The following is a 57671-nucleotide window of genomic DNA, read 5'->3' on the forward strand; positions in this document are numbered from 1 at the left end:
GCGACCCCCCCCCCGCGGGGGGGGGCGCGCGCGGCGCCCCGGCGCTCGATCTCGGAAAGCGTCAGACATTGGCCGCCGTTCGACCACAGGCCGTCCGCGACCTCGGTGACCGTCACGATGGTCGCTGCCCGAATCCCCTCGCCGCCCTGCCGCACGATCGCGTCGACGATGTCGCACATGATCTCGACCTGCTGCTCGCGAGTGAATGCTCCTGCAAGATGCTGAACCGCCACGATTGGCATGTTTGTCTCCTTAGCGCTTGACAAATTATGCACAAAAAATATTCTTGTGCAATGTTAGGGGTTTCCCGTAAACATAGGCAAACGTGCGAATGGATACGGGATATAGAGGCATTCGCCCGCACACAAACTCCCTGCAAAGTTTCTTGCTGGTTCTAGGGTCTACCCCGATGTCGGATTTTTTGTGCACAAACATAAAATTTGTGGACAAAAGAAAAACACAATCCGACCCTAGTTGCAGGAGTGGAGCATGGAGACAAAACGCCTGGCAGGCATGGCATGCCTGCTGTTGGCAACCGCAACGAGCGCACAGGCCCAGCAGGGCCTGACGCTGTTCGGCCTGATCGACAACAGTGTGCAGTTCGTCGACAACGGCGGCCATACCGTCGTGCGAATGAATCCCGGGCAATACCTGGGTTCGCGCTGGGGCATGCGGGGTACCGAGGAGCTCGGCTCCGGGTACACCGTGAGCTTCATGCTGGAACAGGGGGTCCTGACCAACACCGGTGCCGGCACGGTATCGGGGCTGGCCTTCTCGCGGCAGGCATGGATCGGCCTGACCACGCCCAATCTGGGAGGGATGAGGTTCGGGCGACAGAATTCGCCGGTGTACATCCCGGTGTCCGGTGCGCTGGACGCCTTCAACGGCGCGTCCATCGCGTCGGGCATGGACAGCTTTCTGACGATCGTGCCCCGCGTGAGTAACGCCATCTCCTATCAGAGTCCCGAGTTTGGCGGGCTGCGGTCGCAACTGATGATCAGCCTGCGCGACGGCAACGACGCGACTAACGACGGCATTGGCAGTTATCACGCCACACTCGAGTACGCGAGCGGACCGGTGCGCGCCGTGGCGGGTTACCAGAAGGTGGAGAACCCGATCGGCATCACCTATCCGGGTGCGAGCGCGGGCACCACGCTCAAGGCGCTATTCGTCGGCGGGTCGTACGACTTTGGCGTCGCGTCGGTCTACCTCGGTTACAACGGCAACTGGCAGACCCACACGCCGCTCAATCGCGACGTGTTCCTGGCATCGGTCAAGTACCCCCTCGGCAACGCTGCATACGTCGCGCTGGGCTTCGCGTACGCGCATGACAAATCGGGACAAGGGAACAATGCGCAACAGGCCGGCGCGATGTACGACTATGCATTCTCCAAACGGACCAACCTCTACGCCGCGGCGGCATGGATCGGCAACAAGCGGCAGGCCACGTTCGCGATGAACGGCGCCACCACGGCGGGGGTACCGGTCGCCTATCCCGGCGCCACCGTGCGAGGCCTCCAGGTCGGCATCGTGCACCGCTTCTGACCCAGCCGGCTCAGGCGTCCGACCGGCCCACGATGCTGACGCGCGTGGTGTCGTTATGGTGGGCGACGAACTTCTCCAGCAGCGACAGGAACATCTGCCCTTCGCTCTCCGAGAACGGCGCCAGCAGTTGCTTCATTTCGCGATTGGCCAGCTTTGCCGCCTGCTTGAGCACCTGCGAGCCCGCTGGCGTGATCGCGATCTCCACCTTGCGCGCATCGAGCGCGCTCGGCGCCTTCATGACGTGCCCGCGTTCGGTCAGCAGCTTGACGACGAGCGCCGCCGTGGACCGGTCCAGACCGATCAGGCGCGCCACGCCGATCTGGCTCAGCGGCCCGATGTGCTGCAGGATGTAAAGCACGCCGTACTGGCTGGGCGTCATATCGACGGGCGCGCAGGCCTCGATGAACATGTCCATCGCGATCTGATGCGCGCGGCGAATCAGAAAGCCGGGTCGCCGGTACAGCGTCTCCAGGCGGGGATCCGCGGCCAATGTTGGTGACTCGATCGGTCTATTCATCTTCCACTTATCGATTGGGTCTGTACGAGCTGCGTAACGAAAACGGGGAAAACCAGGCGTGACGCGAGGGATGACGGGGCGATTCTAGCGTAGAGCCGCCCCACCCCGATACGTGGCGACAGACGTTACGCTACGGTGCGCGATGACGGTTGACAGCATGGAATACGCGCCCTAGTATTCGGCAGACGTCTGTCATATCAACCCTATTTAGACAGACGTCTGCTTAATTTAAAGGCTTGAATCCATAACGTCGTGCGAGGAGCAAAGATGTCCAAGGAATGCGAAGTAATGATCATCGGTGGCGGGATCGGCGGCCTGACGCTGGCCCTGGCGCTACATGACGCCGGCATCGACTGCCGTGTCTATGAAGCTGCCCCGGAACTCCGCCCGCTGGGGGTGGGCATCAATATCCTGCCGCACGCGACGCGCGTGCTGGGCCAGCTTGGCATGAACGAGACATTGGGCAAGATCGGCATCGCCACGAAGGAAGCCGCGTTCTTCAACGTGCACGGGCAACTGATTTTCCGCGAGCCCGCCGGCGTCGCGGCCGGCTATGCCACGCCGCAATTCTCGATCCATCGCGGCGATCTGCAGATGGCACTGCTTGCGGCCGTGCAGGAGCGTCTCGGCAAGGATGCCGTCGTCCTCGATCGTCGCTGCGTCAGCGCGGCTTCCGACGACACCGAAGCCACCGTCACGTTCGTTGACGCAGCCGAACAGACGCATGTGGTGAAGGCAACGGTCGCGGTGTCGTGCGAAGGCCTGCACTCTGCATTGCGCAAGCAGTTCTACCCGAATGAAGGCGCACCGAAGTACTCCGGTATCAACATGTGGCGAGGGGCCGTGCACTGGGATGCGTTTCTCTCGGGTGCAACGATGGTACGCGCCGGCGCGCTGATGCCCGGCGTCGGCAAGATGGTGATCTACCCGATCCGCGACAACGTGGATGCACAGGGACGCCAGCTGGTGAACTGGGTCGCGGAAATCGAGTCGCCACAACCGGCCCAGCGTGACTGGAACAAGGCGGGCCGCCTCGAAGACTTTATCCACGCCTTCAAGGACTGGCACTTCGACTGGCTCGACGTGACCGCCATGATGGAAGCGACGACTGGCATCCTCCAGTTCCCGATGGTCGATCAGGACCCGCTGCCGACCTGGACGTTCGGCCGCCTCACGCTGCTTGGCGACGCCGCGCACCCCATGGTGCCGCGCGGCTCGAACGGCGCCGGTCAGTCGATTCTCGACGCCGATGTGCTGCGCAACAAGTTCGTGCAATACGGGGTGGGCCCGGAAGCCCTGCTTGCCTACGACAAGGAGCGCGTCAAGGCCACCACCGATGTCGTGCTGACCAACCGCAAGGCGCCGCCCGACAAGATTCTCAATGTCGTGCACGAGCGTACCCAGGGCAAGCCGTTTACCACGCTCGAGGGCATCATCGACGAGGCCGAGCTCCGCGGCATTACCGCGAACTACAAGCAAGTCGCCGGCTATACGGTCGAAGGCCTGAAGGCCGCAACGGGGAACGCAAACGGCGCGTAGGCACTGGGCGTTATCGCCCCGGGTTCGGCGCCGCCGCCGCGGACGGCAGCTCCGTGCGGAAGAGCTTGACGGAAAGCGCGGCGGCGGCGAGCTCGATGGCGGCGAAGGCCATCAGTGCGGGCCCGAACCCGTACTGCAGCAGCGCGCCGAATATCAGGCTGCCGAGCCCGAAGCCGACGAATAACATGAATACGTTGAGTCCCATGGCCTGCCCCGGCCGTTGGCCGCCCAGCGATGTCACGATGCCGCCGAACAGGGGCTGCGTCATGTCATAGCCAAGCGACAGGCCCATGGCGACCAGCGGCGCAAAGCCGGCAGGAAAACCCGTCAGCAGCACGATCGCCGCGAGCCCGCTGATCGCCAGTCCCACCGGTACCAGCCTCGCACGGCCCCATCGATCCGCCATGCGGCCGATATAGGGGCCGAGCAGGAACCCCGGCACGCCATAGCCGAGCAGCGCAAGGCCCACCTGCCCCGCGCTCATGCCATATCGGTGCGTGAAATAAACACCCAGCCAGGTGAAGACGCCGGAATGGAAGATCGAGTTGACGAGCACGTAGCCATAGGTCGTTCGCCCGCGCGGTGTGGCAAACAGGGCCTTGAAGCCGCGCATCACGTCGGTCAGCGTGCCGGCAACGGGCATCGCGGCCGCCGCGATGATGCGGCGAAAGGGAAGCAGCGTCAGGAACATGGCCGCGCCACCGAGCGCGACCACCAGGAACAGCCCGCGCCAGCCGATCGACGGCACCAGCAGTGCGCCGAGCGGCGAACCGAACGCCATGCCACCCGCCATGGCGCCGAACATCCAGCCCAGCGGACGGCCGCGTTGCTCGTAGGGAAACAGGCGGCCCACCAGCGCCAGACCAAGCGGCACGACTCCGCTTGCGCCCAGTCCTGTCGCCACGCGCCACCATGCCAACTGATCGATGGACGTCGCGGTGGCGGTAAGCGCGGTGAGAATGACGAAGGCGGCCAGCGACCCCAGCATGATGCGGTGAATGCCGAGCCGGTCGGCCAGCAGACCGTACACGAGTGTCGCGACGCCGTAGGGGATGAGATAGGCGGGCACGATCAATCCGGCGTGCTGCTCGCTGGTATGAAACAGCGTGGACAGCGCGGGAATGATCGGGGCCACCATGTAACCCTGAAAGAAAATGATGAACGTGGTGGCGGCAAGCACCCGCAACAGGCGCTCGCGCGATGCCGCGGATACGTGCGGCGATGCATGTGAATCCAAGATGCCGCTCCCTGGCGTTGCATTGAGCTACAACTCTAGGGAGTCGAAGGCATTCCCGGTATAGCGTGCAGCGAAACAGTGTCTTGCCCGCAGCGTGCGGTTCAGGCGATGTAGTCCGGTTGCTGGGACGGCACGGCCGCGGCGAACGCCGGGTGCAGCGAGGCGTGTTCGTAGACCCCGAGCGCATGCGGATACACGCTCAGGTCGCACCCCATGCGCATGGCGTTTGCCATCTGCGGTACCAGGCACACATCGGCAAGCGTGGGCGCGTCGCCAAAACAGTAAACACCGTGGCCATGCCGCTCCAGCAACCGTTCCACGCCCCGCATGCCCTCGTCGATCCAGTGCCGGTACCAGGCGCTCTTCTGCTCGGGCGAAACCTTGAGCACAGTCTCGAGGTAACGCAGCACGCGCAGGTTGTTGACCGGGTGGATATCGCTGCCGATGAGATTGGCCAGCTCCAGCACGCGGCTACGCTGATGGAGCTCTTCGGGAATCATCCGCGGTACGGGATAGCGCGCATCGAGCCAGTCGATGATCGCCATCGACTGGCCGAGCCGAAAATCGCCATCCGCGATCGCCGGCACGCATGCCGACGGATTGACGGCATCGACGTACTCCGACTCCTGATGCTGCAGGGCACGGATATTGACCGGCAGGTAGTCGTACGGCAGACCCTTCAGGCCGAGCACGATGCGCACCCGGTACGACGTGGAACTGTTGAAGAAGCTGTAGAGCTGCACAATAGGCCTCCGTGCCTCAGATGACCCGAACGTTCAGTTCGCCAAGTCCCTCCACGGCGGTCACCATGAGGTCGCCTTTCACCACGGCACCGACGCCTTCGGGCGTCCCCGTGTAGATGACGTCGCCCGGCTCGAGGCGGAAGAACTGCGACAGGTAGGCCACCGTCTCGGGTACCGACCAGATCAGATGCGTCACGTTGCTCGACTGGCGGGTTTCTCCATTCACCGTCAGCGTAAGCGCGGCCTTCTGCGGATGTCCGACATCGGCGGCGCGATGGATCGGACCGATCGGCGCCGACGCGTCGAACGCCTTGCCGATTTCCCAGGGGCGGCCCATTTCGCGCATCTTCATCTGCAGGTCCCGCCGCGTCATATCGAGGCCCACGGCATAACCATAGACATGGTCAAGCGCGTCTTCGACGGCAATGTCCGAGCCGGACTTGCCGATCACGGCAACCAGTTCGGCCTCATAGTGGTAATTCCCGGTCTGCGACGGGTACGGCAATTCGAGTGTCTGGCCGTCCAGCACGGGCAGTACCGCGTCCGCCGGCTTGCAGAAGAAGAACGGCGGTTCGCGGTCCGGATCGAAACCCATCTCGCGCGCATGGGCGGCGTAATTGCGGCCCACACAGTAGACGCGGCGAATGGCGAAGGCTTCATCGGTACCGGCGACGGGCACGGATACGGTGGCGGGAGGCGTGAAAACGAACTTCATGGTCAGGTTTCCGGATAAGAAGGGTGAGTGCCGCCCCGGCGCGTCCGTCAGGCGCGCGCCGCTGCAGGCGAACTTGGGTGCGATCAGGTGCGCGCTTCGCGCAGCAGATTCAGTGCGGACAGCACCGGACGATCGGAGAAGCTGAACAGCACGGCGTCGTCGCGCGCGGCGAGTTGTACCGGTGCCCACGATGGCACGACAAACGTGTCGCGCGGCTCGAACTGGAACTGCGCTTCGCCGATACGCACCGTACCGCGCCCTTCCACCACGCTGTACACGGTGGCGTCGGTACTGCGATACGTCTTGCCCTGAAAGCCGGAGGGCAGCAGCTGCATAAAGGTCGCAATCGTCGGCATCGGCCAGCCGCCGGTGGCGGGATTGACGTAGCGCAGCTTCACGCCATCCCACGCATCGAGTTCGCCGTGGCGGAGCAACCGGTCCAGTGCCTCGCGCGACCGCGCATACGGGTAGCTGAACAGCGGCGAGGTCGGATCCGTGACCCGGTGACGCACTGGCACCATGTTGTGGCCGAAGCGCGCGAGGCTATCCCCTTCGGGACGCAGCACCGGCTGCTGGGCTTCCGGATAGGTTTCGGCGAACCCGGCGTCGAATTGCTGCACGAGCGGAATGTCGAGGCCGTCCAGCCAGACCACTGGCTCGCCCCCGTCGTCGAGCGAGGGATTGCCATGGTCGTGCCACGTCCAGGAAGGCGTAATGATGAAATCGCCGGGATGCATGGTGGTCCGTTCGCCATTGACGGCGGTCCAGGCGCCCTTGCCTTCGACGATGAAGCGCAATGCGGATTGTGTATGGCGGTGACTCGGCGCCACCTCGCCGGGAAGAATCAACTGCAATCCCGCGTACAGCGTGGACGTGATGCTCGACTTGCCGGGGATGCCCGGATTTTCGAGCACCAGCACGCGGCGCACGGCCTCCTCCGCGCTGATCAGGCCACCCGCCTGCATGACCAGCGGCCGCACCGCTTCGTACTTCCAGATGGCCGGAATGACTTGCGGATGCGGTTCGCGCGGCACCAGCGCGTGCAGCGACTCCCAGAGCGGAGCCATGTTGCTTAGCCCGATACGCGCGTAGTAATCCGCCCGCGTGGCGCGCGTTTCCTCTCGATGTTCTGACATGTCGCCTCCGAATGTTCCGCGGCGCTTCGGTCGCGCCGCTCTACCTCGCTTTTATACGCGCCGCTCTATACTATTTGAAATGAATTTTCGCTTGGTTCGATACTAAAAAACATATAGGTGAGCATCATGGACTGGACGCACCGCTTGCGCCTCAGGCATCTGCATATGCTGCTGGCGCTGTCCGAGACAGGGAACATGAGCCAGTCCGCCGCGCTGCTCAATACGACTCAGCCAGGTCTTTCCAAATGGCTCAGAGAGCTGGAAGACGACATCGGAACACCGCTGTTCGAACGGCTGGCCCGCGGCCTGCAGCCGACCCCCGCCGGCATCGCCCTCATCGAGCATGCGCGGCGCATCCAGGGCCAGCTCGACAGCGCGCGCGACGACCTACAAACGCTGAGCGAAGGCGGCAGCGGCCTCGTCGTCGTCGGCACCTCGGGGGCATCCGCGGCGGATACCGTGCCGCTCGCCGTGCTGAGCCTGCTGCAGCGAATGCCCCGCGCGCAGGTACGCGTGATCGAGGCGACCATGGATCGCCTGATGCAGCAACTGGCGCGTAGCGAACTGGACATCGTGGTCGGCCGCTCCGCGCCGGAACTGCAGGAAGCGCACATCCGCGCGGAATCGCTGTACATGGAACCCCTGCACTTCGTCGCGCGGCCGCGCCATCCGCTGGCCGCGCGCAGCGATCTGTCGTGGTCCGATTTGCTGGCCTACCGCTGGGTCGTATGGCCGCGCGGCACACCGATCCGACACGCCATGGAGGCAGCGCTCGCGGAGGTGGGATGCGCGTTTCCTGTCGATACGGTGGAGAGCAATAGCACCATCCTCAACCTCACGCTGCTGAGCAATAGCGACATGATCGGCCTGGCCTCGCATCGGACCGCGCTCCGGCTGGAGGCGCTCGGCGCGTTGCGCATCGTGCCGCTTCGCCTCTCGGGTTTCGGATCGGTATCGATGTACTGGCGGGAAGACGGCATGCGGCGCTCGGCCGTCACGAACATGCTCGAGTGCCTGCGCCATGCCGGAAATCGTTCCATTCCTGACGTCATGGCGTGAGTTTCGGAGCCAGCGCCCGAAGCGATCACGCATTGCGTGCAGCGAAATGGTGACTTGCTCGATGAATCGTTCCTGAGTCCTGCGTCATTTGCCAGAATGGTTCCGTGTGGAACGATCTTTGGCGGTATCTCGTATGGATTCCCAGGAGCGTCGCAGACTTTTCGTCAGTAACACGAAGGCAGGCGCCAAGACCATTGCGCTCATGTCGGGTCTCGCGCAGGATGGCGCGCTGGGCAAACGGACAACGCTGCGAATCGCGCTATATCTGGCTCAGACAGGGCTATCTATCTTTACCATCGACACGTTGCGCGAGTCCGGGCGCACGCTCGGCCTCAACGGGGCCGAAATGACCGCCAACCAGCAGGGCGATAGCTACGACGCAAAAGCCACCGTATGCCTGCAATTCGTGTCCGCGCTTATCCGGCACCGAGAGCCCACCGCGTTTGCGGCAAGCGTCCGGCATATGTCCGAGGCGGGCTATAGCCAGGCAGAAGTGCTGGAGGTCATGGCGCAGGTCAGCCTGAGCAGGTTGCTGTGCCGGATGACCGCGGTGGCGGTTCCGCCCGGCGAGCGCGTCGAGCATCCAGGCGCCGCCCTCCCCTTCATGATCGCGTCCCAAGAATCGTCATCCCGATGACCATGCGCGCATTGCTGCGCGAATGGAACAATCTGCTGCCGGAAATACCCTTTATCCAGCATCGGGCGCAGACCATTATTCATCATCATCCCATCTACGAGGAGTTCGTTATGAAGACCATGTTCGACCCGATCCACGTTGGCGGCTACACGCTGAAGAATCGTGTGGTGATGGCACCGATGACACGTTCGCGCGCACTGCCCGATGGCACGCCGGGCGATCTGGCGCCGCTGTACTACGGCCAACGCGCTGGGGTGGGCCTCATCATCAGCGAAGGCACTCAACCATCCGACGATGGTCAGGGCTATATCTCGACGCCCGGCATCTACACCGACGCGCACGTTGCCGGCTGGAAAAAAACGGCCGAGGCGGTGCACGCGAAAGGCAGCCGCCTGTTCATCCAGCTGATGCACGTGGGCCGCATGTCCCATCCCGACAACACGCCCCATCATCGTCAGCCCGTGGCCCCCTCGGCGATCGCGCCGGGCGCGCAGATGTTCACGCTCAAGGGCATGCTGGATATCCCCGTGCCGCGCGCGATGACGCAGGACGATATCCGCCAGACCATCCAGGATTTCCGGACCGCGGCGCGCCGCGCGATCGAGGCCGGCGCGGATGGCGTCGAAATTCACGGTGCCAACTCGTATCTGATTCACCAGTTCTTCGCGCCCAGCGCCAACACCCGTACCGACGAATACGGTGGCTCGATCAAAAATCGCGCGCGCTTCGCCATCGAGGTGACGAGGGCCATCGCCGAGGAAATCGGCGCGAACCGCACCGCCATCCGCCTCTCCCCGGGAAACAAGATGGGGGGCATCGACGAAGGGAGTGAAGGCCCGGATCTGTATCGTTATCTCGTGAAGGAACTGGACTCGCTCGACCTGGCCTACATCCATGTCATGCACCTCGGCAACGAGCAGCTGCTGGCGGACATTCACAAGCTCTGGCAAGGTGTGCTGATTCTCAATCGCCCCGGTCGGGCGCGGGCCGATATTGGCAAGGACATCTCCAACGGTCTGGCCGATCTCGAAGCCTATGGCCAGATGGTCCTTGCGAACCCCGACTTCCTCGAACGCGTGAAGGCTGATGCGCCGCTGAACGAACCTCAGCGCGCAGGCTACTATGGCGGTACGGCGCAGGGCTACACCGACTATCCGACGCTGGCGGAATCCAAGGCGGCGTGAGTCCGGCATGCTGATCACGACCCACCTCAAGCCGTTCCGGCACGGCAATCACTTCCGCGCCAACGCATTACGAGGGGCGGCCTCGCTGATCGACCCGTTTCTCGGCGTCGATCATGCGTGGATGAGCGGTCCGACGTTTCCCATGCATCATCATGAGGGGATGTCGGCCGTTTCGTACCTGTTCCTTGACTCCGAAACGAGCGTGGACAACCACGACTCGCTCGGTTCCCGTCATCTGATCCGGCCGGGCGCGCTGCACTGGACGACCGCGGGCTCCGGCATCGACCACGAGGGGCAGCCTGTCGAGACAGGAAAAATTGTCCACTCGCTGCAGATCTTCGTCGACCTCGCACCCGAGCGTCGAAACATCGATGCCTTCACGCTGACGCTGGAACCGGAAGACATCCCTGTGGTGCAAACCGTCGATGCCACCGTTCGTATCCCGGTGGGCAGCTTTGGGAAAACTCGCTCGCCTCTCGTGCCGCCGACCGATGTCACATTGCTGGACATCACCGTGCGTCCGGGCCGGTCACTGGCGATTCCGATCGCAGCCGGCGAGCGGGCATTTTTTCTTCCGATCTCGGGGATGGTGACGCTCGAGGAAGAATCGTACGATGCCAACGATCTTCGTGTTCCGGTCTATCTCGCGCAGGAAACCGCACGGCATGCCATGCTCCATGCTCCCTACGGCGCACAGGTCATGTTTTTCACCGGTCCGTCGCTTCAGCCTCGATCGCGCTAGCAGCAAACTTCCGCGATGCTGATCCACGCCTCATGCGCGGGGCGGCGCCAGCCGGACCCGCGCATTGTCACTTACGTCCGGATCCAGCCACGCCCCCACGAATTCAGTGTGTGCTCCTCGTGCGGCCACACCCCCGGCGACTGCCCGGCGCGGACATGTTCGAGTTCCGCCGACAGCTCGACGCGGTTTCCATCGGGATCGGTAATCATGAAGAACAGGTTATTGCCTGGACCATGCCGGCCCGGGCCGAAGAAGATGCCGCGACGGACCTTGGCAAAGCGATCGCCCCAGTCCCGGATATCGCTCCAGGAGCCGGTTTCGTAGCAGTGATGATCCCAAACGTTGTTCGAGCCCTGGAAGAACGCGAGCGTATGGTGCTCGTCGTCGGATCGCAGGAAGCAGGTCGTGATGGAACCATCGTCGGCGACGACTTCGTCGGAGATGGCAAAACCCACGCGATTCACGTAGAAGTCCACGATTGTCGCGAGGTCCGTGGTCTGGAACACGGTATGCTGCAGCCGCGCGGCCATCCGATCCGGTCGGCGCCTTGTACGCGGAACGCCGAACAGCAAACGCCGGCCTTGCGGATCGGTTACCGAGAAGGCGCCGGGCTCGAAGAACACCTCGGAACCGATGCCGCCATCCCGGGCGACGTCGGAAAGCCTCTCGCGCAACAGGGATAGTTCCTCGCGCGTTCGCGCCGCATACGCCGCCATCGCGAGCTCGCCGCTCGCCCCGGGATGAATCACTATGGCGCGCTCGCCGCCCGTCAGCCCGTAGATGCCGTCCGGCGCCGGGACGGCATCCAACTCGAACAAGTTCCGATAGAACTCGGCCAGTTGCCCGGGGGACTCGCTATGCAGATGCAAATGATGCAGCTGGAGCGGAGTGGTACTCTGCAAGGTCGTCATCGTGCTCGCCCCCGTTATTCGTCGCGGATCCCGTTCCGCAGGATGCCGATTCCCGAGATTTCCACCTCCACGATATCGCCTGGGCGCATCCACAGCGGAGGATTGCGGAACGCACCGACGCCGCCCGTCGTGCCGGTAATGATCACGTCTCCGGGCCGGAGTTCCGTGAACGTCGAGCAATAGGCGATGACATCGCCAACGCTGAAGATCAGGTCGTCGGTACGGGCCTCTTGCACGATCTCGCCATTGAGGCGCGTGGTCAGCGTGAGCCGGGACGGATCGGGGATCTCGTCCGTCGTCACGAGCCACGGGCCGAAGCCCCCTGTGAGGGGAAAGTTCTTGCCTGGAATGAACTGGATGGTGTGCTTCTGCCAGTCGCGTACGCTCCCGTCGTTGTAGCAGGCGTAGCCGGCCACATAGTCAAGTGCGTCGGCGGCCGGTACATGACGCGCGGTCTTGCCGATGACAACCGCCAGCTCGCCTTCGAAGTCGAGCTTGTGCGAGGCCGTGGGCCGCACGATCGGTTGTTCGTGTGCAACCTGGGAGTCGGCGAACCGCGTAAAGAACATCGGATACTGGGGCATCTCGCGACCGGTCTCGCGAACGTGCGATGCATAGTTGATCCCGACACACAGGATCTTCCCCGGGTCGACGACGACCGGCAGATACGTGATGTCCGCGAGCGGGATCGTCGCCGGCACAGTCGACGCAAGCTCACCGATACGGACCAGGGCCCCCGTCGAAAGCGCTTCGCGAAGGGTGGCGCCCACCTGCGCCCGGTAAGGGGCAAGGTCGAGAACCTTGTCGCCCATTACTACACCAAAGCCAGGATGGCCGCCATGAACAAAGCTGACAAGCTTCATAGAATCTCCGTAGTGTTGTCGTGAATACCGCTTCTCTCTTCAATTTAGGCAGACGTCTGCCAAAATAATGGCACCACGTCGGTGTTACGGCGTCACCCGGCAAAGCGTCGGATCCGCGGAGACAGACAGCCCATGAGCAACATCACCTGCGCTGCGCCATGTCGGGCCCCGACACACGCAGCGTGAGGCTCTTCGCGCGCCGGCAATATTGGCAACTGCAGTTCGGCAGGGTCGAAGCTCTGGCCATCGACGATCATGGTCCCCGAGACCGGGAGCAGCATCGCGCAATGATCTGGAGGCACGGGTATGGATACCTCGGCCATGTCGTTCAATGCGATATCGAGCATGGTGATCTCCGCGGCGAGCTCGAGCGACGATCGCGTGGCACCGTAGGCCCCGGCCAGTACGCGGACTATCCCACCCGGCGGCAGGTCTGCAGGAATATCCTCCGGCGCCAGTTGACACGGCGCGGTGGCCATACGGTCGCGAACGCTGGTCAGCGACACGCCGACGTGGACGGCATGCACGGTCTTCCCTGGCTCGAGGGGCGCCTGCTCCGCGAGCGCATGCTGTCCGCTCGTGGTCCAGCTGATTCCGCCAGGACGCACGACGCGCTCGACACCCGACACCTCCCTGATACGAAGCCCCGTTTCGGAGTCCGGGAAAAGATAGGACACATAGGGGGCGTTCGTATGCTGGCAAACCGGCCCTGCGGGACCGCATATCCAGACGTGGTCGACGTTGACGAAAGGCGCCATCGCCGACTTGAGGCCGCAGAGCGAAAATGCGCGGTAGTGCGAACCCTCTCTCACCCGCTGAAGCTCACCTATGACCGACATTCGGCGCCCCCCCTCCGTTCACCTGACGCGTATGATGTTCCTCCTCACATCACAAATAAAGACAGAAAGTGGAGACCTTTGATCCATCGATGGGACAATCGGCTCTTGACGGCGACCGCATTCGCGACGCGTAAAACATAATTTCGCTGCACGACATATCGGGCCGGCCACTCATTCCCCTAGAGTCGCATCACTCAACGACGCTCAGGGGAAGTCATGAATCGCATCGCCGCCGCATGCGCGCTTGCAGCTGCCATCGCCGTCACCGACGCCGCACAGGCGGCCACTGTCAGCTACCAGACGGTAGCCATCGATGGCGTCAACATCGCCTACCGGGAGTCGGGGGATCGGGCGAAACCCGCCATCCTGCTTCTCCATGGCGTTCCCAGCTCTTCACGCATGTACGACGCACTGATGCGCAGGCTCGGGGACAAGTACCACCTCGTGGCCCCCGACTACCCAGGCTTTGGCAATAGCGACGCGCCCGATCCGGCGACGTTTTCCTATACCTTCGACAATCTTTCGAAGGTCATGCAGGCGTTCACCGACACCCTCGGCTTGCAGCGATACGTGCTCTTCATGCAAGACTACGGCGCGCCTGTAGGCATGCGGATGGCCGAGGCACGTCCGCAGGCCGTGCGAGCGCTCGTCTTCCAGAATGGGAACGTGTACGAAGCGGGCCTTGGCGCAATGTGGTCACAGCGCAAGGCCTTCTGGACAGACCGCGCATCGCACGAAGGCGAAGTCGTCCGCGTGCATCAGTCGGTGGCCGCCACGCGCGCGCGCCATATTGGCAGCGACCCCAATGTCGCGGCCTACGATCCGGATTTGTGGATGGACGAATACGCCTATCTGAATCGGCAGGGCCAGGCCCGCATTCAGGCAGACCTGATCTACGACTATCAATCCAACATAGCGGCGTACCCCCGCTGGCAGGCATGGCTGCGAAAGCAGCAACTCCCTACCCTCGTGGTCTGGGGCAAGCACGACCTGGCGTTTACGGTGCCTGGCGCCGAGGCATTCCGGCGTGACAATCCGGCAGCCGAAGTGCACGTGCTGGACGGCGGGCACTTCGTCATGGACACGAGGCTGGATGACGTGGTGACGCTCACCGATGCCTTCATGCAGAAGCCTGGACGCGCCCAATCGGGCGCACGCGTCGAATCCGCGACCCAGCAGAAGTAGCGGCAGTCATCGCTGCTTTCCCGTATTCATGGGGAGCCTCGTTACTGCGTAACGCAAACGCATTTAGCCGATTTTCGGCCTCTCAATTTAGATGTTGATGCGCGCGAAGCCGATGCACGAGCAGGTCGATAAAGTTGCGGACCTTGGTGGATCCGAGGCGACTCTCCCGGTGAACGACGTGAATGGGCCACGGCGTCTCCTCATACTCCTCCAGAACGATCTTGAGGCTCCCATTATGGAGTTCGTCCGAGACCATGTACGAGAGCAGCCGGCAAATGCCAACGCCGGCAACGGCGGCCTCCACCGCGGCATCATTGCTGGTCACGGTAAGTCGCGGCGTGGTGCGAACCAGGGTCGGCTCTTCGGCGGCGCCGAACTTCCACTCCGCTCTTCGGGAAACGCTCGTTGCCGCGATGATCGTGTGACGCAGCAGATCGGCGGGGTGCTGAGGAATGCCATGCTTGCGAAGATAGTCCGGCGACGCACACAACACGCGACGCACCTGCCCCACGCGCAGAGCTTTAAGGCTCGAGTCAGGCAGGTTCCCGATCCGCACGGCCACATCGATGCCCTCATCCATGAGGTTCACCGTGCGGTCCAGAAACATGGCCGACACTTCGACTTCCGGGTATTCGCGCAGGAAATGGACGATGCACGGCATCACGAACGCCTTGCCGAACAGCACCGACGCCGTCACCGACAAGTTCCCCCTTGGCGACGCGTTGATACCGGCTGCCGCCTCATTGGCTTCGACGATGCTCGCGAGGATATTTTTGGCATCGTCGAGATAACGCCGGCCGGCCTCGGTCAGCCGTACGCTGCGGGTCGTCCGCAATAGCAGCTTCACGCCCAGGCGCCCCTCGAGGCAGGCAATCGCGCGAGTAATCGCCGCGGGCGAGAGATCGAGTCGGCGGGCTGCACCAGCAAAACTTTCATCCTCCCCGACCGCCACAAAAACGGTCATTAAATGCACGTGATCCATTATTACTCCCTGCGAAATTATGTGTTGCACCCTGCATCTATTCTTGTTTTACAAATTATTTCGCAGAATTTCCGGATCGGCAATACACACGAAACCTTTCCAACATCAATCGTTTGGCTGGCGACTTGAATTGAACACGATTCCGTACTATAGCAACCCTCTTCCTTTATTATTCGATTATGGAAGTCCAGACTTACAAGATGCCGACCTGAGCATTGTAAAATAGAACGATTTCTTGCATATTCCGCTTTAAATTTCGCGCGTGAATTTTATGGGCGACAAAGGTCAATTCCACTCACAAAACAATGTTCCGGAATTAGGGCCGAGAACGACGGACGCTCGCAACCTCAGGCCCGATCTGGTCCTTTCCTCGCTACAGATGGTCGTGTTGGGAAGCACCGATGCTTCCGGGAACCTGTGGGCCTCCCCACTCTTCGGGCCGGGCGGCTTTGCGCGACTCGGCAACGCTTCGCTGACGATCAGCGTGCCGAAACGGCACCGCGACGACGACGATCCGCTCTGGAAAAATGTCGGCCACAACAATCAGGTGGCAATCCGGGCCATGGGGCACGGCGGGGCCTGTCACCTCGGTGGCGAGATCTCGAGTGTGGATGCGCGAGGCGCGGAAATCGTCATCACCCGGGCATCGGCCGGTGCCCCGCCGACGAGACTCGATGAAACATCGTTTGAGGTGGGGAACCCATGCTTGCCAGTCCAATCCGCCGCCGGTCTGGATCTTCGCGGCTCGGTCCAGATCATTGCGCGAGGCGCGGACTGCGCCTACGTCGTTTGCCAGTCAGCGGTCGGTCCCGTCATCTCCGCATTCAGCGGTGCCGCCGGCTTTATCGGTGTCACGGACCAGACGACGCTCCGTATCGACGCGCCGGCGGACCCGAGCTTCAGCAACGCATGCGCCAGCGGTCCCGAGGCGATTGCCGCTGGGCTGTGCATCGCTGACGTCGGGCGCAAGCAGATTCTGCAGCTCACCGGCACGATGTCGGTCCGCCCGGACGCAAATCTGGCGGCTCGTTTGTGGGACTTTCGCGTGGGCAAATGGATTCTTCGCGACATTGCCCAGCCATTGGCGCCAATCTCAGCGGCGCCCGCGGCGATTGCCAGCAATATGCTGCGCGTCGGGCCCGACTAGCGTCGTAGCGACGACCGCAGCTCACGTGACTGTCATCATGGACTCGACTCATCATGCGCGCGCCGTAACGGAGGTGCTCGAAACACAGGCCGGCGCCGGCACCGTCGCCCTGCTCTCCGATCTGGCCGACGACGGGCTGCTAGGCAGACAGACGACATTGCGCATCACGCTCTTCCTTGCGCAACTCGGCTTGTCGATCTTCTCGATCGCCGGCCTGTGCGAAAGCGGTCGCGCCGAAGGCCTCAATGGGGTCGAAATGGCCGCCAATCGAATGGGGAACAGCGATGTTGCCAAGGATGCGGTCTGTCTCGCGTTCGTGCGCTCCCTGCTCGACAACCCGGATGTGCCGCTGCGCAATGATCTGCAACGGATGTCGGACGCGGGATATCGGCAAGATGCCATTCTCGAAGTCATTGCGCAGGTCAATCTGAACCTTTCGCTGGTCAACATGGTCGCGGCCATCGAACCCGGCGGCGTGACTTCGTCGATCGGTATCGCTAACACGTCCGCTTATCCGAGATTGATCGCACCATCGAAGCCAGCGGGCCCGCCGGGCTGAAGCTACGATCATCGTTACGCAGTAACGAGACCCATTGCCGCTCAATCCACCCAGGTAGTGGCGCGGCCAATGAGTGCGATCAGAACGTATGCTTGATGCCCAGCATGGTCCCGAATTGACCGCGACCCGGCCCCGGCGTCGCGCCAGCCGCATTGAGGCTGACCGAGAACGCGGCCTGGCCGCCGTTGTCGATATAGCCCGCGGTAGCGTAAAGCGATGTGCGTTTGGACAGGCTGTAGACGCCGCGCAAGGCATATAGAACCGCCTTGTTGCCGCTGTCGTGGAAGCGCAGATAGTTGACCTGTGCGCCGATGTTGATGACTGGCGTGATGTCGTAGAGTGCGCCCGCATACCAGAGATCGCTACGCGGGGTAACGCTGCCGCGATTGTCGCGCCGGATCCAGCCCGCGCCCAGCTTGGCCCGGTCGATCAGCATGTAGCCGCCCAGCGACAGTCGATCGTCACGAAGACTGCTGCGCGTCAACCCGCCAAATGCACCGGGGCCGCCCCGCAACGAATCGTAGGCTGCGGACACGCCGAATCTGGACGTTTCGTACAGGACCAGTGCAGACCATTCGCGGCACGCCCGCTTGTCGGCCGCATTCTCGCCCGCACAGTTGGTACCTACGGGGCTCGGACCGGCGTTGACGCTGTCCCGCCCGAAGCTGTAGGTGGCCCCGAGCGTCAGCCCTCCGAACTTTCCTTTGTACGAGATGGCGTTATCGGCCCGGGCATTGGGCAGGTAGCTGTCGAGCGAGCCCGTGCCATAGACGTTTGGTCCGAACACATCGGCATCCAGCGTGGCCCAGAACAGCATCGTGTATTGCCGGCCCACCGCGACCTGGCCCCAGCTGTCCGCAAGACCCACATACGCCTGGCGTCCGAACAGCCGGTTGCCTTGCCCGGACGTGCCGGCATCGGGCGCAAAGCCCGACTCGAGAACGAAGACGCTCTTGAGGCCGCCACCAAGGTCTTCGGTGCCGCGCATGCCCCAGCGCGACGGCACGGTGCCCGTCAGGTTTGGCACCTTGGTGACGCTGTGGCGTGCCGGACCAATGCCGTTCATGTATTCGACGCCGGTGTCGATCACGCCGTACAGCGTCACGGACTGCGCCAGAGCGGCCACTGGGGTCGCCGCCAGTGCAACGCCTGTCAGCAACGATCGATATAACAGATGCGAGCGGTTCATTTCGATGTCTCCTGTCTTTGTTGTATGGCGCGGATGGCTCGGCCGGCATGAGAGGTGGCACGGACGAGCGCATCCACACGGGCACCTCTTGTGGGTGCCCGCTCATGCGGGAACTACTGCGATGGACGGCGCGTGGGCGATCAGCCCGCGCCGGATGGCGAGCTGGCGTCGTCGAGCGCCCTGGGCTCCGCCGCCTGCCGTTTGGACAGACTGATGGCGAATGACGCGACCGATGCAATCACTACCGGGACGGCTGCGACCATGAAGAGATGTTTCACCTCCCATTGCTGGGAGAGGAGAAGGCCACCCACCACGGGCCCCACCACCGAGCCGGCTCGACCGATACCGAGGGCCCAGCCCACGCCGGTCACGCGCATGGCCGTGGGATACGACTGCGCGGCGAGCGCATTGGCACCGATCTGCCCGCCGATGACGCAGAAGCCTGCTCCAAAGATCGTCACCACCAGCATGGGGACCGACTGCCCCGCGCCGCCCACCAGTACGATGAAAACGGCCGCAAGCAGATAGATCGCCGCGAGTGCGCGGAACGGGGACACCCTGTCGAATACGCGCCCCAATACCAGCGTGCCGACCGTACCGCCGATCTGCAGCATGGAAGTGATTAGCGCAGCCGACTCCACCGGCACGCCGGTATCGCTGATGACGGTCGGCAGCCAGTTGGCCAGGAAGTACATGTCCATCAGGCTCATGAAGAACACGATCCACAACAGCACCGTGAGCCATGCACGCTTCTCCGCGAACAGCTGGCGCACCGGTGATTTCTGCGATTGCTTCTCGTCGGCTCGTACCGTGAATACGGCGTCGTCGGCGATGGGCGTGCCGAACTTGCGAAGAATGCGTAGCACGCGCGCCTTCTGCGCATTCCTGACCACGAGGAAGCTTGGCGACTCGGGCAACAGATACCACGCGGCCACCGCCGCCAGGCACGGCAGCACGCCGCCGACGATGAACACGGACTGCCATCCAAGATCGCGAATCAGCGCTGCGGCGACGAACCCGCCCAGGGCCGCGCCGAGCGAGAATCCGCAGAACATGAGCATGACGGTCGTCGCACGCACGCGCTCCGGCGCGAACTCGCTGGTCAGCGCGATCGCGTTCGGCATCACGCATCCGAGGCCCAGGCCGGTCATCAGCCGGAGAATGAGCAGCCATTTGACGTCAGGGGCAAGCGCCGTCAGCAGCGACATGACGCCGAAGTAGAAAAGTCCGGCCAAGAGGACCGGACGACGACCGAAACGATCCGAGACCGGACCGCCCGCCAACGCACCCAGCATCATGCCGACCAGGCTCGCCGAGAACACGGGACTCAACTCGGCCCGGCTGATCAGGAACTCCTTGCTGATGGCTGGTGCCACGAAACCAATGGCCTGCGTATCGAATCCATCAAGGAATACGATGAGCGTGCAGAGTGCCACGACCAGCAGCTGGTATCTGCTGAATGGACGTTCGTCGATGAACGTCCGGATATCGATGCGGGGGCTTGCCATGATTGTCTCCTCCATGTTTTTCAAATTCAGCAGGTACGTCCATGCTCCGATGGCTCGCCCCGCTTTCCCAGGTTACGCAGCGTGCCCCGCGTTACCGAACCAGACCGGATGGCATATCGAGAAGGCGCGACGACACGAGCCCACCATCCGCCATGATGTTTGTGCCCACGACCCAGGCACTCTCCGGTGCCAGCAGGAAGGCAATCACCGGCGCGATATCTTCCGGACGCCCTAGCCCACCCGCGCGGCGAATCGCATCCTCGACGTTCGCCTGACCCAGCGATTCGCGAAAATCATTGAGAATCGGCGTGTCGGTCGGCCCGGGGCTCACGCAGTTCATGCGTACATGGTTCTCGTCGCGGAATTTCGATGCGTGATGCATCGCCCAGACGATCAATGCTTCCTTGAAGTACGGATAGGCCTGCGCGTCGGTTACCGGATGGCGCGCGAGCCAGGCCATGCCCTCCGCGAAGCCTTCGGTGCGGGCAAGCGCCAGATGCTGGGGCAGCCGCTGCTGCCAGCCCTGACCCGCCGTCGATGCAACGTTTACGATCGCGGCGCCGCGCCGGAGCCTGGGCAAGGCGCGCTCGGTCAAGTGGCGAAGCCCAAGATAATTCACGCGCGCGACCAGATCCGCGCCGGCGGTTCCCGGCACGCCCGCGACATTGCATAGCGCGTCGAGCCCCGATGGCAGCTCGTCGATTGCTTCATCGATCGACGCCGGGCTGCCCAGATCGACGGCGATGTGGTAATCGACGGCGAATGCCGGCTTTACGCGATCCAGCGAGATGATGATGGCGTCGCGATCGGACAGCAGCCGGGCGGTCTGTGCGCCGATGCCCGATGCCGCGCCGGTGATGGCAACAACGGGTCGATGAGCGGGGAATTCGGTCTCGTTCATGTTCTGCATCGATAGGTATGGGCAACGGCGTCAGGCCTGCCGGTGAATCGTCTTGGTATGGAGGTACCCTTCGAGTCCCTCCTCACCGCTCTCGTAGCCATAGCCACTGTCCTTCACTCCGCCGAACGGCGCCTCCGCGACCGACACCGCGATGTTGTTGATCGCCAGCACGCCCGCCTCGATCTCGCTGGCCAGACGCGCCTGCGCGGCGGCGGAATCGGTGAATGCATACGATGCGAGCCCCAGTTCGGACGCATTGGCAGCAGAGATCGCCTCGTCGACATCGGCCACCGGCGTGATCAGTGCGATGGGGCCGAACGCCTCCTCGCACGTTGCGCGGGCGCTGGCGGGCACATCGCACAGCACGGTGGGCGCGTAGAAGAACCCGCGATCGCCGATGCGCGTGCCGCCACTCACGATGGTGCTGCCCTGCTGCACGGCATCGTCGACCAGACTCTGGACGCCCAGAAGCCGGCGATCGCTGGCCAGCGGCCCCATTTGCGTTTCTGGGTCCAGCCCATTGCCGACGCGCAGTTGCGAGGCGTATTTGCCGAACGCATCGACGAACCGTTCGTAGACAGACGACTGAACGAAGAAGCGGGTCGGCGAGAGACAGACCTGGCCAGCATTGCGAAACTTGGCCGCCGCGGTCTGTGCGACCGCACTATCGATATCCGCGTCGCCCATCACGATGACCGGCGCATGCCCTCCGAGCTCGAGCGTCACCTGCTTGAGGTTGTCGGCCCCTTGCCGCGCCAGCAGCTTGCCCACCGCGACGGAGCCGGTGAACGAGACCTTCCGGATGACCGGTGAGGCCAGCAGCCGAGAGGAAACATCGGCGGGCTGTCCAAAGACGAGATTGATCACGCCGGCGGGCACGCCGGCCTCGACAAAACATGCCACCATCGCCGCGACGCCCGCGGGCGTCTCTTCCGCGGGCTTGATGACGCATGAGCAACCCGCGGCCAGTGCACCGCCTAGCTTCCGGCCTGCCAGCAGCACCGGCATGTTCCAAGGCGAGAACAGCGCGCATGGACCCACCGGCTCCTTCTGCACGAAGATCTGGGCGCCTGCAAACTGGGACGGCACAATGCGCCCATAGATCCGCCGCGCCTGCTCCCCGTACCACTTGATCATGTCCGCGGCAACGGTGACTTCCGCGCGCGCCTGCACGAGCGGCTTGCCTTGCTCCAGCGTGATCAGGCGGGCAATGTGCTCGCGACGTTCGAGCATCAGCGCCACGGCTCGCTCGATGAGCCTGCCCCGCTCGTAGGGTGTCACCTTGCGCCACAGCGCGAAGCCGGCTTTCGCGGCCAGAATGGCCTCGTCGAGATCGGATGAGGATGCGTGGCTCAACTCGCCCAGCACAGCCTCCGTTGCCGGATTCACGATCCGCGTTGCGGTGGTGGCCGTCCCCTCGCGCCAGATGCCGTCGATGTACTGCTGCGGCACGTGGTATGCCGCGTCGTTGGAATGCGTCATGATGAGGTCCCGATCAATCGATTCCGACCATCACCTGGCCATCCTCGATACGAACCTCGTAGGTCCGGAGCTTCTCCGTCACGGGTTCGCAGGTGGGATGACCGTTGCGGACGTCGAACTTGCCCTGATGCAACGGACACTCGATCTCGTGTCCGTCGACAAAGCCGTCGCAAAGACGGGCATTGCCATGGGTGCAGACGTTGTCCGTCGCATATACCTCGCCGTCCACGTCATATAGCGCGATATCGCGCCCTTCGATCTGGACGCCGATGACGTCGCCTTCCGGCACCGCGCTGCGCGGTGCGACAACCAGCCAATGGATAGTCACGCCGGATACCTCAGATCGGATAAATGATGGAGTTAGGAATCATCTCGGAGTCGAACACGCAAATGCGGGATGCGAACCGGAGCCCCTGCGGCGTGCGCTGTACGACATCGACATAGCGGCCGGTGTTGAAGACCTCGGAGAGCTTGCTCTGCTTGGTACGAAACACGGCGTAGTTCGCCTCGGCGCGAATGAGGGAGCCGTCGTCGCCCAGTACGCGTGGCGCGCCGACGACGTGCCGCTGATAGTACGGATCGTGGAACAGCGTCTCGCGAACACCGAACACACGGTCCTTCAGCATGCCCTTGCTTTCGAGCGACATCGTCGCTAGCGGAAAGCCTCGGTCGAAGTTCTCGCGCGGCTGCAGCTTGTAGACACACTCTTCCATGAAGAACTCGGGCCAGCGGTCCCATTCGCCGTTATCCAGCGCAGCCGCATAGTCGGCGTACAGTCCGGTCAGTTGGGAATAAGTCGGGAAATCGAGCACGTCATACCTCCATCACGCGGCGCCAGTAGGCGTACATGCCGCGAATCAAACCTTCGGTCACCATGTGGTCGGTGTTCTCGTAGTCGACCCCGCCAAGTTCCGCGATCGTTTCCTGCCCCGGTTTTTGCGTGAAACCTTCCTGCGAGAACTCGATCACCTCCCCGTCGTCCGCGGAGACGAATCCCGCCGGACCGAAGAGATTTGCCTGCCGCAGACGCCGGCGTTTCATTTCTTCGCTGTCGGACTCGAAGCCGAAGTGCGTCCAGACGAAATCGAATGCATCGGGGCCGCTCGGGATAATCTGGCGCGTCGACATGCAATTGACCTGCTGCTGGATGATCACGCTCGGGAACAGCGTCATCATCACGACCGTGTGGTCGCCCCACCAGTCTTCCTGCACGACGTCGAGCAGGCGATCGTCCTCCAGGGCCATGCTTTCCTTGAAGCTCGTGATGCCCTGCGTGACGGCGCTCGATCCGCCCGAGTTGCGGCGCGACATCATCGCGCCGTGACGCCGGTGCACATCCATCACCGTGGCCGACTTCTGATCCGCACGCCACAGTCCGAAGGTCACGAACCAGGTATGCAGAAGACCCGCGTGATACGGATCCTTGATGTTCTCCAGCATCAGTTTCCAGTTCGCCGGAATGCGCTGGCGCGAGTAGCCGTGAATCACCAGCTTGCGCCCGTCGAACACGCGGTCGAAATACCGCACGATGTCGGGCCCCAGAAATTCCTCGAGCGGCTCGACGTCGTGATCGAACGACGCGAACACCACGCCATTGCGCACCGCGACGCCGAGCCTGGTCAAACCATGGTTGTCCGGACAGAAGTCCTTTGGCATGCCGCCGTTGACCTTGCCATCCTGCTTCAGGCCGCGCCGAAACGGCACGCCCTGCAGGTTGCCTTTGAGGTCATAGCTCCACTGGTGATACGGGCAGACGAGATCCTTGCGGTTGCCGTTGCGATCGCGGCAAAACGCGACGCCGCGGTGCGCGCAGACGTTCTCCACGACGTTGATCGAACCGTCCTTGTCGCGAACCATGATCACAGAGCGTTCGCCGATCTCGGTGCGCTTGAAGTCGCCGTGCTCGGGAATCTCGGCTTCGAGGCCGACATAGCTCCAGTGCTTGCCGTAGAAGATGCGATCGAGCTCGCGGCGATACAGATCGTCGTCGGTGTAGGCCCAGAAAGGGACGCGGCTTGAACCGTCCTGCTTCCAGGCCCTGCGATCGACAAATTGGATGGGTTGTTCGGACATCACGGTCGTCTCCGAATAGGGCGTCCTTTGCGTGGGAGCGCCCTGTTTCTCTTGGGGGTAAAAGTCTTAGATGCCGGTTGCGTAGAACGCATCCGCATAGATGCGTTCGAGGGGCAATCCTCGCTGCCGCATCAGGATCTGCGCCGCCTCCACCATCGGCGGGGCCCCACAGACATAGGCTCGCCAGCCCGTCAGGTCGGGCAGGTCCTGCGCCACGGCGTCGGTGACCAGGCCACCGCGATAGCCGGAGCCGTCCGCATCCTCGCTGACGACGATGTGCACATCGAGTCCCGGGTGCCTCGTTGCGAGGTCCCGCAACATGTCGGCGCCGTACAGGTCCCGCGGACTACGCACGCCGAAATAAAGGCGGATGGGGTTGTCCATATCCGCTGCCAGCGCGCCACGCACGATCGACAGCACTGGCGCCAACCCGGTGCCACCGGCCACGCATAACATCGGCCCCTTGTGCAGGCGACGCAGGTAGGCGGTGCCGAGCGGACCGCTCACGCGCACGGTGTCTCCTTCCTTGAGCGTCTCGGCGATATAGGTCGAAGCGCGACCGCCCGGTACGAGCCGCATATGGAACTCGAGCTCGTCATCGCCCTCGATGTTTGCCATCGAGTAGGGCCGGATGTGGCCGGAGGCGAACTGGAGCGTGGCGTATTGGCCCGGCGAGAACGAAAGCGGCTTGTTGGTGCGCAGGCGCAGCCGACGGATGTCATGCGTGAGCGCGTCAATGCCGGTGACAACGCCTTTGAGCAGCTTCGCCGGATGCACGACCACCTCGTCCGCCTCGGGGATTTCGATGGCACAACTGCCTGTCAGCGTCGTCTGGCAGGCGAGCACGAACTGGCCGTCGTTGACCGACGCCGAGAGTACGTCGCGCCCGGATTCGACTACCTTGCCTTCGGTGACCCTGCAGCGGCAGGTGCCGCAGCGGCCGGCCAGGCAGCTGTATGACACGGGTACACCGTGCTTGCGTAGCAGCTCGAGCAGATTCGATCCGGATTCGATCGGAATCCTGTGGTCTGTGGGGAGAACGGTCAGCTCCATATTGCGTCTACCTCGGTCCGACGTGTTGGGTTGTCGGACTGAATGTTGGTAGAAGCCCCGCTATTAATAAATAGAAAGGCAGCAATACAATGAATCACTGCGCGTGATATAGCCCATCGCCTCAGGAGGCCAAGGACCATGGATCTGAAGGACGTCGACCTGAATCTGCTGCTCGTATTCTCGGAGTTGCTCAAGCAGCGCCGCGCGTCCAGGGTCGCGGAGACGCTCGGCATCTCGCAGCCTGGCGTCAGTAACGCCTTGAACAGACTGAGAAAACTTCTCGGGGACGAACTGTTTCTGCGCACCTCGCGTGGCATGGAGCCGACGCCCTATGCCCAGCAGCTTGCGGAGCCCATCAGCTACGCGCTCAGCACGATTCACAGCACGCTGAATCAACAGGTCAAGTTCGATCCGATGACCAGCAAGCGCGCGTTCACGATTGCGATGACCGATATCGGCGAGATTTATATACTGCCGACGCTGACGGGGTTGCTCGAGAAGATCGCGCCTGGCGTGACCATCAGCACGGTGCGAAACGCGACCGTGAATCTACGCGACGAGATGGAGGCCGGCCGCGTGGACCTGGCCGTGGGCTGGATACCGGACATGAAGACGGGCTTCATGCAGCGCCGGATTCTGCGTCACAGCTATGTCTGCCTCTTTCGCAAGGGGCACGCGCTGGACAAGGGCACGCTGACGCGCGAGGAATTTTGCGCGGCCAAGCATGTGGTCGTAGTCTCGGCGGGTTCGGGGCACGGTGTTGCCGACGAGACGATGAAGCGATCGGGCGTGGAGCGCGACATCCGGCTGGTCGTGCCTCACTTCGTGGCGGTGGGCCATATCCTGCATGAGACGGACCTCGTGGCGACGGTGCCGGAACGCTTCGCGGAACGGTGCGCCGAACCGTTCGGGCTCTCGTACGTACCCTGCCCCGTGCCGCTACCCGAAATCGCCATCAACCTGTTCTGGCACAGCAAGTATCAGCGCGACCCCGGCAACCGGTGGCTGCGGGAACTGCTATTCGAGACGTTCAGCGAATGAGGCGGCTTCAGGCAAAGGGGGCTATCTGTTCGCGCTTCCTTCTGCTCAGGTGAGAGATGGTGATGCCAAACATTAGTCCGCCATCCGTCGCAGACTCTGCGGCGGATGCCCCGTGATTCGGATGAATGCCCTGCGCATGCGCTCAGGGTCCGCGAATCCCACTGCCTCGGCGATTTTTTCGATCGGTTCGGCACTCCGTTCCACGCGGTGACGCGCCACCTCGACGCGCAGCCGCTCGACAGCCTTCGCGGGGGTCTCGCCGGTCTCGGCTAGAAACGTTCGTCCGAACTGGCGCGGACTGAGGCAGGCAATCGACGCCAGCGTTTCAGTAGACAAGGACGCATTGAGGTTCTCGCGCATATAGCTCAACACCTCCCGCATCCTGTCCGACTCCGGTTCCATGTCCGCCAGCGCGGAAAATTGAGACTGCCCACCGGGCCGACGGTGATAGACCACGAGGTGGCGGGCCACCGACAGGGACTCGGCGTGGCCAAGGTCCTCCTCGATGAGCGCGAGCGCGAGGTCGATGCCCGCGGTCACCCCGGCCGACGTCCAGATATTGCCGTCCTTGATGTAAATGCGGTCCGATTCAACTCGGGTGCCGGGAAACATCCGTTGCAACTGACGCGAGTGCTTCCAGTGCGTCGTCGCGCGACGACCCTCGAGCAACCCCGCCCTGGCCAGAATGAATGCCCCCGTGCAAACGCTGCCGATGCGCCGCGTACCGTTCTGTAACGCGGTCGCAAGATGTGCGTCGATCGCCGGCAGCGTGGCCGGATCGTCGGACACCTCCCCACCCACGACGAGCAGCGTATCCAGCGTCGATGGCATCAACGACGTCATGATCCGCAAACCGCCGGAGCTGGCAACGTCTCCGCCGGCATGGGACACCACGTGGCAACGGTATGGCGGCGCGCCGGCGCCGGACCCCGCCAATTCGAAGGCCGCGAGCGGACCGCTGAGGTCCTGTATTTGAAAGCCTGGATAAACGAAAAAACCGATATGCCGAAGCGCGAGCGAAGCGTCCATACTCAACACGGGCTCTGGCTCATGCCGGCTTCGCCACGGCCAGCATCGCAATGCACGCGAATCCCGCGACTAGCCATGGACCCAGCCGCCAACGCGTCACCTCGGCGCCGCCAGCCAGCCGGCGAAGTTTTGCGACTTGCATTCCATGCGCAGCGGCGACCAGCAGCGCAATGGCAAGCTTTCCATATAGCCAAGGCGCGCCAAACCACCCGCCAGATCGGACGAGGACGAACCCCAGTACCACCACGAGCAGCATCGAGGGTGTGGTGACCGCCCTGTCCCATCGACGAAGCGCGCCTGCCATCGGCGCGACGTCTGCCGCGGCTTTGCCGGCAGCCCACAGAAACGCCGCCACAGCTATCACGCCTGCGGTAAACATCAGCGACGCGGCGACATGCAACGCCTTGATCCAGGGGTATAGCGCCAAGGCACTCATTGGGCCTGCCCCTTTTCTATCGTGTCGATCTTGCGGGCAATGAATGTCGCGTTGAAAAAGCCGCCAAGCGGGAGCACCGCCAGCAGAAACACCCGTAGTAATTCGCGGCGCGGCCACCCTGCGCCGGAGACGGCCTGTATGGCGATCCACAGATAAATCAACAGCGCGAGGCCATGCAACGGACCCAGAATCTGTACACCGATCGGCCACCCACCCAGATGCTTCAACGGCACGGCGATGCCAAGCAGAAGAACAAGCGTGGTGCCCTCGATCACGGACGCGATTTCGAGATGACGAAGTACGGACGGCGACTGCATGGAGTAAAGCCCCCGGTCTGAAGAATCGAAACCGTAGCTTTATATCGCGCACTCGGGCCAGGACGTGAGTGGCAGAAATGACTAATTACGATCATTTTCTGCCACACCTGTCGCATGACCAGAAACGAGGGAAGTTCGTCCTTTCTCCCTTGGCCCCACGGTGGTGAAAATGCCGGTCGACTTGGCAACCATCGATCGACGATTGGATGAACACTCACACCAAACTTAATAAGCACGCCGTATCGGGCTCCCGGCCCCGCACATCACTATGGCGAACGGCAGGGACGGCAGGCATCGCCCTGGCTCTCCTGGGCATTGCATTCCTCGCATCCGTCAGAAAGGCCCCGGTCGCCAATGCGGCGATGACGCCCCCGACGGTGTCGACGTCGATCCCGCTCTCACGGCAGATCAACGAATGGGACACCTACATCGGCCGATTCGAACCCAGTCGCACGGTTGACATTCGCCCACGGGTTTCAGGGCAGATCGTGGCGGTGCACTTCACGGATGGCGCGACCGTGCGTCGCGGCGACCTGCTGTTTACCATCGACCGACGGCCATTCGCGGCCGCCCTTGCCGAAGCCAACGCGAACCTGGCTAGCGCGCGCAGCGAGCTCGCATTGGCCCGAGCGGATGCACAACGCGCAGACAATCTGGTCGGCGACGAGGCCGTCTCCAAAAGCGAGCTCGACCGCCTCCACGCACGCGTTCAGGCCGGCGTTGCCGCCGTCGCTGCAGCGCAAGCACGCGTCAGCGCGCGCTTGCTGGAGCTGGATTTCACGGAAGTCCGTGCGCCGATCGCCGGCAGGGTGTCGTACCGGCGCGTTGACCCGGGCAACCTCGTCGCCACCGGCGAAGGCACAAGCGGCACCCTGCTGACGACGGTCAACGCCCTCGACCCAATCTACTTCGTGTTCGAGGCGTCCGAAGCGCTCTACCTCAAGGCCCTACGCGCAAGACAGGATGGCGCCAAGACGTCGGCGATTGAAGTCCGCCTGCAAGACGAAACGGATTACCGCTGGCACGGCGCGCTCGACTTTACCGACAACGGTCTCGATCCACGGTCCGGGACCATCCGGCTTCGCGCGGTCGTGCCCAACCGAGATCTGTTCCTGACACCCGGCATGTTCGGCAACATGCGTCTGGCCAGCAGCGGCACCACGACAGCCCTGCTCGTTCCAGACGCTGCCATCCAGACTGACCAGGCGCGCAAGGTCGTGCTGACAGTGACCAAGGCAGGCATTGTCGAAGCTAAACCCGTCGTGCTGGGCCCCACAGTCGATGGCCTCCGCATCGTGCGGTCGGGTCTGGCCCCGACCGACGACGTCGTTGTCGGCGGCATCCAGATGGCGACCCCGGGCAGCAAGGTGCTGACCAAACCGACACGCATCGAGCCCGCAGCGCCCGCTCGTCCCGCGCCGGCCCCGGCGATATCGGGCGAAGCCACGTTCGCATCCTGATGGCGGCCTGATTGGCCATTTCCCTAGGAAAGCACCCATGCGCCTGTCGCGCTTCTTCATTACACGGCCGATCTTTGCCGCAGTCCTGGCGGTCGTGATTACCATTGTCGGCGCCATCGCCTACTTCCGACTACCGGTCTCCCAATATCCGGACATCATTCCACCGACTGTTGTCGTGTCCGCGACATATCCCGGCGCCTCCGCGGAGACCGTGGCGGAAACCGTCGCGGCGCCGATCGAGCAGGAGATCAATGGCGTCGACAACATGCTCTACATCTCGAGCCAGTCGACTGGCGACGGCAAGGTAGCGATCTCGGTGACCTTCAAGGTCGGCACCAACCTCGACGCGGCGCAAATGCTCGTGCAGAACCGCGTCGCCACCGCGACACCGCGATTGCCCTAAGCCGTGCAGCGCCTCGGTGTCACCACCCGCAAGACGGCGCCTAGCGCGCTGATGGCGGTGAACCTCGTGTCGCCGGATGGCATCTTCGATCAGGACTACATCTCGAACTACGCCCTGACGCAGGTACGCGACCGGCTCAGCCGGATCGATGGCGTCGGAGACGCCATCATCTTCGGCAGCCGCGAATTCGCGATGCGTGTATGGATCGACCCGGACCGCGCGGCCTCGCTCAATCTGACCGCCGGCGAGGTCGTGGCCGCGCTGCGCGCGCAGAACGTACAGGTCGCCGCCGGCGCGCTCGGACAACCGCCGAGCGCATCCGCCGATGCGTTCCAGCTGAACGTGCGTACGCAAGGCCGATTCTCCGAACCGGACCAGTTCGCCGACGTCATCGTCCGGACCGACGCGGACGGCCGGCAAATTCGGGTGCGGGATGTGGCACGCGTCGAGCTTGGCGCCGCGGACTACAGCACGAATGCCTATCTCTCCGGCAAGGCGTCAATCATGATCGGCATCTTCCAGCGACCGGGCACGAACGCCCTCGAGACCGGGGAAACCGTCGAGCGCGTGATGCAGGAGGCCGCGAAGTCGTTTCCCCATGGGCTCGAATACCGCATCATGTGGAATTCCACAAAGTTCATCGCGCAATCTATCGCCGCAGTCCGTAATACCCTGCTGGAGGCGGCGGCGCTCGTGGTGCTTGTCATCTTCCTCTTCCTGCAACGCTGGCGCGCGGCAATCATTCCCGTCGTCGCAATCCCGGTGTCGCTTATCGGCACCTTCGCCCTCCTCGCTGTCGCCGGCTACAGTCTCAACAGTTTGTCCCTGTTCGGCCTTGTGCTCGCCATCGGGATCGTTGTCGATGACGCTATCGTGGTGGTCGAGAACGTCGAGCGCAATCTCGGGCTCGGGCTCAGTCCGCTCGAGGCCGCGCGCAGATCCATGGACGAAGTCTCGGTCGCATTGGTCGCCATCGTGCTGGTCCTTTGCGCAGTGTTCATTCCCACGCTCTTTCTCAATGGACTGTCGGGCGCGTTCTACAAGCAGTTCGCATTGACCATATCGGGCGCTACGATCATCTCGCTGGTCCTCTCGCTCACCCTGTCGCCCGCGCTCGCGGCGCAGCTGCTGCGCACCCATGAGACAAAGGCCGCCGATCACCGGGTCATCCGCGCGCTGCATCGTGCGGGCGATGCGTTCAACCGATGCTTCGACACCTTCAGCGCCGCATACGGACGGCTGACCGCATGGATGGTCGCCCGCCCCAGGCGGGTCATGTTGTCCTATTGCGGGCTCATCATGGCCACTCTCGCGCTGTTCTGGGTGACACCGACCGGTTTCATTCCGCCGCAGGACCAGAGCTATCTGATCACGGTGGTGCAGTTGCCGCCAGGCGCGTCGCTGTCCCGGACGGACGCCGTGCTGCAGGACGTATCGCGTCGGCTCCTGACGATCGAGGGCGTGCGGGGCACGATTATGCTGCCCGGCTACGATGCAGCTTCGAATACCAACTCGCCGAACGCTGCGACGGCGTTTATCCCCCTCAAGCCATTCGAGGAGCGGCAGCGTCATGCCGATGCCATTCTCGAGGAAGCACGCAAAGTGACCGCGGACATCGATGGCGCGCGTGTCATGGTCATTCCACCGCCGTTGATCGATGGCATCGGCTCCGCAGGTGGCTATCGAATGATGGTGCAGGATCGCAGCGACCACGGCTATCAGGAACTCGGCAGCGAAACCGGAAAACTCATCGCAAAAGCCAATGCAACCGCGGGCCTGTCGCAGGTGTACACCTTCTTCAATACGCTGACGCCGCGGATTTTCGCGGATATCGACCGGCGCAAGGCCGAGATGCTGGGCGTGTCATCAGAGCGTGTGTTCGAAGCGCTTCAGGTCTACCTTGGATCGGCCTACGTGAACGATTTCAATCTGCTCGGCCGCACGTTCCGCGTGACAGCGCAGGCCGACCAGGCGCATCGCGCCACCACGGCCGATATTGCCAACCTCAAGACACGGTCGTCGGCAGGCGCGATGGTACCCGTCGGCTCGGTTGCCACGTTCCATGACGAAACGGGACCATATCGCGTTGTCCGCTACAACCTGTTCCCCGCGGTAGAGGTCGACGGCGACACCGCGCCCGGCTCCTCCACCGGACGCTCACTCGCTACCATGGAGCGCCTGGCCACGGAGACGCTTCCGGGCGGATACGGCACAGAATGGACGGGTATCGCGTATCAGCAGAAGATCGCCGGCAACACGGCTGCGCTCGTCTTCGCGCTCGCTGTCGTGCTGGTGTTTCTCGTGCTGGCCGCGCAATACGAAAGCCTGACGCTCCCGCTGGCCATCATCCTGATCGTTCCGATGTGTCTGCTTGCCGCGATGATCGGCATCCAGCTCCGCGGCATGGATAACAACGTCCTGACGCAGATCGGCCTCGTGGTACTAATCGCCCTCGCAGCCAAAAATGCAATTCTGGTCGTGGAGTTTGCCCGCCAGGCGGAAGAACAGGAGGGCCTGACACCGGTCGCCGCGGCCGTACGTGCAGCGCAAACGCGCCTGCGGCCGATCCTCATGACGAGCTTCGCATTCATTCTCGGCGCGGTGCCATTGCTGGTTGCCAAGGGTGCCGGCGCCGAGCTTCGGCAGGCATTGGGGACCGCGGTGTTCTTTGGCATGCTGGGTGTCACCGGATTCGGGCTGCTCTATACGCCGACCTTCTACGTCGTATGCCGTGCCCTTGGCGCACGACTGTCCCCCGGCCGCCGGATAGCGGGGCCCACGCCAGTGCAGCATGCCGATTGAGGTGCATTCATGAAACGACTCAAGCCACTGCTCTGCCTGTTCGCACTCGCCCTGACCGGATGCGCCGTCGGCCCCGACTATGTGTCCCCAGGCGTGCCGGTCAATGCCCAGGGCGCTTTCACCGCCGGCGAGGCGCCTGCGCTCTATGACCAAGGCCCAGCCCATGACGATTGGTGGCGACTCTATCGCGACCCCATCCTCGATCGACTGATCGAAGACGCGTTAGCTGCGAACATCGATGTCCGGGTTGCCGTCGCCCGGTTGGAACGCGCGCGCGCGATGTTGCGCGATGCCGGCGCGGATCGCTATCCGGGCACGGAATTCGATGCGACGGCCAGCCGCCAGAGACAGGCAGCCGTCCAGGCGCTACCCGGACAGGATCGTCAACACACGCTCGTCGACGCGGGCTTTGGCATCGCCTATGAAATCGATCTGTTCGGCCGGGTGAGGCGTGGCGTCGAATCCGCACGCGGCGACTTCGAAGCCGCGCAAGCCGACCGGGATGCCGTCAAGGTCGCCATCGTGGCGGACACTACGCGCGCGTACCTCAACGCGGCCGGCGCTGCGCAGCGCCTTGCCGTTGCGCAGCGGATCGTCTCGCTGCTGGATCGCTCACTGCGTGTCATGAACGGCCGCGAGAGAGCGGGAATGGCGACATCGCTGGACACCGCCCGAATCGCCGCGCTGCGGGAACAGCGACATTCGAGCATCCCGGTCATCGCGGCCGAGCGGCAGGCGGCGCTCTTCCGGCTCGCCGTCCTGACCGGCCGCGCGCCAGGAGAGCTGCCCGCCGACGCAGCAGACCTCAACGCCGCAGCAGACCTCAACGCGTTACCGGCACTCGATATGCCCATTCCCGTCGGCGACGGCCAATCGATGCTCGCCCGGCGGCCCGATGTCCGCGCCGCGGAGCGGAGACTGGCCGCCGCGACCGCACGGATCGGCGTAGCGACGGCCGACCTCTATCCGCGCATATCGTTTGGCGCGTCAATCGGATCGACAGGGTTCGGCGCGGGGGACTTCTTCGGGGCCGGCCCGCTTCGATGGCTCGCGGGACCCAGCATCTCGTGGTCGTTCCCGAATCAGGAACGCATCCGCGCGCGTATCTCGGCCGCCCAGGCGGACAGCGCGGGCGCGCTTGCGACATTCGATGGCAGCGTGCTCCAGGCGTTGGCCGAGACGGAAACCGCACTATCGAACTATGCCCGTGCCGTCGACCAGCGCACCGCCCTCGCTGCGGCGCGCGAGCAGGCCGATCGCGCCGCACGCATTGTCCGCGCGCAACAGCGCGAGGGACGCAGCGACAGCCTCGCCCTGCTCGATGCGGAGCGCACGTTCGCTGACGCGCAAGCGCAGGTGGCGGATGCAGAGGAACGCATCGCCAACACACAGGTGGACCTGTTCCGGGCGCTGGGGGGCGGATGGGCGTCTGAGCCGCTGCGTACAATGTAGAACGTTCCCGCTGTCCGGTCATATCCAAGGAGATGCTTTGATAACCGTCGCCGTGCTGGCCCTTCAAGGTGTCGTGCCATTCGACCTCGGCATCGCCTGCGATGTGTTCTCCCGCGTTGTGCTTGCCGATGGCAAGCCTGCATACCGCGTGATGGTGTGCGGCGAAACGACGCGGGTGGATGCCGGCGGGCATTTCGATATCCGGGCGCCGTGGAAGCTGGAGGACGCACTCGCGGCGGATCGCATCATCGTGCCTGGCGTGGAAGATATCGATCGGCGGCTCTCCCCAGGTGCTTCCAGGACGTTAAGGAGCGCGCTCGAGGGCGGTGCACAGGTCGCCTCGATCTGCACCGGTGCTTTCGTGCTCGCCGAAGCAGGACTGCTGGACGGCCATCGCGCGACAACCCATTGGGCGGCGGCGGGAGAACTGGCACGACGTTATCCCGCCCTCACCGTGGACACCGATGTCCTGTTCGTCGACGAGGGCAACATCGTGACGTCCGCCGGCAGTTCGGCGGGCCTGGACATGTGCCTGCATCTGGTCGGGCGTGATTATGGCCAGGCAATGGCCGTGCAGGCGGCAAGGCTCGCCGTCGCGCCGCTTCATCGCGATGGCGGACAGGCCGCGTTCATCCGGCAGCCGGTGGTCGACAATGCGTCGAGCCTCTCTCCGCTCTGCGACTGGATGCTCAAGAATCTTCACAAGCCCATCGACGTCCCCACGCTCGCGGCCAAGGCGAGGATGACGCCGCGGACCTTCGCGCGCCGCTTCCATGACCAAACGGGGACGACGCCCATCCAGTGGCTGATCCGGCAACGCATCCGCCGCTCGCAGGAGTTACTGGAGACGAGCGACGCCAGTGTCGATCAGGTGGCCTCAGCATCGGGCTTCGACTCAACCATCACGTTCCGCGCTCGCTTCCAGCGCGTAGTCGGCCTGACACCTTCGGCCTATAGGAAGCGATTCAAGCAACCGTAGCGCCGGCGCAATCCCGCTCGACGCGCATGCAGGCGGATGCGTGACGGGCTCGTGGAGCGCCACGTTCATGACCCACAGAAATCGGCATCGTGCATTGCGCGGCGCCGAAAACTGTGTTGCGTCGCCAGATGATAGTGCTGCGCCGATGCGTCTCGTACATTGACGCACTCCTGGAATGCTTCGCGTCGTCGGTCCCTTCGCTTCGTCGGACCCTTCGTCGGTTCACTTCAGCGCCTCTTCGAAGGAGCGCCACGCTGGACATCAAGTCTCAATGGATCTAGACCTTGGTGTTAATGAATAGAACCCACCAGTCCATTGTCGCAACCGACCCGCATCCCTAGCATTGCAGGAGCCATTCCTAAACCTAACGGGACCCCTACAACGATGAAAGCCCGACATCGCTTCTTCCCACTACTGACCTTCGCGGCGGCCGCGGCGATCGTTGCCGTCGCCGTCTCGATCTATCTGACGTGGGAAAAAGCGATCGCTCCGACGGCTCCTCCCGTGCCGTCCTCATTCGACCGACAACTGGTCCTGCATGGCTCGCGAGTCGCGGCGCTCGGTGATTGCGCGGTCTGCCACACGGCACCGGGCGGCAAGCCCTACGCGGGCGGCCTGCCGCTTGCTACCCCGTTCGGCACCATCTACACCACCAACATTACGCCGGACGCGGAGACGGGCATTGGGTCATGGTCGCTCGAGGCTTTCACCCGCGCCATGCGCCGTGGCATCTCGAGGGACGGCCATCAGCTCTATCCCGCATTTCCGTACATACATTACACGCGGATGTCGGACGGCGACATCGCCGCCGCGTATGCCTTTCTGATGCAACGCGACCCGGTCGTTAGCAAGGCGCCCGACAACGCCCTCATCTTCCCTCTCAATTTCCGGCCGCTCGTCGCTTTCTGGAACGTCCTGTTCCTGCGAGAAGGCCCGGAACCCACGGATGCGTCTCGCGATGACAAATGGAACCGCGGCCGCGAACTGGTGAACGGGCTTGGCCACTGCGCAGCATGTCACACCCCTCTCAACCCGATTGGCGGCGAACAGTGGGGGAAGGCGTTCGATGGCGGCGTGGTGGACGGTTGGGAAGCACCCTCGCTCAACACCCTTACCTCGTCGCCGCACCCGTGGACGACATCGCAGTTGATCGCGTACCTGCGTACCGGCATGTCATCGCAGCACAGCGCCGCCGCCGGCCCGATGCTGCCGGTCACGCAAGAGTTGGCCACCGTGCCCGAGGAGGATGTGGACGCCATCGCTACCTATCTTCTATCGCTACAGAAGCCGCGCACCCGCGACGTTATGCCGCCCGATCATGCCGGTGCGGACAAGACCTCCATCCAGCGAGGCGCGGTCCTGTTCTCGGCCGCATGCGCGGCATGTCACGGTGAGAACTCGCCCATGCAAAGCCTTGGTCAACGGCCGAGCCTCGCGACAAGCACCACGGTCAATGCTGCCACGCCGCGCAATACCGTGCAAATGATGTTGGAAGGCGTGCAATGGCAAGGAGAGCGGGAGGTGCACTACATGCCGCCGTTCAAACACATGCTGAATGATCGCCAGGTAGCCGACATCGCTAACTATCTACGCGCGACCTATACCGACCAGCCGCCCTGGAAGGATGTCGTGCAGACCGCGGCCGACATTCGGAAGGGAGACCAATCGCGATGATCCACCTCACAATCAATGGCACCAGGCACGCCCTCGATATCGATCCTGCGACCCCTCTGCTATATGCCCTCCGCGACCACCTCGGCCTCAATGGCGCCAAGTTCGGATGCGGCATGGGCCAGTGCGGCGCATGCACGGTAATCGTCGACAACAAGCCGACCTTCTCATGCCTCACGCCAGTCGCTGCAGTCGGCGATGGCGCTATCAGGACCGTTGAAAGCCTTGGCACCGCCGACAAGCCTGGGCGGCTCCAGCAGGCATTCATCGACCACCAGGCAGCGCAGTGCGGCTATTGCATTGCAGGGATGATCATGCGTGCCCAATCCCTGCTCGAAAGCAATCCGCGCCCGACCGACGCAGAGATTCTTCAGCACATGGAACCCAACCTGTGCCGGTGCGGAACACATATGCGGATCCTGGCGGCGATCCGTGCCGCAAGCCTCGCCCCCGAGACAACACAGTCGAAGCCGGAGAGCAAGCAATGACCCATCACGACGATCAGAACGAGGATCATGTCGAGAGCCCGAAGCGCCGCGCCTTGATGATGTCCGGCTCGCTGGTAGTGGGCTTTTCCTTGTTGCCCGCGAGCAATGCTCTGGCGGAGCTGGTTCTTGCCGATGAGGGCGCGGCGGTCCGGGTCGGGGCAAAGACGGAACGGCTGGCGGGTAGCCTCAAGACCAACCCTTTCCTCGACGCCTGGATCAAGGTCTCGCCCGACAATCACGTCACGGTCTACACGGGCAAGGTCGAACTCGGCACCGGTGTACGGACCGCGTTGCACCAGGTAGCCGCCGAAGAGTTACAGATCGCCCCCCATCTGATCACCTTCCTCACGGCAGATACCGCGCGATCGCCGGATGAAGGACTGACAGCCGGCAGCCATACGATGGCGGACAGCGGGAGCGCATTGCTCAATGCCGCCGCACAGGTACGTGGGTTGCTGAGCGACGCAGCGGCCAGAAAGTTTCGAGTGGATGTCTCCACGCTGACGGTGGCCGACGCCCGGATCACCGCGCGGGATGGCCGCTCCGTGAGCTTTGCCGACCTTCTGCCGACGGTCAACCTCCATGTCACCGCCAAGGTTGCATCGCCGTTGCGTGAACCCGGATCGTTCACGGTAATCGGCAAGTCGATGCCGCGCACCGATATTCCGGCGAAGGTGACCGGTGGGGCGAGCTATGTGCAGGACCTCAGGCTCCCAGGCATGGTGCACGCCCGAGTGGTTCTCCCTCCCGTCTACGGCGCGCCATTGCTAGCCGTCGACGAAACGAAGGTGCGCGCCATGCCAGGCGTTGTAGCCGTGCTACGCGACGGCAACCTGCTAGCCGTTGTCGCGCAGCATGAGTGGCAGTCCGTGCAGGCGCAGCGTGTGCTGTCTGCCGGATGCCAATGGGGTAAGGGCCGTAGCCTGCCACGCCCCCAGGACATACACGCGCAGCTCAAGGAAATTGCCACCGAGCGCATCGTGATCGCGGACAACAGTGCGGCGATGCCCCAAGCGGTGAAGACGCTTTCGGCGACCTACACCAAGCCATACCTGATGCATGGATCGATCGGTCCGTCCGCGGCCGTGGCTCACCTCGACAACGGCACGCTGACCGTCTGGACGCATTCTCAGGGGGTGTATCCCCTTCGCGATGGCCTGGCGGAAATGCTCTCGATGGACAAGGAGAAAATCCGCTGCATCCATGTCGTCGGCTCCGGATGCTATGGACACAACGGCGCCGACGATGCCGCCGCGCATGCCGCGTGGATTGCCCGAGCGCTTCCCGGCCGACCCGTGCGCGTTCAGTGGATGCGCGATCAGGAGCACGTTTGGGATCACTACACACCGGCGATGGTCACCGAAGTCCGGGCATCGCTGTCGGCGGACGGGACGATCGTGAACTGGGACTATGCGCTATGGAGCAGCTCTCATAATGAGCGAGTCGTCAATGCGGGGCGACTATTGCCGGCCACGCTGCTCGCGAAGCCTTTCAAGCCTGCGCCGTCTGTGCCGATGACGCAGCCAGAGGGCGGCGGCGATCGGAACGCCATCCCGCTGTACCGTCTGCCGAAGCGCCATATCGTGAACAACTTCTCGCCCACCATGCCGCTTCGGACTTCCGCGATGCGGTCGCTGGGGGCTCACATGAACGTCTTCACGATCGAGACCTTCATGGATGAGCTTGCCGTGGCGGCCGGCCAAGACCCGGTGGCGTTCCGGCTAAAACATATGGACGACCCGCGAGCTGTCGATGTCATCCGTCTTGCCGCCAGCAAGTTCGACTGGAGCGATCGACAACGCAAACCTGGCCACGGTTACGGCTTCGCGTTCGGAAAGTACAAGAACATCATGGCTTATATGGCGATTGCGCTGGAGGTCGCGATTGAGAAGGACACTGGAAAGGTCCGACTCGTTCATGCAGAAGCCGCTGTTGATTGCGGGCAGATCGTCAATCCTGATGGGGTCCGCAATCAAATCGAAGGCGGCATCCTTCAGTCGGCAAGCTGGACCCTCTATGAACAACTGAAGTTCGACGCCAATGGTTTGCGCAGTTTCGATTGGGGGACGTATCCGATCATGCGGTTCTCCTCCGTGCCGACCCAAGTCAACGTTCACCTTATTGACCGTCCGGGGTCGCCGTTTCTGGGCGTCGCCGAAGCGCCCATGGGTCCCACGGCGGGCGCGCTTGGCAATGCCATCTTCGATGCCACGAAACTTCGGCTTCGCGATATGCCGTTGGCGGGCGAAGGCCTGCGCAGCAAGTTGATCGGGTCTTAGCCGATTGGATTTTCGCCGTATCCCCGGATACGGTCGCACCGTTAAATCGATGAGGCCATTGCTCGCCTGAACTCCCGCTCAGAGTGCTTTCTGACCGTAGAAGCCTTAGGGATGTCGTCAACCGCAAAGGGTTGATCAATTTCGACAACGAGTTCCGGATCTTGCGGAGCTCGTCGCTGCGCCCCCGGAGACCTCGTGCAGCTCAATGTCACGCCACATATGCGGCTGACAAGCGGGGAGCACCGCGACATTCGCCCATATCTGGCCTGGCATCGGGCGCACGCCTTCCAGGCATAGCAGGGCGGTTGCGGATCCCGGTATCGATGGCCGCTGTGCACCCCGATGCGGGTGCCGCCTGGCACGCATGCGGCCGCCGGCTCGCTGCCTGCTCCGCCCAAGTTCGCAAGCAAGGGGGCAGACCGGCTGCGCCCGCCAACCTGTCGTTCAGTACAAACGATCGATTAGGAAACGCTCGGGCTTCTTGCCAATCCACGCGGGAGCCCTACCGCGGCCCGACCAGGTCTGGCCCGTCTTGGGGTCGCGGTACTTGGGACGCGGCGCGGCCTTCGTCTTGGTTGGAACAGCGCGGCCAGCGGGCTCATCACTGGGCTTGCCCGCAATGTCCTCAATGCTCAGTTCATACTCCTGCATTAATTGCTGAATCCCCTCCACGATCTTTGGCACTTCCGTGGGACGCAACCGCTCAAGCTGGGCATTGACAGATGCGAGTTGCGCGAGCAGTGTGGATCTGGTCAGGCTTTGGGTTGCAGTAGGCACTTTTTGCTTCTGTCGCGTCTTACGAGTTTGCGTATTCTGAGTTCGCGCTTCCGGGGCCGCATCCGCTCCATGCAGCGTTATCTGCTTCGGCCTGCCCTTCCTGATTGGCGTCTCTTGAGTCGTGGCTTCCGCGGCAGCAACATCGGCAACGGTTTTCGGCTTCCGATTGCGCTTCGGGGCCCGCGTCTCTTCAGGCGTAGCTTCCGAAGCTTGCGCGTAACGCGGCGCAAGCAGGGCAGCCGGTTCGGTCAATTCGTCCGGGGCGGAAGTTTCCCTCGGTTCGTCAATGGCCACGACTTCAACCGGAGCTTCGGCCACAGCTTCAGTAGTCGCTTCGAAGCGCATGGCTTCAATGGGCCCTTCCGGCAAGTCGGATTCAATCGCTTCCGAGTCGCGATGCCCGGCAGCACAAAAAAGATAGGCTCTAAGCACATTTTTATGGTGTAGCAATCACTTCAGCTGCCCCTTGCATGACGCCGCGTCCCGACGTGGTGGATGTTATGGCGTTTCATCGACACGGGAACCTCGCCGGGCCGACGCGCCAAATCGGAACTGTGGGCTGACTTCACCTACATCTGGACCGCCGAAGGCTGGTTGCACGCCGCGGCAGTGCTGGACCATAGCTCTCGCCATATTGGTTGGTCGATGCAGGAGAGCACAGCTCGCAGCTGGGTCGGGCCCGTTGGAACCGGCCACCGCTTGCGCTCGACCGCAGCAACGCGTTGCGTCGCCGCCGGCGCACGCTCAGTCGGGCCTTGCCATATGGGCGCCAGTCGCGCTTGTGGGCCGCCAGCCGGCCTTCTCGTTGCGAGAGGCCGTGCGCGCGCTTTGGTGGTCTGGGACGTTGGCTCGGCCAACCGGGAAAGTCCTCTCATGCAAGAACGCCTCGACATAATTTGATACGACGTCGCGTGCGGTTCTTGAATATAGTGAGTGGTCCAACTGCTCCAGTACGGTCATCGTGACGTTCTTGTACGTTCCGAGATAACCAGCCTTTGGGAGTTCGTCGAGCCCCGCATCTAGCGGACCGTACACCAGTGAAGTCCGTACGTCCCTCCGCTCGAGGTCCGCGAGGAGTCGGCGGACAGCAGAGCGCTCGTACCAGCGACGTATCAGGCTTACTGCGATCCTGCGCAGATCCGATCGGCCAGTCAACAATAGAAGCCATTTACGGGGATTCCGGACGGACCGCATATACACCTGACTGGGGGCACGCGCCTTCGTCGTGGGTGCCCCCCAAAAGAAGAACGGCAGGTTGATAGACATGCAGCCCACCACATTTGGATGCTTTAGCGTCGTATGAACGCTGACGTATGCGCCCGCGCAGACGCCGAACATGACAATCTCCGGATGTCGAGCCGCGATCAGCCATTCCACTCCTGCTATCGCGTCTGCGACAGCATGACGGGCATATACAGCCTCGATGGTCGGCGCATCGTCGTGATTCACGCTGTCCCCAACGCCGCCCACGTCCATGCGTAAAGAGGTGATTCCCTGTGCCGCAAGCCTCCGAGCCATCAACACGGAATGCCTTGCGCAGCCAACGCGATGAACGCCCGCTGTGTTCATGATCAATACAGCTGGGGCATGCTCGTTTGGATTGCGGGGCTTGCAAATGACACCGACATAGCGTCCGTTTCCGAACACGACAGGTATTTCATGACCCGCCGCGAAGTCGATCCTTGTATCCGCCGGCGGCTGCAGAATTTCGACGGAAGGCGCCGCTGTCGTGCCGCACTGAGCGCCGAGCCACTCGAGCACGCTATCGAAGGCCAGTCGCGGCGGCACGCAAAATGTCGGGTCGGGCAAGAGGAATTTATCGTACTCTGGAAAGATCTGCAGATCTGCGCTCGCACCGTGGCCACGGTAGTACTGAGCGAGCTTGTTCAACGACTCGCTAACGCCGATATCGTGCAAGAGCACGCGGGGCGCGGGACGCCGCTGGCGCTCTGTGAGGTCGATGGAAGCGAGTTGATCCAGCGTGTCGGCATACATGCGGAATCCTAGCGCGCCCACTCCCGGCGCTTCCTCCGGCGACTGCTTTGCATCCTGGCCAGCGAGGGCCTTGACGCAGCTTAGATCCTGCATGCGCAGTTCCCGGATGTAGCGCTTGCCAGAGATGATCGGCGCCATCAATATCACGCTGTCGACATTGGCAAGCTGCTCGGCGGCCACTGCTGCTAACGTCGCACCCAGACGTAAGCCGCAGAGCGCGAGCCGTGTGACACCGGTAGCGGTCCGCAGGTATTCCGCCGCGGCGATGATGCTGTCAATCCATGCGCGCAAGCGTTCCGGGTCCTCCTCGTCGCCCTCGGAGTCGCCCGTCCCCGGATAATCGAAGCGCAAGACGGGCATGCCACAGGCTACCGTTACCGATTCCGCGAAGTCGCGCCATCCGCGGTGCACGCATAGCGCCTCATTGCCGAACGGGTTGCACAATACCAGGCCCGTGGCAGCCCGGCCGCCCGCAGGGAGATGCAGCCACCCAAAACAGCCACCAAAGGTGACCGGTCTCATCGTAGGCTTGCCAGTCATTGGTGTCCCTTACGATGAGATACAGCGCCCGCCAGGCTACCGTCCGGCATGAGGGGGGCGAGAGACCTTTCCAGCGAATCGATACAGCGAAACAAGTCGAACGATATCAACTCTCCAGGTATTTCGATGCCAAAGGCATCTTCAACCGCTAACAGGACACGGACCGTACCGAGGGAGGATAAGCCAGCGTCGTACAAGCTATCGCTATCGGCCAATGTTTCGACCGGGACATGGAGGCATGCATTCTCCGAAAGGATATTACGCAGAGCGACTTTCAATGACTCCCTCCCATCTGGAATAGCCAATCCACGCGCACGTGGTGTTGGCTGATTAGTACTGCTCGGGATGGTGTCAACTTCACGCAGGAATTTTGGTGCGCGCGCACTGCTCGGCTAGCGCTTTCCTGTCGATTTTTCCATTTGCGTTAAGCGGCATTGCGTCGAGTGACACGATCCGCTGGGGCGCCGCATAGTCGGGCAAGCACTGCCGACACGCATGTAAGACCGCCTCGGTGTCTACTCGAGGATTTGTCACGAAGGCTACGAGCCCAGCCGCCCGCCCCACCTCATCGAGGGGCCAGGCAATCACCGCGCAGAGCGCGGCACCGCTGCGCGCGTGGACGATATGCTCGACTTCCTCCAGTTCGACACGGTTACCTCGAATCTTGACCTGCGTATCCACACGCCCGTGAAATACAATCCCGTGCGCTTCAGTCGTCCGCACGATGTCACCGGTCCGATACCAGCGGTGCGCATCACGGCCCGGATAACGCTTCGAGACGAACCTGTCATTGCCAGATGGGCCGTCCGCTGACAAATAGCCCCCGGCAATCTGTGGGCCCGCGATCAGCAACTCACCGGTCTGCTCGGCGGCGACAGGTCGGAGGTCCGGGTCAACGATCATCAACTCTACCCCCGGGAGTGCGCCCCCGAGCGGGATGACCGCGTGCTGCGGATTGTCGAGAAATTCCGCGCTGACTTCGAAGCAAGTCGAAGCGATGGTCGCTTCCGTCGGCCCGTACATATTGAACAGCCTGCTATTCGGTGCGGCACGCGCCCACGCCAACGCCAGAGAGCGAGGCAACTGCTCACCGCCAAACATCGACACCCGAAGACTCGGGAAGGCACCCGGTGTCAGCTTGCGCATTTGCTGCATGAAGCCGACCACGGACGGGACACTACTCCAATGCGTAATGTCATGACGTCTAATAAAGTCGGCGTTATATACAGGATCGACGGTTTCTGGCACGTACAGGCAGCCACCATTCGCCCAACATACGAACATGTCATGCACGGATGGATCGAAGCTCAACTCACAGAGCTGGATATGACGTGCATGGCTGGCTCGCTCTTGCAGCTGCAATTGCCCGTTCATATACGCCTCGGCGTTCGAATGCGTAATCGGCACGCCCTTCGGCGTCCCCGTCGATCCCGAGGTGAAGAGTATGTAAGCGACGTCGCCCTTGGCACCTTGCGGTCGCACATAGGGCGCGACAGGCAGCGTAGGCACGGTAGACGCGACGGAAGGCACGTGCGAACCGGGCGCGTCCTCGTCGAGCAGAAAAATTTGCGGGGGCTCGTCAAGCAATGCCAGCACATCCTCCAGCCCGCTGGCGCAACCACGATCAACCAGCATCAACGACGCACCGGACTGCGCGATGATCATCGCCCTACGTGAAGCCGGCATCTTCGGATTGAGAGGCACATAGGCCATCCCCGCATCGAGAATGCCCAGCACGCCGGCATAGGCTTCGACGCTGCGATATCCAAACAGCAGACATCGTCCAATGTCCTTGTCCCGCGCAATTGCTGTAAGACCTGCAGAGATACGACGTGCCCGGGTTTCAATCTCGCCGTAACTGTATAGACGGTCCTTTACCCATAACGCTGGACTGTCACTGTAGCGCGCGGCGGAATCAAAAAAGTATGAATGCAACATCTCGTATCCTGGAACATGAGACCGGGTAACCGTTATGAGCACCGGCGCCAGATGTCTGCAGCATCCAACCCTTTATCCTGGGTGTCCGCCTGCGGCGAAGAATAGACTTTCGAAAGACGGGTTTCTGTGCGATAGCGCTCGAAACGTCTATGCCGCTGTCGGCGGAACATTGGTGGATGCCTACATTCCGCACGCGAGTGGAGAATCGAGAGGGGTCGTTCCCGCCGCGGTCGCGACGCGGCGCTGATCCGCGTAGTTGCTAACTCGCCAAAGGATCATCAGGAAAAGTACCCGTCGTCGATTTGCACCAACTGCTCTTCAACGAGACGAGCGCCCTGCTCCGTCCCAGCGACTGACAATGGCGTAAGCCCACCGAGCCGCCGCTGCTGCCGCCGCAACCAGTTGAGACCGCGCTCGACGTCTCCAAAGGTGTTCACCGCCTGCGCCAGGATCCGGGCAAGCCGAATGGCCTTGTCCGACTCGTCCATGGTCAGCGGCTGTCCCTTCTCCCGACGATGACTGAGCGTGCGGCGCGGGACGATGAAGGCCACCTCATCCCATGAGAGCCCCGCCTCGAGCAGGCGCTCGAGTATCTCCACCGGTAGCCTCTCGCTTGCCAGCGTCGCAAGGTCGGCGCCGCCGCGTACCTTGATGCCCAGATAGCCGCTCAACCTATCGAGGTAGCGCTCGTATGGGGCAGGTGCCCCCGAAGGATGGAAAGCGATTGTTGGCATGACGTGCTCCGGCAATTTGCCCATGTTCGCGGCCAGTTGCCAAGCTAGCAACTTCGCTAGCTTGAGCGCTGCCTGCGGCCCTATGGGCCGATCCTCGCACCCGAAGACGGGTGTAGAACCATAACGCACCCTATACCATGCGTTATCCTATCCGTCTGTCGTTAGTGCTGCCTATTGAGTGCAATATCAACGTCTTCACCTGCCGCAAATGTCTATCCGCAACTCCTCAACCGGTGACGAGATTGCCGCAGAAATCGGCGCTCGGTTACGCGTCAAGCGCCTCGAGCGCAACCTCACCACCGACGAACTCGCGAAGCGCGCCGGCCTCGGAAGAAACGCCATAGGCGACCTCGAGGCCGGCAAAGACGTGCGTGTTTCGACCCTCATCAAGGTCATGCGCGCACTCAACATGCTCAGCAACCTTGACGCTGCCGTTCCGGATGCCTTGCCCACGAGCGCAGCGCTCAACCAACGCGGTCAGGTCAGGGAGCGCGCTCGCAAACCAAAGGAGATGTAGTCGGCTACCGAAAAGAAGCCACGGGCCCGCCAGCTGGGGGGGGTTAAGGACCGAATTAGGGAAATGGCGAGTCGAAAAAGTGGCTAATCCACCACACTAGATCTTGCATTTCAAGATTTGCAAGATTACGATTGGCCCATGACCTCACCCGACTTCAAGGCCACCCCCGCCCGCACCATGGGCGCACGCATCCGCGCAGCACGCGAGACACGCGGCCTCAACCAGCACCAACTCTCCGATGCCCTCGGTTTCGCCGATCGTCAGACGCTGTCGACAATCGAAACCGGCGAGCGGAAGGTGCAGCCAGCCGAGCTCGTCAAGCTCAGCCAGATCCTCGAGCGCCCACTCGACTGGTTCATCGATCCCTTCGTCATCGAAGGCGAGGCACAGTTTTCGTGGCGCGTTTCGCAGTCAGTCACCGACAGCTCGCTCGCTGACTACGAAGCCAAGATCGGGCAGATCGTCGGACTGTTCCGCCACCTGAATATCGCGCTGAATGGCCCATCGAAAGCGCTAGGGCAATTCCTGCGGATGTCCCCTAACCCCGCGTTCGAGGACGCCTGGCGTTGGGGCGAAGCCGTGGCGCAGGAACTCGACCTCAGCCCGATTCCGTCTGAAGTCCTGGCTGAACGCATCGAGACCAGGCTCGACATCGCGGTGCTGCATATCGACGCGGAAACCTGCACCAACGGCACCCACGCCATATCTGGAGCCATGTGCCGCCTCCCCGATCTCGGCGTCATCGTCATCAATAGACAAGAGTCCAGAGTCCGTCGCAACTTCGACGTCGCACACGAGCTATTCCACGCGCTCACCTGGGATGCGCTGCCGCCTGAGCACCGCGAAGACACTGACGCAACGCCAGTCAAGCGAAGCCGGAGAATCGAACAACTGGCCGACAACTTCGCCGCCGCGGTCTTAATGCCAACGGCGACCCTGTCTCAGCTCATCGATCCTGCAGGCTTCACCAACACGCAACACCTCGCAGAGGTTGCCAAGCAATTGCAGGTCTCCACGCATGCACTGGCTTTCCGGCTATTCAACGCGAAGATGATCGACAAACTCACGTGTCAGGCCTTGTGCGAGCAACCACCGCTCGCGCCGCGATGCGCTTCAACGCCACCGAAACTGCTGTCCGCGTCCTTCGTGACGCTATTGCACGACGGCATCGCCCGCGGCCACGTCTCGACCCGAAAGGCCGCCAAGGCCCTCTCGATAACGCTTGAAGACCTTGCTGAACTGATGCGGGACTATGGAAAGTCGGTGCCCTTCGCGATCTAGGCGATCAAATGACGAAGCAACGGGTGCTGTTGGATACGTGCGTCATCATCGAAGCGCACCGAATCAGCTGTTGGAAGGCGCTTTGCCAAACCTTCGACGTTGAAACGGTGCAGTGCTGCGTCGACGAGTGCTGTGCTGGCGATCCATTGAAACCTGGCCGCGTCCCGATCCAGCGCGAAGATCTCGTTGCCGGGATGGCTAGAGTCCATGATGTCACCGACATCATGTTGGCAACGCTCGCAATCGAGCAAGATGACCTACCCGCTCTCGATGATGGCGAATTGCATCTGATGGCGTGGCTCCATGCCAACCCAACCGAGGCTGTGCTCACCGTGATATCCACCTCTGACCGCGCTGCTCTTCGTGCGGCGCATGTGCTTCGACTACTGGATCGGGTGACGTCTCTACAGGAGCTTGGCAGAGGCGCCGGTGTTGGACGCAAGCAGTTGGAAAAGTTGGAGCATCACTTCAGCGAGGATTGGCTTGGGGCGGTACGGATGCAGTTGCGTATGAATATGCTTTGATGCCGGTGATCGGCACAATGCACGCGATACCCTGCACTACCGGCCTTATTTGCCTATCAGTGCAGCCTCTAGCATGCATTACGACATGACACGAGACTCGCGAAGATTGGCCATGAAAACGCTCGTCGAGCCTCAGTCCGGTGAGGAACACCGGCTAATCAAATTCGCTCTCGCGCTGCGGACAGCGGCCGGATCCGGTCTTCAATCTCGTTGATCACACTCAGGACGAATACGTAAGGAACTTCGCGTTCCTGATGTGACCCGCCGGCGAGGGGGGCTTCCCGCTGCCTATGACCGGATACAGGCTGCAGCAGCAGATGACTGCTGGGGTCGCAACGTTCCACTGGCCCGCGAGGGGCGGCCCAGCCGCCGAACGCCTCGGTCGATGGATGCTCTTTTTCGGCCTCGTGACCAGGCACATGTCGCCGAAGTCAACCAACTCCTCTACGGTAAGTCATCCGCCTAGAGGTTTATCGGACTCACCCTACCCGTACAACGCGGCGCGCGTGTGAGTGGGGCTGACGCTCAAGCGCGTATTCACGAGCCGACCGCACCAATAGAGCGGCGGTAATCTCGCAACAACAGGGCGGTGAGTCTCAGTCGAAAGTGCAGTTAAAGCCCGTTTTTTGTGCATCTATTGAAAAAAATGCGCGATAGAAAAAAATCAATACGTGCGAAAACAGGCAGAAATTGGCAAAAAACGGCAAAAATTGAAGCTTGGGTTTTCTGGGCTTGGAAACACGCTTGTCACGACTGGTAAAACACCGATGTTTCACTAAACTTAGATCTGATTTAAACGACGACCACAAGATGTTGTGGTGGTGCCATGCAGATCAGAGCTGATGGCCCTCGGTAACCGTGCCATACCGAGGGCCGAAAAAGTAAAGACCCCAAACGCGCTTCACTTTGGCGAGATGGACGCGATTGGGGTCTTCCAGGCACTGCCTCGAACGACGCGCACGCAGTGCGTCCGCCTTCGTTCGCGAGAACCCTGCGCACAACGCAGGACGCAACCAAGGTGGCCGCGCGCGTCTCGAGGCTCGATTTTATGCGCTGCCGCATGAGAAGCCAAGGCGCTTCCTAGTCGGTACTTAACAAATTGAGCCGCCCCTGCGGCGAAAGGTTTAAGTCATGCAATACCTAGCCCGTATCACTATTCACAATGGGACCTACCTCGAATACGAGGCATTGCATCAGCGGATGCATGCCATCGGCTTTGTCCGGGTCATCCGTGCCGCTAACGGCGTGCGCTACTCCCTGCCGGACGCTACGTACGTCGGTGAACGCTTCGAGGCGGTGGCGGCGGTTCAGCAACTGGTAGCGAACCAGGCCAAACAGGCCGCGCCGATGCGCGGTACTCCGCAGGTTTTTGTCTGCGATTACAACCTGGCCGCCTGGTCGGGATTGCCTGTCGCCAAGTAATGACATAACAGACCTGCCGGCCCTCCCCGGCAGGTCTGTCTTTCATCCGGACACAACCACGGATAGCCATCGTCGAAGCGATCGTCGCGTCGAAGGCAGACTTCCGGCCGTGGGCCCGGCCAATGACGGCATACCCATCACCCTTGGGGTAGGCGGGGCGTGCTGCCCGATGAGACCATCCGTGGCACTAAGAACGAGAACGAGGGTTGCATGCATCCTGTACTGGTCCAGATTCAAGAGGAACTCCGCAAGGTCACTGCCCAACTGCAGGCCCATCTGGGCAGCGACGAACCATTGGGGACAGTTCACAACAACTGGAGCTTCCCAGGCCTCACCCGCACCGAGCTGGTCGAGGAAGCGCAATCAATCATCGACCTTATCGATGAACGCGGAGGCGACGACCTCGGCAGCGCCGAATCCCGCATCAAGGACTATGTGCGGCGATTGACGCATCTGCACACGAGCACCATTCCCAATATGTGGAGCAATGCCAACCAGGCCGTCACCGCCTACCTGTTCACGCTCGAAGGCTTGCGCAAAGCGCTCGCCCCGGTCCTAGCCGACGACGCGGTCGCCAAGGCAGCCGAAGCCGCCGTCCAATTAAGGCGGCTCGCCACCAAGATCCGCGGTCTCGAAGCGCGGCTGGCAAACGTCGAGCCACGAACTGCCACCCTATCGGGCATGGTCGAGCGCATCGAGAAGGCTTACAGCGCTGCCGACCAGCTCCCGACGGACCTCGAGTCGCTCGCCGAGGCGCGGCAGGAGCTCGCAGCCATCCTGAAGGCGTCCGCCGAGGAAGGCACCCGTATTGCGGACACGCGCAAGGAGGCGAGCGCGCTCGAAGCGGATTTGCGCCAGAAACAGAAAGAGGCCGGCGAAGTCCTCGAGCGCTGTGAGACAGCGTATTCGGCCTCCACCAGCGTGGGCCTCGCCGCCGCCTTCACGGAGCGCTCCGAGTCCCTCTCGAAGTCAATGTGGCTCTGGGTAGGCGGTCTCATTGCCGCCCTCTCGCTGGGCAGCTTCTTCGGCTCTCAGCAACTCCACTCGCTCTCAGAGCTGTTCCGCCAGCCCAATGCCCCGACCTCTGTCCTGGTGCTCAATCTCGCTTTGTCGCTGCTGTCGGTCGGGGCGCCCGTCTGGTTTTCGTGGCTCGCCACCAAGCAGGTTGGGCAGCGCTTCCGGCTTTCCGAGGACTACGCCTTCAAGGCATCGATCTCGCGCGCCTACGAGGGCTTCCGCCGGGAAGCGGCGCGCTTCGACAAAGACATGGAAAGCCGCGTGCTGGCTTCGGCCCTGACACGCTTGGACGAGCTGCCGTTGCGACTGGTGGAGACTGAAACGCACGGCAGCCCCTGGCACGAGTTCGTGTCGTCGGACGTCGTCAAGCAGGCGATGCGCGTGGTGCCCGACTTTGCCGACCAGGTGAAGGACTTGGCAAAACAGGGCATCGCTGCGGCGACGACCCGGTCCAAGCCGAAGGCACCAGCCAGTGCAGCAACAGGTACGCCCATCAATGCAGCGAATGGTACGGGCGTCGACGCGGATTAATACGCCGCCGGGATAGTTCTGATAACCGGTAACGCCGCGTGGGTTGGCTTCGTAGCCTTGCCGCGACTGACGCCGAAACTCGAGAGCGCTTGTGCCTCGGGGTGACGGCGCGTGGCGGGGAAGGAAAATGACATGACGCACCATGCAGGGCTCAACGCGAATGGCAAAGATCTAGAAGCCATTGGCCCGCGTACTCGGGTGCGCGAGCCCTCTAAATGCGATTGAATTGTCGCAACTTTACAGGCAGCGGAAATTATGACCGATAGCAGCCATTGGCGGTTCAACGCGGACGTGACGTGGCACACCTTTTCCGCAACCGTGCATCAAAGCGTTATGGCGGCCGAGGCAACCAATGCCTTTATGCGCTATGAGTACTTGCGCGCCGCCTTGTATTTCGGTAGCGCGTGTGCCGAGGGCTATTTGAATCGCTCGATGCGCGAACGTCTGACCGTACGGTGTTTAGCAGAACGAACGATAAGAGACGAGTTGAAACGCCCTGGACTGGGTATAAAACTCCGTAAATGGCCTGCCAATTTTTGCGATCAGTCAACCCAACTGCCTGCGGACATCATCGATTTACTGGACAAAGCGCAGAAGGTGCGTAACGAGAATACCCATCCTAAGCAGGCCGACCACAGCATTTATCAGGACATGGACGATGTGCAGCCGAATGACATTGTCCACGCACTCGCGCGCATGATCGTGATCCTCAACGCTGCGCGTGACCGCCCTTTTCCCTACTGGTTACTGGGCTGGAACTACGTCGGCTTGAACGGAGACCCTAGCCATCCTTTCGAAAGCAACAACCTTAATGGCTTCATACATTCGCTGCGACATCTTGGCTTCTCTTTCGACAATCACGGAAGCGATATGACGTGGGAACAGCGTGAAATGACGTCCATCACGGGGTACACGGCACTCCGCGAGGCGCTGCAAAAATTGCCTTTCGATATCGAACCGCGGGATAGTCGGTTTCCGACAAGACCCCGACTGACGCGACGGTGGTGGGATAAATCCGTGATCAACGACGAGAGCCTAGCAGCGTTGAGTTGACGCAGGTCGCCAGCAGACGGCGGCGCGCCGGCTCGCCGAGCTGCGTCCCGACGAAGCCGTGCTGGTGCTCGATGCCACGTCGGTCGGCGAAGGCTCGGCCGGACGGAACTCCGGCTTCGTCATCAACGTCCCCCACAATACCGGGATGACCGGTCACGGCCGCGCCACCGATGCCGCGCAGCGGCAACTGCGCCTGTACCAGGCGGGGTTGCAGTGGCTGGAGGCGCTGGTCCGCGCGCATCGGATCAACTGCGGCTGGAATCCCGCCGGCAAGTTCCATGCCGCCGCCAGCGCACACGGTGTGGCCGCACTCAAGGCCACGCTGGCGCTCTATCAGGCATGGGGCGTCGAGCACACCGAGCTCGATGCCGATGCGCTCGCCGCCAGGCTGGGAACGCCCTACTATCGCTACGGCTTCCACGCGACGAACAACGTGTTCGTGCAACCGGCCGCGCTGATCAGAGGCCTGGCCGATTCGCTGCCGCCGAACGTCGTATTGGCGGAAAACGAAGCGGTCACCTCGCTAGGCCGGACCGCGCCATTCTCGATCGCCACGTCGCGCGGCGGCTACGTCGCGGATCGCGTGATCGTCGCCAATAACGGCTTTGCCAAATCGCTCGCTCTGCTTCAAGACCGGCTCATCACAATCTACACCTATGCCGCCTTGACGCCCGTGCTGCCCCCCTCCGAACTGGCGCAGCTCGGCGCGGGCCCAGAGTGGGGCGTGATCCCCGCCAACCGGCTCGGCACTACGTTGCGGCGCGTCGCGGATGGCCGTTTGATGGTGCGTAGCGCGTACTCGTACGAGCATGAGCAGACTCCGGCCGCCACGCTGCGATTGCTTACCGACAGCTATCGGCGCCGCTACCCACAGATGCCATCCCATGACTTTGAGTACGTGTGGGGCGGCACCACAGCGCTTACACGCAATGGCGCCAGCTTCTTCGGCGCGATCCAGCCGGGCATCTTCGCGGCTGCGGGTTGCAACGGCGCAGGGGTGCTCAAGGGCAGCACCTACGGACGGCTGCTGGCTGACCTCGCGCTGGGCGAAACGTCGCCGTTGCTGGCAGACGCGCTAGCGCTGGAGGGCCCGAGCTGGTTGCCGCCAGATCCGCTGGAACGATCGCCGCCAACGCAGCGAAGTCAGCCGACGGATTCAAACAGCCTCAAGAGCCATGCGTCACGTGCGAAAGGCGCGACGATCTGCAACCCGACAGGGAGCCCCGCAACGCAACCGGCGGGCACGCTCAACGCCGGGAGCCCCGTCGCGTTCCAGGGGCTGGTCAGGCTCAGCAGAGCCGCCCTCGCATCCGTACGGGTGCCATCGACGATGATGTCTCGTTCGCCGACACGGGGCGCCGTGATCGGCGTGGTGGGCATGACGAGCAAGTCGTAGCGCGTAAAAAACGTTGCCATGGCCTCGCGCAACAATCGCTGCTCGTGGATGCCTTGCACATATTCCCATCCGGCGACCTGGGCGGAGACCTCCAGCCGCGATCTGACTTCAGCATCGAAAAGCTCTGGGGCGGCCCGCATGCGCGCGGCATGGACCGCGTAGGCCTCGGATCTTTGCAGCGCCGCGACGCACGCAAGAAGACGTCTGGAGAGGGGCTGAACATCCTCCACGCCATCGAAAGATTCCACCCTCCCCGCCAGCCATTCCTCCGCATGACGCCGCACGCATGCGCGCACTGCAGGGTCAACGGGTCCGAGATCGCTGCCGTCGATCCATGCTACCCGCGGCCGCCCCGTGGGGCCATCCACGGTTTCCGCTCCGGGGCTGAGCGCGCGAAAGATGAGCGCCGCGTCCGCAACCGTCCTCGCCATCGTGCCGAGATGATCGAGGCTCGAGGAGAGCGGGAACACGCCGTCCATCGGCACGGTATTGAAGCTCGGTTTGAACCCGACCGTGCCGCAAAGTGCCGAAGGAATCCGCACAGAGCCTCCTGTATCCGTTCCAAGGGCCAGCGGCACCATGCCAGCTGCAATGGCAGCGGCGCTGCCCGCGCTGGAACCGCCCGTCATGCGACTCATGTCGTGTGGATTTCTTGCGGCGCCCTGCAGGGACCGGTCCCCGGTAGGACCATAGGCGAACTCGTGGGTCAGCGTCTTTCCAACGATGATCGCCCCGGCCGCACGCAGCGACGACACGCATGCGGCATCGCGTAACGGCCGATGGCCCGCGAAGTGGGCGGAGCCATAGGTCGTCGGCATATCGAATGTATCGATATTGTCCTTTACGGCGACAGGCAACCCGTCCAGCGGGCCGAGCGCATGGCCCTCTGCCCGCCTTCGATCCGAAGCCGCAGCCGCACGACAGGCCCCTTCGGCGTCGACGTGGACAAACGCGTTGATCAGCGGATTCAGCCGCTCGATCTCGTCAAGGCATCGTTGGACGACCTCACGGCTCTCGAGCGTGCCACGTTGCAGGTGTGACGACAGCTCCGTCGCCGTGACGGACGCGAAATATCCCGCCACGGGGCGAGTGACATCGGATGGATGCATATGACAGACCTCGAAAGGGTTACGACAGGAAGGCTGGGCCGTTCGGGCGCACGCGCATGCCTGGCCGCAGGCGGCGCCAGGGCAGGTCGCCAGGGTCGGCGGCCATCGGTCCCGGCGCCTTCGCCACGAGCACCGCGCGCGCGATAGGCTCGAAGTCCGCACGAAAATGCACCGAGCTCTTGACCACGAGGATGTCCACCTCCGCGGGCTCGACGCCGGCCGCACGGATCAGATTGCGATCGATAACCTGAGATTTGACGGAGCACACGCAGATCGTGACACCGTCCACTTCGAGGCCCGCGACGGGCCCGATGTCCGTCCACAATCCATGCTTCATCACGCCGTCGTAACGCAGCTTTCCATCGGACAGATGGCGCACGATGCATCGGGCGATGAGCGGCGCATCGCCTGCCACACCGGACTTCCCGCCGATGGACAACGTCATCCGTGCGCCAACACCCGCCGCGTGGGCCATGCGCGCTGCCTCCGGGTCCCATATCAGGCCGACGGCGGCATTTGTCGCTCCCGCCGCCAGCAGGGCGCGAACCATACCCATGGTGTTCGAGTCAGCGCCGGCGCCGGGGTTGTCCTGCGTATCGGCGATGATCACCGGCCCACCGGTGTTTCGGACGATCTCCTGCGCGCGCGCCACCGCCGCTTCGGGCGTAAGGAATCCCGCATCCCACGCGGACTCGTCGGCCGTCACGCAGGCATGGAGACGGTCCACTGCCGCGGCAACGGCCGACGCGTCGGCCCCGTAACCCCAGACGACGCCGCCGCATTCGGGAATATCGGCGGCGGGGAAGCCTGGCGTGAACGAAAGACTTTCCACCGCCGCGCCCGTCTCCAGAGGGGCGAGTTCCGCGTAGACATCCGCGGCAGGCGCCATCTGCGTACACATTGCATTGATGGGAATCAGGAACGGGACGCGCCGCGCGTGCAGATGCCAGGGGCTCGGACGTTCCAGCAGGCGATGCAACAGATCCGCGGCACGGGCGCCTGTCGCAGCCAGGTCGATATGCGGATATGTGCGATATGCCACCAATGCATCCGCCGCGCCGAGCATGCCGGACGTGACGTTGGCATGAAGGTCCAGCGATGCGACGATCCTGACGTCTGGACCCACCGCATCGCGCAACCGTGCCAGCAACTCCCCTTCGGGATCGTCGAGATGTTCGCAGACAGCGGCACCGTGCAGGTCGAGGTAGACACCATCGGGGCGGCATTGCTTTGCCGCATCCACGATCTCGGCGGCAATCTTCTCGAACGCGTCCTCCGTGACGTGCGCCGAAGGACTCGCTCCTGCCCATATTACGGGCTGTACGGCATGTCCCAGTGTACGGATACGCCGCAGAAAGCCGCCAACCGGAAGATTCACGTCGCGCAGTTCCAGAATGGCGTCGCCGCGACGCATGGCCGGAAAGCTTTCGCCCCGCTCGAAGCTCTCGTACGTCGCCTTGGTCGGCGCGAAAGTATTGGTTTCGTGCTGGAAGCCAGCAATCAGGATTCGCTTCATTCGACAAGAGTCTGCTGCGTGGTGAATGCCTCGGCGCGAGTCGCATAGGCGTCGTATCCCAGCACGTGGCGCAATGCCGCGCGATCGAAGGCGTAGGGTCGCCCCTCTTCCGAAGCGAGCTGTGCCAACGCTTCGCGCATGCCATGCATGGCGGGCGCCAGCGTTGAAAACGGAAACGTGCCCAGCCGCAGTCCCAGGCTTTGCGCATGTCTTCCGGAATACGGCGGACGCGATGGTTCGCCAGTCACGACCCCAAAAGCGGGCCGGCCGCGTGCGGCGGCGACGGATCGCACGATCTCTTCCTCGCTGGCGGGCGCATCGAGCAACACGATGTCCGCACCCGCCTCCACGAATAGCGCGATGCGCGCCAACGCTTCGTCGAGGCCAAGCGTTGGCCGGCAATCCGTCCGCGCAAGCACGAGCATGCCGGACTCGCGGGACGCCTCGACGGCGGCGCGGACCTTGATGACCGCTTCTTTCCGCGGCAGGCATAGCTTCTCCTGCGCATCCAGCACACGCGGAGACGCCTTGTCCTCGATCATGATGGCTGCCGCGCCTGCTCGGCCGAACGCCCGGACGGTGCGCTCGACGTTCAGCGCATTCCCAAATCCATGGTCGCCGTCGACCATGACCAATGCGGCTGGCGCCGCTTCGCGCACCATCACGAGCGCGTCGAGCAGCTCCGCGAAACTGATGAGGTCCAGATCCGGCCCCCCGAAGCGAGCGGCCGACACACACAGGCCCGACACGAACAGCGCGTCGAATCCGGCCTGTGTGGCCACCCTCGCGCTCAGGCCGTCCCACACCGAGGGCATCGGTAGAAAGCCGGTGGTCTCGAGCCGTCCGCGCAATGCGTCGCCGGCGCCGAGCTTGAAGATTTCAGACATGGATCGCTGCCAGTGAGAAGAATCGACAGTCTGCGGGGTCCCCAGCCCGTGAACAATAACGTCCCCCTTGCGATTTCGTTGCTACGCAGGCAACAATTGCCGAAACGCAAGCTTGGAGATGCAATGGGTCAGGCAGGACGGGTCGTCAACGAGCACCGGCTCAGATACTTCTTCGAGGTGGTCAAAGCCGGTTCCATCCGCGGTGCTGCCGAGCGCCTCGACGTCGCGGCGTCGGTGGTGACGCGGCAGATCCAGCAACTGGAGCGGGAGCTCGGGTGCCGCCTCCTGGAACGCCACGGGCGCAACGTCCGGCCGACCGAGGCTGCCGGTC

General features: G+C 62.8%; 52 protein-coding genes and 2 pseudogenes (1 of these 54 running past the window's edge). 25 read left to right on the plus strand and 29 right to left on the minus strand.

Annotation, left to right across the window (positions count from 1 at the left end; all coding sequences use genetic code 11):
* Positions 1-242: tautomerase family protein (locus AAHB16_RS06485; protein ID WP_342050396.1), on the minus strand; the 242-nt coding region annotated here is incomplete at its 3' end.
* Between the two features lie 247 nt (positions 243-489).
* On the opposite strand from AAHB16_RS06485, the gene AAHB16_RS06490 reads away from it, so the two are divergent.
* The gene (locus AAHB16_RS06490) at positions 490-1545 is read left to right on the plus strand and encodes a porin (RefSeq protein WP_342050397.1); all 1056 of its coding nucleotides are present in this window, start codon (positions 490-492) and stop codon (positions 1543-1545) included.
* A 10-nt stretch (positions 1546-1555) separates the two neighbouring features.
* Here AAHB16_RS06490 and AAHB16_RS06495 read toward each other — a convergent pair whose 3' ends face one another.
* Positions 1556-2062: a MarR family winged helix-turn-helix transcriptional regulator gene (locus AAHB16_RS06495; RefSeq protein ID WP_109581074.1), complete on the minus strand. Its 507-nt coding sequence runs from the start codon at positions 2060-2062 to the stop codon at positions 1556-1558.
* A 267-nt stretch (positions 2063-2329) separates the two neighbouring features.
* Here AAHB16_RS06495 and AAHB16_RS06500 point away from each other — a divergent pair, with 267 nt between their 5' ends.
* The gene (locus AAHB16_RS06500; RefSeq protein WP_342050398.1) at positions 2330-3601 is read left to right on the plus strand and encodes a flavin-dependent oxidoreductase; all 1272 of its coding nucleotides are present in this window, start codon (positions 2330-2332) and stop codon (positions 3599-3601) included.
* Positions 3602-3611: 10 nt separating this feature from the next.
* Here AAHB16_RS06500 and AAHB16_RS06505 read toward each other — a convergent pair whose 3' ends face one another.
* The 4 genes from AAHB16_RS06505 to gtdA all read right to left on the minus strand — a co-directional run bounded on the left by AAHB16_RS06505 (position 3612) and on the right by gtdA (position 7432).
* Positions 3612-4838 (minus strand): MFS transporter, encoded by a 1227-nt coding sequence (locus AAHB16_RS06505; protein ID WP_342050399.1) that lies wholly within the window; start codon positions 4836-4838, stop codon positions 3612-3614.
* Between the two features lie 101 nt (positions 4839-4939).
* The gene (maiA, locus tag AAHB16_RS06510) at positions 4940-5581 is read right to left on the minus strand and encodes a maleylacetoacetate isomerase (RefSeq protein ID WP_150371749.1); all 642 of its coding nucleotides are present in this window, start codon (positions 5579-5581) and stop codon (positions 4940-4942) included.
* Positions 5582-5597: 16 nt separating this feature from the next.
* Positions 5598-6296 (minus strand): fumarylacetoacetate hydrolase family protein, encoded by a 699-nt coding sequence (locus AAHB16_RS06515; protein WP_150371748.1) that lies wholly within the window; start codon positions 6294-6296, stop codon positions 5598-5600.
* 83 nt (positions 6297-6379) lie between these two features.
* Positions 6380-7432, minus strand: a complete 1053-nt coding sequence (gene gtdA, locus AAHB16_RS06520; protein ID WP_342050400.1) for a gentisate 1,2-dioxygenase — start codon at positions 7430-7432, stop codon at positions 6380-6382.
* Positions 7433-7558: 126 nt separating this feature from the next.
* Between gtdA and AAHB16_RS06525 the strand changes: the two genes are divergently transcribed.
* From AAHB16_RS06525 to AAHB16_RS06540, 4 genes are all read left to right on the plus strand, one after another.
* On the plus strand, positions 7559-8491 hold the full coding sequence (locus AAHB16_RS06525) for a LysR family transcriptional regulator (protein WP_150371747.1): 933 nt from the start codon (positions 7559-7561) through the stop codon (positions 8489-8491).
* A 133-nt stretch (positions 8492-8624) separates the two neighbouring features.
* Positions 8625-9128 carry a hypothetical protein gene (locus AAHB16_RS06530; RefSeq protein WP_109581067.1) on the plus strand — a complete coding sequence of 168 codons (504 nt, stop codon included), beginning with the start codon at positions 8625-8627 and terminating at the stop codon, positions 9126-9128.
* 110 nt (positions 9129-9238) lie between these two features.
* Positions 9239-10312 (plus strand): alkene reductase, encoded by a 1074-nt coding sequence (locus AAHB16_RS06535; protein ID WP_342050557.1) that lies wholly within the window; start codon positions 9239-9241, stop codon positions 10310-10312.
* Positions 10313-10319: 7 nt separating this feature from the next.
* Positions 10320-11054: a pirin family protein gene (locus AAHB16_RS06540; protein WP_342050401.1), complete on the plus strand. Its 735-nt coding sequence runs from the start codon at positions 10320-10322 to the stop codon at positions 11052-11054.
* 71 nt (positions 11055-11125) lie between these two features.
* Here AAHB16_RS06540 and AAHB16_RS06545 read toward each other — a convergent pair whose 3' ends face one another.
* The 3 genes from AAHB16_RS06545 to AAHB16_RS06555 all read right to left on the minus strand — a co-directional run bounded on the left by AAHB16_RS06545 (position 11126) and on the right by AAHB16_RS06555 (position 13586).
* Positions 11126-11965, minus strand: coding sequence for a VOC family protein (locus AAHB16_RS06545; RefSeq protein WP_342050402.1), 840 nt, complete (start codon positions 11963-11965; stop codon positions 11126-11128).
* A 14-nt stretch (positions 11966-11979) separates the two neighbouring features.
* Positions 11980-12828: a fumarylacetoacetate hydrolase family protein gene (locus tag AAHB16_RS06550; RefSeq protein WP_115952305.1), complete on the minus strand. Its 849-nt coding sequence runs from the start codon at positions 12826-12828 to the stop codon at positions 11980-11982.
* Positions 12829-12920: 92 nt separating this feature from the next.
* Positions 12921-13586, minus strand: a complete 666-nt coding sequence (locus AAHB16_RS06555) for a pirin family protein (protein WP_342050403.1) — start codon at positions 13584-13586, stop codon at positions 12921-12923.
* Between the two features lie 297 nt (positions 13587-13883).
* Here AAHB16_RS06555 and AAHB16_RS06560 point away from each other — a divergent pair, with 297 nt between their 5' ends.
* Positions 13884-14852 carry an alpha/beta fold hydrolase gene (locus AAHB16_RS06560; RefSeq protein WP_342050404.1) on the plus strand — a complete coding sequence of 323 codons (969 nt, stop codon included), beginning with the start codon at positions 13884-13886 and terminating at the stop codon, positions 14850-14852.
* An 82-nt stretch (positions 14853-14934) separates the two neighbouring features.
* On the opposite strand, the gene AAHB16_RS06565 is transcribed toward AAHB16_RS06560, so the two are convergent.
* Positions 14935-15834 (minus strand): LysR family transcriptional regulator, encoded by a 900-nt coding sequence (locus AAHB16_RS06565; RefSeq protein WP_109581062.1) that lies wholly within the window; start codon positions 15832-15834, stop codon positions 14935-14937.
* Positions 15835-16105: 271 nt separating this feature from the next.
* On the opposite strand from AAHB16_RS06565, the gene AAHB16_RS06570 reads away from it, so the two are divergent.
* Both AAHB16_RS06570 and AAHB16_RS06575 read left to right on the plus strand, forming a co-directional pair.
* Positions 16106-16981: a hypothetical protein gene (locus AAHB16_RS06570; protein ID WP_342050405.1), complete on the plus strand. Its 876-nt coding sequence runs from the start codon at positions 16106-16108 to the stop codon at positions 16979-16981.
* 37 nt (positions 16982-17018) lie between these two features.
* Positions 17019-17540 carry a hypothetical protein gene (locus tag AAHB16_RS06575; RefSeq protein ID WP_109581060.1) on the plus strand — a complete coding sequence of 174 codons (522 nt, stop codon included), beginning with the start codon at positions 17019-17021 and terminating at the stop codon, positions 17538-17540.
* A 79-nt stretch (positions 17541-17619) separates the two neighbouring features.
* Here the strand turns inward: AAHB16_RS06575 and AAHB16_RS06580 are convergent, their stop codons facing one another.
* The 8 genes from AAHB16_RS06580 to AAHB16_RS06615 form a co-directional block, all read right to left on the minus strand.
* The gene (locus AAHB16_RS06580) at positions 17620-18729 is read right to left on the minus strand and encodes a porin (RefSeq protein WP_342050406.1); all 1110 of its coding nucleotides are present in this window, start codon (positions 18727-18729) and stop codon (positions 17620-17622) included.
* Between the two features lie 140 nt (positions 18730-18869).
* Complete coding sequence (locus AAHB16_RS06585; RefSeq protein WP_191002207.1) at positions 18870-20237, minus strand: MFS transporter; 1368 nt, start codon at positions 20235-20237, stop codon at positions 18870-18872.
* Between the two features lie 91 nt (positions 20238-20328).
* Positions 20329-21138 carry a coniferyl-alcohol dehydrogenase gene (locus AAHB16_RS06590; protein WP_109582658.1) on the minus strand — a complete coding sequence of 270 codons (810 nt, stop codon included), beginning with the start codon at positions 21136-21138 and terminating at the stop codon, positions 20329-20331.
* Between the two features lie 30 nt (positions 21139-21168).
* Positions 21169-22620, minus strand: coding sequence for an NAD-dependent succinate-semialdehyde dehydrogenase (locus AAHB16_RS06595; RefSeq protein ID WP_342050407.1), 1452 nt, complete (start codon positions 22618-22620; stop codon positions 21169-21171).
* 13 nt (positions 22621-22633) lie between these two features.
* Positions 22634-22948: a non-heme iron oxygenase ferredoxin subunit gene (locus AAHB16_RS06600; protein ID WP_109581056.1), complete on the minus strand. Its 315-nt coding sequence runs from the start codon at positions 22946-22948 to the stop codon at positions 22634-22636.
* Between the two features lie 10 nt (positions 22949-22958).
* On the minus strand, positions 22959-23432 hold the full coding sequence (locus tag AAHB16_RS06605; RefSeq protein WP_109581055.1) for an aromatic-ring-hydroxylating dioxygenase subunit beta: 474 nt from the start codon (positions 23430-23432) through the stop codon (positions 22959-22961).
* A 1-nt stretch (position 23433) separates the two neighbouring features.
* Positions 23434-24693 carry an aromatic ring-hydroxylating dioxygenase subunit alpha gene (locus tag AAHB16_RS06610; RefSeq protein ID WP_150371737.1) on the minus strand — a complete coding sequence of 420 codons (1260 nt, stop codon included), beginning with the start codon at positions 24691-24693 and terminating at the stop codon, positions 23434-23436.
* A 66-nt stretch (positions 24694-24759) separates the two neighbouring features.
* Complete coding sequence (locus AAHB16_RS06615; RefSeq protein ID WP_342050408.1) at positions 24760-25746, minus strand: 2Fe-2S iron-sulfur cluster-binding protein; 987 nt, start codon at positions 25744-25746, stop codon at positions 24760-24762.
* 138 nt (positions 25747-25884) lie between these two features.
* On the opposite strand from AAHB16_RS06615, the gene AAHB16_RS06620 reads away from it, so the two are divergent.
* Positions 25885-26787: a LysR family transcriptional regulator gene (locus tag AAHB16_RS06620; protein WP_342050409.1), complete on the plus strand. Its 903-nt coding sequence runs from the start codon at positions 25885-25887 to the stop codon at positions 26785-26787.
* A gap of 72 nt (positions 26788-26859) precedes the next feature.
* Here AAHB16_RS06620 and AAHB16_RS06625 read toward each other — a convergent pair whose 3' ends face one another.
* The 3 genes from AAHB16_RS06625 to AAHB16_RS06635 are packed head-to-tail and all read right to left on the minus strand — an operon-like array spanning position 26860 to position 28569.
* A complete protein-coding gene (locus AAHB16_RS06625; RefSeq protein ID WP_342050410.1) occupies positions 26860-27816 on the minus strand; it encodes a GlxA family transcriptional regulator in 957 nt (318 codons plus the stop codon).
* Positions 27817-27835: 19 nt separating this feature from the next.
* The gene (locus tag AAHB16_RS06630) at positions 27836-28252 is read right to left on the minus strand and encodes a CopD family protein (RefSeq protein WP_342050411.1); all 417 of its coding nucleotides are present in this window, start codon (positions 28250-28252) and stop codon (positions 27836-27838) included.
* Positions 28249-28569: a DUF3817 domain-containing protein gene (locus AAHB16_RS06635; RefSeq protein ID WP_342050412.1), complete on the minus strand. Its 321-nt coding sequence runs from the start codon at positions 28567-28569 to the stop codon at positions 28249-28251. The genes AAHB16_RS06630 and AAHB16_RS06635 overlap by 4 nt, the downstream gene beginning before the upstream one ends.
* A 206-nt stretch (positions 28570-28775) precedes the next feature.
* Between AAHB16_RS06635 and AAHB16_RS06640 the strand changes: the two genes are divergently transcribed.
* The 7 genes and pseudogenes from AAHB16_RS06640 to AAHB16_RS06670 all read left to right on the plus strand — a co-directional run bounded on the left by AAHB16_RS06640 (position 28776) and on the right by AAHB16_RS06670 (position 40103).
* The gene (locus AAHB16_RS06640; RefSeq protein WP_342050413.1) at positions 28776-30029 is read left to right on the plus strand and encodes an efflux RND transporter periplasmic adaptor subunit; all 1254 of its coding nucleotides are present in this window, start codon (positions 28776-28778) and stop codon (positions 30027-30029) included.
* Between the two features lie 37 nt (positions 30030-30066).
* Positions 30067-33234 (plus strand): annotated as a pseudogene (locus AAHB16_RS06645) (efflux RND transporter permease subunit).
* A gap of 9 nt (positions 33235-33243) precedes the next feature.
* Positions 33244-34686: a TolC family protein gene (locus AAHB16_RS06650; protein ID WP_342050414.1), complete on the plus strand. Its 1443-nt coding sequence runs from the start codon at positions 33244-33246 to the stop codon at positions 34684-34686.
* Between the two features lie 37 nt (positions 34687-34723).
* Positions 34724-35665: a GlxA family transcriptional regulator gene (locus AAHB16_RS06655; protein WP_342050415.1), complete on the plus strand. Its 942-nt coding sequence runs from the start codon at positions 34724-34726 to the stop codon at positions 35663-35665.
* A 384-nt stretch (positions 35666-36049) separates the two neighbouring features.
* Complete coding sequence (locus tag AAHB16_RS06660; RefSeq protein ID WP_342050416.1) at positions 36050-37339, plus strand: c-type cytochrome; 1290 nt, start codon at positions 36050-36052, stop codon at positions 37337-37339.
* A complete protein-coding gene (locus tag AAHB16_RS06665; protein WP_342050417.1) occupies positions 37336-37824 on the plus strand; it encodes a (2Fe-2S)-binding protein in 489 nt (162 codons plus the stop codon). The genes AAHB16_RS06660 and AAHB16_RS06665 overlap by 4 nt, the downstream gene beginning before the upstream one ends.
* Positions 37821-40103 carry a xanthine dehydrogenase family protein molybdopterin-binding subunit gene (locus AAHB16_RS06670; protein WP_342050418.1) on the plus strand — a complete coding sequence of 761 codons (2283 nt, stop codon included), beginning with the start codon at positions 37821-37823 and terminating at the stop codon, positions 40101-40103. The genes AAHB16_RS06665 and AAHB16_RS06670 overlap by 4 nt, the downstream gene beginning before the upstream one ends.
* Before the next feature lie 444 nt (positions 40104-40547).
* On the opposite strand, the gene AAHB16_RS06675 is transcribed toward AAHB16_RS06670, so the two are convergent.
* From AAHB16_RS06675 to AAHB16_RS06700, 5 genes are all read right to left on the minus strand, one after another.
* Positions 40548-41330: an H-NS histone family protein gene (locus tag AAHB16_RS06675; protein ID WP_342050419.1), complete on the minus strand. Its 783-nt coding sequence runs from the start codon at positions 41328-41330 to the stop codon at positions 40548-40550.
* Between the two features lie 294 nt (positions 41331-41624).
* The gene (locus AAHB16_RS06685; protein ID WP_342050420.1) at positions 41625-43397 is read right to left on the minus strand and encodes a serine aminopeptidase domain-containing protein; all 1773 of its coding nucleotides are present in this window, start codon (positions 43395-43397) and stop codon (positions 41625-41627) included.
* 14 nt (positions 43398-43411) lie between these two features.
* The gene (locus tag AAHB16_RS06690; RefSeq protein WP_446718068.1) at positions 43412-43720 is read right to left on the minus strand and encodes an acyl carrier protein; all 309 of its coding nucleotides are present in this window, start codon (positions 43718-43720) and stop codon (positions 43412-43414) included.
* Between the two features lie 52 nt (positions 43721-43772).
* Complete coding sequence (locus tag AAHB16_RS06695; protein WP_342050421.1) at positions 43773-45353, minus strand: amino acid adenylation domain-containing protein; 1581 nt, start codon at positions 45351-45353, stop codon at positions 43773-43775.
* A 278-nt stretch (positions 45354-45631) separates the two neighbouring features.
* Entirely contained in the window at positions 45632-46087 is a 456-nt protein-coding gene (locus tag AAHB16_RS06700) for an antitoxin Xre/MbcA/ParS toxin-binding domain-containing protein (protein WP_342050422.1), read from the minus strand.
* 208 nt (positions 46088-46295) lie between these two features.
* On the opposite strand from AAHB16_RS06700, the gene AAHB16_RS06705 reads away from it, so the two are divergent.
* The 7 genes and pseudogenes from AAHB16_RS06705 to AAHB16_RS06735 all read left to right on the plus strand — a co-directional run.
* Positions 46296-46604: a helix-turn-helix transcriptional regulator gene (locus AAHB16_RS06705; RefSeq protein WP_342050423.1), complete on the plus strand. Its 309-nt coding sequence runs from the start codon at positions 46296-46298 to the stop codon at positions 46602-46604.
* 138 nt (positions 46605-46742) lie between these two features.
* Complete coding sequence (locus AAHB16_RS06710; RefSeq protein WP_342050424.1) at positions 46743-47885, plus strand: XRE family transcriptional regulator; 1143 nt, start codon at positions 46743-46745, stop codon at positions 47883-47885.
* An 8-nt stretch (positions 47886-47893) separates the two neighbouring features.
* The gene (locus tag AAHB16_RS06715) at positions 47894-48409 is read left to right on the plus strand and encodes a hypothetical protein (protein ID WP_150371719.1); all 516 of its coding nucleotides are present in this window, start codon (positions 47894-47896) and stop codon (positions 48407-48409) included.
* 1131 nt (positions 48410-49540) lie between these two features.
* Positions 49541-49831, plus strand: coding sequence for a hypothetical protein (locus tag AAHB16_RS06720; protein ID WP_150371718.1), 291 nt, complete (start codon positions 49541-49543; stop codon positions 49829-49831).
* 210 nt (positions 49832-50041) lie between these two features.
* A complete protein-coding gene (locus AAHB16_RS06725; protein WP_150371717.1) occupies positions 50042-51379 on the plus strand; it encodes a hypothetical protein in 1338 nt (445 codons plus the stop codon).
* Between the two features lie 255 nt (positions 51380-51634).
* Entirely contained in the window at positions 51635-52432 is a 798-nt protein-coding gene (locus AAHB16_RS06730) for a hypothetical protein (RefSeq protein ID WP_150371716.1), read from the plus strand.
* Positions 52433-52460: 28 nt separating this feature from the next.
* Positions 52461-53459, plus strand: a pseudogene (locus AAHB16_RS06735) (NAD(P)/FAD-dependent oxidoreductase); the annotation flags it as partial.
* A 116-nt stretch (positions 53460-53575) separates the two neighbouring features.
* Here AAHB16_RS06735 and AAHB16_RS06740 read toward each other — a convergent pair.
* From AAHB16_RS06740 to AAHB16_RS06750, 3 genes are read right to left on the minus strand one after another with little or no spacing between them, the layout of a single operon-like run.
* Positions 53576-54937 (minus strand): amidase, encoded by a 1362-nt coding sequence (locus AAHB16_RS06740; RefSeq protein WP_342050425.1) that lies wholly within the window; start codon positions 54935-54937, stop codon positions 53576-53578.
* A gap of 19 nt (positions 54938-54956) precedes the next feature.
* Positions 54957-56453 (minus strand): M81 family metallopeptidase, encoded by a 1497-nt coding sequence (locus AAHB16_RS06745; protein ID WP_342050426.1) that lies wholly within the window; start codon positions 56451-56453, stop codon positions 54957-54959.
* A complete protein-coding gene (locus AAHB16_RS06750; RefSeq protein WP_150371712.1) occupies positions 56450-57340 on the minus strand; it encodes an isocitrate lyase/PEP mutase family protein in 891 nt (296 codons plus the stop codon). The genes AAHB16_RS06745 and AAHB16_RS06750 overlap by 4 nt, the downstream gene beginning before the upstream one ends.
* Before the next feature lie 123 nt (positions 57341-57463).
* Here AAHB16_RS06750 and AAHB16_RS06755 point away from each other — a divergent pair, with 123 nt between their 5' ends.
* Positions 57464-57671: the start of a LysR family transcriptional regulator gene (locus AAHB16_RS06755; protein ID WP_150371711.1), read on the plus strand. 719 nt of this gene lie beyond the right edge of the window; the window shows 208 of its 927 coding nt (coding positions 1-208); the start codon lies at positions 57464-57466; the stop codon falls past the right edge of the window.

It is taken from the genome of Cupriavidus sp. OTU4054, from assembly GCF_038440175.1.
Lineage (GTDB): Bacteria > Pseudomonadota > Gammaproteobacteria > Burkholderiales > Burkholderiaceae > Cupriavidus > Cupriavidus pauculus_D.

Excerpts from the sequence above, each read along its gene's own strand:
- AAHB16_RS06715 (WP_150371719.1), top strand. The coding sequence starts at position 47,894 with ATGACGAAGCAACGGGTGCTGTTGGATACGTGCGTCATCATCGAAGCG.
- AAHB16_RS06665 (WP_342050417.1), top strand. The coding sequence starts at position 37,336 with ATGATCCACCTCACAATCAATGGCACCAGGCACGCCCTCGATATCGAT.
- AAHB16_RS06490 (WP_342050397.1), top strand. The coding sequence starts at position 490 with ATGGAGACAAAACGCCTGGCAGGCATGGCATGCCTGCTGTTGGCAACC.
- AAHB16_RS06695 (WP_342050421.1), bottom strand. The coding sequence starts at position 45,353 with ATGTTGCATTCATACTTTTTTGATTCCGCCGCGCGCTACAGTGACAGT.
- AAHB16_RS06740 (WP_342050425.1), bottom strand. The coding sequence starts at position 54,937 with ATGCATCCATCCGATGTCACTCGCCCCGTGGCGGGATATTTCGCGTCC.
- AAHB16_RS06565 (WP_109581062.1), bottom strand. The coding sequence starts at position 15,834 with ATGGATCACGTGCATTTAATGACCGTTTTTGTGGCGGTCGGGGAGGAT.
- AAHB16_RS06590 (WP_109582658.1), bottom strand. The coding sequence starts at position 21,138 with ATGAACGAGACCGAATTCCCCGCTCATCGACCCGTTGTTGCCATCACC.
- AAHB16_RS06685 (WP_342050420.1), bottom strand. The coding sequence starts at position 43,397 with ATGAGACCGGTCACCTTTGGTGGCTGTTTTGGGTGGCTGCATCTCCCT.
- AAHB16_RS06545 (WP_342050402.1), bottom strand. The coding sequence starts at position 11,965 with ATGACGACCTTGCAGAGTACCACTCCGCTCCAGCTGCATCATTTGCAT.
- AAHB16_RS06615 (WP_342050408.1), bottom strand. The coding sequence starts at position 25,746 with ATGGAGCTGACCGTTCTCCCCACAGACCACAGGATTCCGATCGAATCC.
- AAHB16_RS06725 (WP_150371717.1), top strand. The coding sequence starts at position 50,042 with ATGCATCCTGTACTGGTCCAGATTCAAGAGGAACTCCGCAAGGTCACT.
- AAHB16_RS06640 (WP_342050413.1), top strand. The coding sequence starts at position 28,776 with ATGAACACTCACACCAAACTTAATAAGCACGCCGTATCGGGCTCCCGG.
- AAHB16_RS06525 (WP_150371747.1), top strand. The coding sequence starts at position 7,559 with ATGGACTGGACGCACCGCTTGCGCCTCAGGCATCTGCATATGCTGCTG.
- AAHB16_RS06555 (WP_342050403.1), bottom strand. The coding sequence starts at position 13,586 with ATGGCGCCTTTCGTCAACGTCGACCACGTCTGGATATGCGGTCCCGCA.
- AAHB16_RS06530 (WP_109581067.1), top strand. The coding sequence starts at position 8,625 with ATGGATTCCCAGGAGCGTCGCAGACTTTTCGTCAGTAACACGAAGGCA.
- AAHB16_RS06560 (WP_342050404.1), top strand. The coding sequence starts at position 13,884 with ATGAATCGCATCGCCGCCGCATGCGCGCTTGCAGCTGCCATCGCCGTC.
- AAHB16_RS06660 (WP_342050416.1), top strand. The coding sequence starts at position 36,050 with ATGAAAGCCCGACATCGCTTCTTCCCACTACTGACCTTCGCGGCGGCC.
- AAHB16_RS06635 (WP_342050412.1), bottom strand. The coding sequence starts at position 28,569 with ATGCAGTCGCCGTCCGTACTTCGTCATCTCGAAATCGCGTCCGTGATC.
- AAHB16_RS06620 (WP_342050409.1), top strand. The coding sequence starts at position 25,885 with ATGGATCTGAAGGACGTCGACCTGAATCTGCTGCTCGTATTCTCGGAG.
- AAHB16_RS06495 (WP_109581074.1), bottom strand. The coding sequence starts at position 2,062 with ATGAATAGACCGATCGAGTCACCAACATTGGCCGCGGATCCCCGCCTG.
- AAHB16_RS06595 (WP_342050407.1), bottom strand. The coding sequence starts at position 22,620 with ATGACGCATTCCAACGACGCGGCATACCACGTGCCGCAGCAGTACATC.
- AAHB16_RS06575 (WP_109581060.1), top strand. The coding sequence starts at position 17,019 with ATGGACTCGACTCATCATGCGCGCGCCGTAACGGAGGTGCTCGAAACA.
- gtdA (WP_342050400.1), bottom strand. The coding sequence starts at position 7,432 with ATGTCAGAACATCGAGAGGAAACGCGCGCCACGCGGGCGGATTACTAC.
- AAHB16_RS06705 (WP_342050423.1), top strand. The coding sequence starts at position 46,296 with ATGTCTATCCGCAACTCCTCAACCGGTGACGAGATTGCCGCAGAAATC.
- AAHB16_RS06550 (WP_115952305.1), bottom strand. The coding sequence starts at position 12,828 with ATGAAGCTTGTCAGCTTTGTTCATGGCGGCCATCCTGGCTTTGGTGTA.
- AAHB16_RS06750 (WP_150371712.1), bottom strand. The coding sequence starts at position 57,340 with ATGTCTGAAATCTTCAAGCTCGGCGCCGGCGACGCATTGCGCGGACGG.
- AAHB16_RS06535 (WP_342050557.1), top strand. The coding sequence starts at position 9,239 with ATGAAGACCATGTTCGACCCGATCCACGTTGGCGGCTACACGCTGAAG.
- AAHB16_RS06585 (WP_191002207.1), bottom strand. The coding sequence starts at position 20,237 with ATGGCAAGCCCCCGCATCGATATCCGGACGTTCATCGACGAACGTCCA.
- AAHB16_RS06580 (WP_342050406.1), bottom strand. The coding sequence starts at position 18,729 with ATGAACCGCTCGCATCTGTTATATCGATCGTTGCTGACAGGCGTTGCA.
- AAHB16_RS06515 (WP_150371748.1), bottom strand. The coding sequence starts at position 6,296 with ATGAAGTTCGTTTTCACGCCTCCCGCCACCGTATCCGTGCCCGTCGCC.
- AAHB16_RS06630 (WP_342050411.1), bottom strand. The coding sequence starts at position 28,252 with ATGAGTGCCTTGGCGCTATACCCCTGGATCAAGGCGTTGCATGTCGCC.
- AAHB16_RS06670 (WP_342050418.1), top strand. The coding sequence starts at position 37,821 with ATGACCCATCACGACGATCAGAACGAGGATCATGTCGAGAGCCCGAAG.
- AAHB16_RS06650 (WP_342050414.1), top strand. The coding sequence starts at position 33,244 with ATGAAACGACTCAAGCCACTGCTCTGCCTGTTCGCACTCGCCCTGACC.
- AAHB16_RS06540 (WP_342050401.1), top strand. The coding sequence starts at position 10,320 with ATGCTGATCACGACCCACCTCAAGCCGTTCCGGCACGGCAATCACTTC.
- AAHB16_RS06710 (WP_342050424.1), top strand. The coding sequence starts at position 46,743 with ATGACCTCACCCGACTTCAAGGCCACCCCCGCCCGCACCATGGGCGCA.
- AAHB16_RS06720 (WP_150371718.1), top strand. The coding sequence starts at position 49,541 with ATGCAATACCTAGCCCGTATCACTATTCACAATGGGACCTACCTCGAA.
- AAHB16_RS06745 (WP_342050426.1), bottom strand. The coding sequence starts at position 56,453 with ATGAAGCGAATCCTGATTGCTGGCTTCCAGCACGAAACCAATACTTTC.
- AAHB16_RS06610 (WP_150371737.1), bottom strand. The coding sequence starts at position 24,693 with ATGTCCGAACAACCCATCCAATTTGTCGATCGCAGGGCCTGGAAGCAG.
- AAHB16_RS06625 (WP_342050410.1), bottom strand. The coding sequence starts at position 27,816 with ATGGACGCTTCGCTCGCGCTTCGGCATATCGGTTTTTTCGTTTATCCA.
- AAHB16_RS06730 (WP_150371716.1), top strand. The coding sequence starts at position 51,635 with ATGACCGATAGCAGCCATTGGCGGTTCAACGCGGACGTGACGTGGCAC.
- AAHB16_RS06700 (WP_342050422.1), bottom strand. The coding sequence starts at position 46,087 with ATGCCAACAATCGCTTTCCATCCTTCGGGGGCACCTGCCCCATACGAG.
- AAHB16_RS06570 (WP_342050405.1), top strand. The coding sequence starts at position 16,106 with ATGGGCGACAAAGGTCAATTCCACTCACAAAACAATGTTCCGGAATTA.
- AAHB16_RS06500 (WP_342050398.1), top strand. The coding sequence starts at position 2,330 with ATGTCCAAGGAATGCGAAGTAATGATCATCGGTGGCGGGATCGGCGGC.